The sequence below is a fragment of the Ruegeria hyattellae genome (assembly GCF_041537925.1).
In the GTDB taxonomy this organism is placed as follows: Bacteria; Pseudomonadota; Alphaproteobacteria; order Rhodobacterales; family Rhodobacteraceae; genus Ruegeria_C.
This window is the reverse complement of record NZ_JBGOSH010000007.1, coordinates 172,759-229,688: the sequence shown is the minus strand read 5'-3', so window position 1 is coordinate 229,688 and position 56,930 is coordinate 172,759. Positions and strand designations below refer to the sequence as shown.

At 57.1% G+C, this 56,930-nt stretch carries 52 protein-coding genes and 3 pseudogenes (2 of these 55 only partly in view); 38 read left to right on the top strand and 17 right to left on the bottom strand.

Annotation, left to right across the window (positions count from 1 at the left end):
• Window positions 1–193, bottom strand: partial view of a hypothetical protein gene (locus AB1E33_RS17870; protein WP_372578625.1) — the 5' portion only. The gene continues 158 nt to the left of window position 1, outside the view; only the first 193 of its 351 coding nucleotides appear in the window; its start codon is at window positions 191–193; the stop codon falls past the left edge of the window.
• Between the two features lie 77 nt (window positions 194–270).
• Between AB1E33_RS17870 and AB1E33_RS17865 the strand changes: the two genes are divergently transcribed.
• The 4 genes from AB1E33_RS17865 to AB1E33_RS17850 all read left to right on the top strand — a co-directional run bounded on the left by AB1E33_RS17865 (window position 271) and on the right by AB1E33_RS17850 (window position 5,221).
• Window positions 271–825 carry a TetR/AcrR family transcriptional regulator gene (locus AB1E33_RS17865; RefSeq protein ID WP_372578624.1) on the top strand — a complete coding sequence of 185 codons (555 nt, stop codon included), beginning with the start codon at window positions 271–273 and terminating at the stop codon, window positions 823–825.
• A gap of 919 nt (window positions 826–1,744) precedes the next feature.
• Window positions 1,745–2,116, top strand: a complete 372-nt coding sequence (locus AB1E33_RS17860; RefSeq protein ID WP_372578623.1) for a DUF3768 domain-containing protein — start codon at window positions 1,745–1,747, stop codon at window positions 2,114–2,116.
• 304 nt (window positions 2,117–2,420) lie between these two features.
• Entirely contained in the window at window positions 2,421–4,283 is a 1,863-nt protein-coding gene (locus tag AB1E33_RS17855) for a ParB/RepB/Spo0J family partition protein (RefSeq protein WP_372578622.1), read from the top strand.
• Between the two features lie 395 nt (window positions 4,284–4,678).
• Window positions 4,679–5,221 (top strand): hypothetical protein, encoded by a 543-nt coding sequence (locus AB1E33_RS17850; RefSeq protein WP_372578621.1) that lies wholly within the window; start codon window positions 4,679–4,681, stop codon window positions 5,219–5,221.
• Window positions 5,222–5,361: 140 nt separating this feature from the next.
• Here the strand turns inward: AB1E33_RS17850 and AB1E33_RS17845 are convergent, their stop codons facing one another.
• Window positions 5,362–6,426 carry a GNAT family N-acetyltransferase gene (locus AB1E33_RS17845; RefSeq protein ID WP_372578620.1) on the bottom strand — a complete coding sequence of 355 codons (1,065 nt, stop codon included), beginning with the start codon at window positions 6,424–6,426 and terminating at the stop codon, window positions 5,362–5,364.
• A gap of 101 nt (window positions 6,427–6,527) precedes the next feature.
• Between AB1E33_RS17845 and AB1E33_RS17840 the strand changes: the two genes are divergently transcribed.
• Both AB1E33_RS17840 and AB1E33_RS17835 read left to right on the top strand, forming a co-directional pair.
• On the top strand, window positions 6,528–6,959 hold the full coding sequence (locus AB1E33_RS17840) for a MarR family winged helix-turn-helix transcriptional regulator (protein ID WP_372578619.1): 432 nt from the start codon (window positions 6,528–6,530) through the stop codon (window positions 6,957–6,959).
• A 58-nt stretch (window positions 6,960–7,017) separates the two neighbouring features.
• Window positions 7,018–7,416: a hypothetical protein gene (locus AB1E33_RS17835; protein WP_372578618.1), complete on the top strand. Its 399-nt coding sequence runs from the start codon at window positions 7,018–7,020 to the stop codon at window positions 7,414–7,416.
• A gap of 676 nt (window positions 7,417–8,092) precedes the next feature.
• Here the strand turns inward: AB1E33_RS17835 and AB1E33_RS17830 are convergent.
• Window positions 8,093–8,593 carry a GNAT family N-acetyltransferase gene (locus AB1E33_RS17830; RefSeq protein WP_372578617.1) on the bottom strand — a complete coding sequence of 167 codons (501 nt, stop codon included), beginning with the start codon at window positions 8,591–8,593 and terminating at the stop codon, window positions 8,093–8,095.
• A 708-nt stretch (window positions 8,594–9,301) separates the two neighbouring features.
• Here AB1E33_RS17830 and AB1E33_RS17825 point away from each other — a divergent pair.
• Window positions 9,302–9,517, top strand: a complete 216-nt coding sequence (locus AB1E33_RS17825) for a hypothetical protein (RefSeq protein ID WP_372578616.1) — start codon at window positions 9,302–9,304, stop codon at window positions 9,515–9,517.
• 263 nt (window positions 9,518–9,780) lie between these two features.
• Here the strand turns inward: AB1E33_RS17825 and AB1E33_RS17820 are convergent, their stop codons facing one another.
• Window positions 9,781–10,104, bottom strand: coding sequence for an H-NS histone family protein (locus AB1E33_RS17820; protein ID WP_372578615.1), 324 nt, complete (start codon window positions 10,102–10,104; stop codon window positions 9,781–9,783).
• Between the two features lie 673 nt (window positions 10,105–10,777).
• On the opposite strand from AB1E33_RS17820, the gene AB1E33_RS17815 reads away from it, so the two are divergent.
• Window positions 10,778–11,044, top strand: a complete 267-nt coding sequence (locus AB1E33_RS17815; protein ID WP_372578614.1) for a hypothetical protein — start codon at window positions 10,778–10,780, stop codon at window positions 11,042–11,044.
• Window positions 11,045–11,553: 509 nt separating this feature from the next.
• On the opposite strand, the gene AB1E33_RS17810 is transcribed toward AB1E33_RS17815, so the two are convergent.
• Entirely contained in the window at window positions 11,554–11,922 is a 369-nt protein-coding gene (locus tag AB1E33_RS17810) for a hypothetical protein (RefSeq protein ID WP_372578613.1), read from the bottom strand.
• Window positions 11,909–12,736 carry a ParA family protein gene (locus AB1E33_RS17805; RefSeq protein WP_372578612.1) on the bottom strand — a complete coding sequence of 276 codons (828 nt, stop codon included), beginning with the start codon at window positions 12,734–12,736 and terminating at the stop codon, window positions 11,909–11,911. Before AB1E33_RS17805 ends, AB1E33_RS17810 begins: the two co-directional genes overlap by 14 nt.
• 419 nt (window positions 12,737–13,155) lie before the next feature.
• Between AB1E33_RS17805 and mobC the strand changes: the two genes are divergently transcribed.
• The 4 genes from mobC to AB1E33_RS17785 are packed head-to-tail and all read left to right on the top strand — an operon-like array spanning window position 13,156 to window position 18,123.
• Complete coding sequence (gene mobC / locus AB1E33_RS17800; RefSeq protein WP_372578611.1) at window positions 13,156–13,614, top strand: plasmid mobilization relaxosome protein MobC; 459 nt, start codon at window positions 13,156–13,158, stop codon at window positions 13,612–13,614.
• On the top strand, window positions 13,611–14,309 hold the full coding sequence (locus tag AB1E33_RS17795) for a hypothetical protein (RefSeq protein ID WP_372578610.1): 699 nt from the start codon (window positions 13,611–13,613) through the stop codon (window positions 14,307–14,309). Before mobC ends, AB1E33_RS17795 begins: the two co-directional genes overlap by 4 nt.
• Window positions 14,306–17,149 (top strand): relaxase/mobilization nuclease domain-containing protein, encoded by a 2,844-nt coding sequence (locus AB1E33_RS17790; protein ID WP_372578609.1) that lies wholly within the window; start codon window positions 14,306–14,308, stop codon window positions 17,147–17,149. Before AB1E33_RS17795 ends, AB1E33_RS17790 begins: the two co-directional genes overlap by 4 nt.
• On the top strand, window positions 17,146–18,123 hold the full coding sequence (locus tag AB1E33_RS17785; protein ID WP_372578608.1) for an ATPase, T2SS/T4P/T4SS family: 978 nt from the start codon (window positions 17,146–17,148) through the stop codon (window positions 18,121–18,123). Before AB1E33_RS17790 ends, AB1E33_RS17785 begins: the two co-directional genes overlap by 4 nt.
• Before the next feature lie 117 nt (window positions 18,124–18,240).
• Here AB1E33_RS17785 and AB1E33_RS17780 read toward each other — a convergent pair whose 3' ends face one another.
• From AB1E33_RS17780 to AB1E33_RS17770, 3 genes are all read right to left on the bottom strand, one after another.
• On the bottom strand, window positions 18,241–18,591 hold the full coding sequence (locus AB1E33_RS17780; protein ID WP_372578607.1) for a nucleotidyltransferase family protein: 351 nt from the start codon (window positions 18,589–18,591) through the stop codon (window positions 18,241–18,243).
• Between the two features lie 374 nt (window positions 18,592–18,965).
• Window positions 18,966–19,721 carry an isochorismatase family protein gene (locus tag AB1E33_RS17775; protein ID WP_372578606.1) on the bottom strand — a complete coding sequence of 252 codons (756 nt, stop codon included), beginning with the start codon at window positions 19,719–19,721 and terminating at the stop codon, window positions 18,966–18,968.
• A gap of 28 nt (window positions 19,722–19,749) precedes the next feature.
• On the bottom strand, window positions 19,750–20,181 hold the full coding sequence (locus AB1E33_RS17770; protein WP_372578605.1) for a VOC family protein: 432 nt from the start codon (window positions 20,179–20,181) through the stop codon (window positions 19,750–19,752).
• Window positions 20,182–20,266: 85 nt separating this feature from the next.
• Between AB1E33_RS17770 and AB1E33_RS17765 the strand changes: the two genes are divergently transcribed.
• On the top strand, window positions 20,267–21,163 hold the full coding sequence (locus AB1E33_RS17765) for a LysR family transcriptional regulator (RefSeq protein WP_372578604.1): 897 nt from the start codon (window positions 20,267–20,269) through the stop codon (window positions 21,161–21,163).
• A 301-nt stretch (window positions 21,164–21,464) separates the two neighbouring features.
• Here the strand turns inward: AB1E33_RS17765 and AB1E33_RS17760 are convergent.
• Both AB1E33_RS17760 and uxaC read right to left on the bottom strand, forming a co-directional pair.
• Window positions 21,465–21,959, bottom strand: a pseudogene (locus AB1E33_RS17760) (mannitol dehydrogenase family protein); the annotation flags it as partial.
• A 135-nt stretch (window positions 21,960–22,094) separates the two neighbouring features.
• Window positions 22,095–23,498 carry a glucuronate isomerase gene (gene uxaC / locus AB1E33_RS17755; RefSeq protein WP_372578603.1) on the bottom strand — a complete coding sequence of 468 codons (1,404 nt, stop codon included), beginning with the start codon at window positions 23,496–23,498 and terminating at the stop codon, window positions 22,095–22,097.
• Between the two features lie 142 nt (window positions 23,499–23,640).
• On the opposite strand from uxaC, the gene uxuA reads away from it, so the two are divergent.
• From uxuA to AB1E33_RS17700, 11 genes are all read left to right on the top strand, one after another.
• Window positions 23,641–24,840 (top strand): mannonate dehydratase, encoded by a 1,200-nt coding sequence (gene uxuA, locus AB1E33_RS17750; RefSeq protein WP_372578646.1) that lies wholly within the window; start codon window positions 23,641–23,643, stop codon window positions 24,838–24,840.
• Entirely contained in the window at window positions 24,837–25,574 is a 738-nt protein-coding gene (locus AB1E33_RS17745) for a GntR family transcriptional regulator (protein ID WP_372578602.1), read from the top strand. The genes uxuA and AB1E33_RS17745 overlap by 4 nt, the downstream gene beginning before the upstream one ends.
• Window positions 25,571–26,848: an ABC transporter substrate-binding protein gene (locus AB1E33_RS17740; RefSeq protein ID WP_372578601.1), complete on the top strand. Its 1,278-nt coding sequence runs from the start codon at window positions 25,571–25,573 to the stop codon at window positions 26,846–26,848. Before AB1E33_RS17745 ends, AB1E33_RS17740 begins: the two co-directional genes overlap by 4 nt.
• Before the next feature lie 62 nt (window positions 26,849–26,910).
• Window positions 26,911–27,933: a carbohydrate ABC transporter permease gene (locus AB1E33_RS17735; RefSeq protein WP_372578600.1), complete on the top strand. Its 1,023-nt coding sequence runs from the start codon at window positions 26,911–26,913 to the stop codon at window positions 27,931–27,933.
• Window positions 27,926–28,996, top strand: coding sequence for a carbohydrate ABC transporter permease (locus AB1E33_RS17730; protein ID WP_372578599.1), 1,071 nt, complete (start codon window positions 27,926–27,928; stop codon window positions 28,994–28,996). The genes AB1E33_RS17735 and AB1E33_RS17730 overlap by 8 nt, the downstream gene beginning before the upstream one ends.
• The gene (locus AB1E33_RS17725) at window positions 28,993–30,003 is read left to right on the top strand and encodes an NAD(P)-dependent oxidoreductase (RefSeq protein ID WP_372578598.1); all 1,011 of its coding nucleotides are present in this window, start codon (window positions 28,993–28,995) and stop codon (window positions 30,001–30,003) included. The genes AB1E33_RS17730 and AB1E33_RS17725 overlap by 4 nt, the downstream gene beginning before the upstream one ends.
• A gap of 16 nt (window positions 30,004–30,019) precedes the next feature.
• The gene (locus tag AB1E33_RS17720) at window positions 30,020–31,108 is read left to right on the top strand and encodes an ABC transporter ATP-binding protein (RefSeq protein WP_372578597.1); all 1,089 of its coding nucleotides are present in this window, start codon (window positions 30,020–30,022) and stop codon (window positions 31,106–31,108) included.
• Window positions 31,105–32,136 (top strand): Gfo/Idh/MocA family protein, encoded by a 1,032-nt coding sequence (locus AB1E33_RS17715; protein ID WP_372578596.1) that lies wholly within the window; start codon window positions 31,105–31,107, stop codon window positions 32,134–32,136. The genes AB1E33_RS17720 and AB1E33_RS17715 overlap by 4 nt, the downstream gene beginning before the upstream one ends.
• A 4-nt stretch (window positions 32,137–32,140) precedes the next feature.
• Entirely contained in the window at window positions 32,141–33,160 is a 1,020-nt protein-coding gene (locus AB1E33_RS17710) for a Gfo/Idh/MocA family protein (protein ID WP_372578595.1), read from the top strand.
• On the top strand, window positions 33,157–34,212 hold the full coding sequence (locus tag AB1E33_RS17705) for a Gfo/Idh/MocA family protein (RefSeq protein WP_372578594.1): 1,056 nt from the start codon (window positions 33,157–33,159) through the stop codon (window positions 34,210–34,212). Before AB1E33_RS17710 ends, AB1E33_RS17705 begins: the two co-directional genes overlap by 4 nt.
• Window positions 34,209–35,093, top strand: coding sequence for an alpha/beta hydrolase family protein (locus AB1E33_RS17700; protein ID WP_372578593.1), 885 nt, complete (start codon window positions 34,209–34,211; stop codon window positions 35,091–35,093). The genes AB1E33_RS17705 and AB1E33_RS17700 overlap by 4 nt, the downstream gene beginning before the upstream one ends.
• Here the strand turns inward: AB1E33_RS17700 and AB1E33_RS17695 are convergent.
• Complete coding sequence (locus AB1E33_RS17695; RefSeq protein WP_372578592.1) at window positions 35,090–36,880, bottom strand: glycoside hydrolase family 2 protein; 1,791 nt, start codon at window positions 36,878–36,880, stop codon at window positions 35,090–35,092. The two genes, AB1E33_RS17700 and AB1E33_RS17695, sit on opposite strands and share 4 nt — an antisense overlap.
• Before the next feature lie 830 nt (window positions 36,881–37,710).
• Between AB1E33_RS17695 and AB1E33_RS17690 the strand changes: the two genes are divergently transcribed.
• Window positions 37,711–38,289, top strand: a complete 579-nt coding sequence (locus AB1E33_RS17690; RefSeq protein ID WP_372578591.1) for a hypothetical protein — start codon at window positions 37,711–37,713, stop codon at window positions 38,287–38,289.
• Window positions 38,290–38,299: 10 nt separating this feature from the next.
• On the opposite strand, the gene AB1E33_RS17685 is transcribed toward AB1E33_RS17690, so the two are convergent.
• The gene (locus AB1E33_RS17685; RefSeq protein WP_372578590.1) at window positions 38,300–38,980 is read right to left on the bottom strand and encodes an IS6 family transposase; all 681 of its coding nucleotides are present in this window, start codon (window positions 38,978–38,980) and stop codon (window positions 38,300–38,302) included.
• A gap of 108 nt (window positions 38,981–39,088) precedes the next feature.
• Here AB1E33_RS17685 and AB1E33_RS17680 point away from each other — a divergent pair, with 108 nt between their 5' ends.
• Window positions 39,089–39,292, top strand: coding sequence for a hypothetical protein (locus AB1E33_RS17680; RefSeq protein WP_372578589.1), 204 nt, complete (start codon window positions 39,089–39,091; stop codon window positions 39,290–39,292).
• Between the two features lie 80 nt (window positions 39,293–39,372).
• On the opposite strand, the gene AB1E33_RS17675 is transcribed toward AB1E33_RS17680, so the two are convergent.
• Window positions 39,373–39,975, bottom strand: a complete 603-nt coding sequence (locus tag AB1E33_RS17675; protein ID WP_372578588.1) for a TetR/AcrR family transcriptional regulator — start codon at window positions 39,973–39,975, stop codon at window positions 39,373–39,375.
• A 163-nt stretch (window positions 39,976–40,138) separates the two neighbouring features.
• On the opposite strand from AB1E33_RS17675, the gene AB1E33_RS17670 reads away from it, so the two are divergent.
• Both AB1E33_RS17670 and AB1E33_RS17665 read left to right on the top strand, forming a co-directional pair.
• Window positions 40,139–40,408: a muconolactone Delta-isomerase family protein gene (locus AB1E33_RS17670; protein WP_372578587.1), complete on the top strand. Its 270-nt coding sequence runs from the start codon at window positions 40,139–40,141 to the stop codon at window positions 40,406–40,408.
• Window positions 40,409–40,551: 143 nt separating this feature from the next.
• Complete coding sequence (locus AB1E33_RS17665) at window positions 40,552–41,127, top strand: OsmC-related (seleno)protein (protein ID WP_372578586.1); 576 nt, start codon at window positions 40,552–40,554, stop codon at window positions 41,125–41,127.
• 275 nt (window positions 41,128–41,402) lie between these two features.
• On the opposite strand, the gene AB1E33_RS17660 is transcribed toward AB1E33_RS17665, so the two are convergent.
• The gene (locus AB1E33_RS17660) at window positions 41,403–41,849 is read right to left on the bottom strand and encodes a phasin family protein (RefSeq protein ID WP_372578585.1); all 447 of its coding nucleotides are present in this window, start codon (window positions 41,847–41,849) and stop codon (window positions 41,403–41,405) included.
• A gap of 109 nt (window positions 41,850–41,958) precedes the next feature.
• A complete protein-coding gene (locus tag AB1E33_RS17655; protein ID WP_372578584.1) occupies window positions 41,959–42,993 on the bottom strand; it encodes a GlxA family transcriptional regulator in 1,035 nt (344 codons plus the stop codon).
• Between the two features lie 168 nt (window positions 42,994–43,161).
• On the opposite strand from AB1E33_RS17655, the gene AB1E33_RS17650 reads away from it, so the two are divergent.
• The 6 genes and pseudogenes from AB1E33_RS17650 to AB1E33_RS17625 form a co-directional block, all read left to right on the top strand.
• Window positions 43,162–44,094 (top strand): homocysteine S-methyltransferase family protein, encoded by a 933-nt coding sequence (locus tag AB1E33_RS17650; protein WP_372578583.1) that lies wholly within the window; start codon window positions 43,162–43,164, stop codon window positions 44,092–44,094.
• A gap of 54 nt (window positions 44,095–44,148) precedes the next feature.
• Window positions 44,149–45,369: a flavin-containing monooxygenase gene (locus tag AB1E33_RS17645; protein WP_372578582.1), complete on the top strand. Its 1,221-nt coding sequence runs from the start codon at window positions 44,149–44,151 to the stop codon at window positions 45,367–45,369.
• The gene (locus AB1E33_RS17640; protein ID WP_372578581.1) at window positions 45,366–45,578 is read left to right on the top strand and encodes a hypothetical protein; all 213 of its coding nucleotides are present in this window, start codon (window positions 45,366–45,368) and stop codon (window positions 45,576–45,578) included. The genes AB1E33_RS17645 and AB1E33_RS17640 overlap by 4 nt, the downstream gene beginning before the upstream one ends.
• Before the next feature lie 43 nt (window positions 45,579–45,621).
• Window positions 45,622–47,166 (top strand): cytochrome-c peroxidase, encoded by a 1,545-nt coding sequence (locus AB1E33_RS17635; protein ID WP_372578580.1) that lies wholly within the window; start codon window positions 45,622–45,624, stop codon window positions 47,164–47,166.
• Window positions 47,167–47,272: 106 nt separating this feature from the next.
• Complete coding sequence (locus AB1E33_RS17630; protein WP_372578579.1) at window positions 47,273–47,995, top strand: hypothetical protein; 723 nt, start codon at window positions 47,273–47,275, stop codon at window positions 47,993–47,995.
• A 1,717-nt stretch (window positions 47,996–49,712) separates the two neighbouring features.
• Window positions 49,713–49,853: pseudogene (locus tag AB1E33_RS17625) on the top strand (IS3 family transposase); the annotation flags it as partial.
• A gap of 96 nt (window positions 49,854–49,949) precedes the next feature.
• On the opposite strand, the gene AB1E33_RS17620 reads toward AB1E33_RS17625, so the two are convergent.
• The gene (locus tag AB1E33_RS17620) at window positions 49,950–53,387 is read right to left on the bottom strand and encodes an ATP-binding protein (protein WP_372578578.1); all 3,438 of its coding nucleotides are present in this window, start codon (window positions 53,385–53,387) and stop codon (window positions 49,950–49,952) included.
• A gap of 124 nt (window positions 53,388–53,511) precedes the next feature.
• Here AB1E33_RS17620 and AB1E33_RS17615 point away from each other — a divergent pair, with 124 nt between their 5' ends.
• The 4 genes and pseudogenes from AB1E33_RS17615 to AB1E33_RS17600 form a co-directional block, all read left to right on the top strand.
• Complete coding sequence (locus tag AB1E33_RS17615) at window positions 53,512–54,450, top strand: homocysteine S-methyltransferase family protein (protein ID WP_372578577.1); 939 nt, start codon at window positions 53,512–53,514, stop codon at window positions 54,448–54,450.
• A 58-nt stretch (window positions 54,451–54,508) separates the two neighbouring features.
• Complete coding sequence (locus tag AB1E33_RS17610; RefSeq protein ID WP_372578576.1) at window positions 54,509–55,009, top strand: GNAT family N-acetyltransferase; 501 nt, start codon at window positions 54,509–54,511, stop codon at window positions 55,007–55,009.
• A 176-nt stretch (window positions 55,010–55,185) separates the two neighbouring features.
• Entirely contained in the window at window positions 55,186–56,214 is a 1,029-nt protein-coding gene (locus AB1E33_RS17605) for a peptidoglycan-binding domain-containing protein (RefSeq protein WP_372578575.1), read from the top strand.
• 106 nt (window positions 56,215–56,320) lie between these two features.
• Window positions 56,321–56,930, top strand: a pseudogene (locus AB1E33_RS17600) (IS6 family transposase) (it continues 71 nt past the right edge of the window).

Genomic DNA, 56,930 nt, shown 5'->3' with positions numbered 1-56,930 from the left:
CCGCGTAGATCAAAGCGATCCCACCAGCGAACCAATATAAGGTGCTAAGCTGAAACACAGCGTGATTGACGCGGCGCATCGAGGGCGATCCGCCACTGAATGACGGAATTACAATCGTCTGCCCGAGGTATCCGTGTACGAGGGCAATGATTGCCCCACCCAATCCGGCAACGATGAGAATTGTGTCACTCATAGCGTTCTCCATACATAACTGTATGGTTTGTACATGTGCTGTTGTATCCCGTCAATACACTACTGTATGGTTGGGCTATGACAAAAAAGCTCCGCAAATCCGACTGGCTCGATTTCGGGTTGAAGAGACTAGTGAAATCCGGGCCGGGAGCCTTGAAAGCAGAGCCATTGGCCAAGGCCATGAAAGTATCACGTGGCAGTTTCTACTGGCACTTTGAAGACATTGAGTCGTTTCGCAGGGGCATCCTCGCCCTCTGGCGGGAGAAAGCGACACAGCACGTCGTTTACGCCGTCAATGATGAGCCGAGTTCAGAGGACAGTCTCTGTAGGTTGCTCAGCATTGCGTTTACATCGGAACTCGACATGGAAAGGGCCATACGGGCTTGGGCGATGCAAGATCCGGACGTTTCTGCCATTGTAGAAGACGTTGATGCGGAACGCGTCGAGTATATCAAGTCGCTTCTGGCCGAGATCGGTTACGAGCCAGACGACGCAAGAATGCGCGCTGTGTTTCTCTACTGGGCCTTTCTCGGACAGGTCTCCATGCCCAGTGTTCGAGGCAAAGGCATCGATGCGGACGGTTCTGCAAAGATGGCTCGGCTCTTGCTTCAACGGGTCGATCAGGCTGGATGATCAAACCTGAAGTCCTGATGGCTTTGTCGCTCTGCAGCAAAAGCTCACTTCGTCCTCAAAACGACACGGGTGTTAATACGAACTCGGATCGTTGCGGGCATAGGAATGGATCGTGCGGATGCTCCATTCCACCGAATCCTTCATCGCGTCCCCGAGTGCGTTGTCAAAGGTGGTGACCAGGGCAAATCCCGCCGCCCAGGGGCGCCGGGACCGCCCGCTAGGTTCCAGCCGGCCGTGCCGGCTTCCTCCCCGAACCGGACATGCCCATTCTCCCTGCGGCCCGGGAGCGGTTAAACCTGTCTCCCCGAGCCAAGTTTAACCGAGGCCGGCATGGTCGCCTGGTCACACCCGTTTCGTCCCTTTGGGTGACGCCCGCTTTTGCAGATAGCCGGTGGAGATCCGCGCGGGTCGCGCGGCTCGCATGATCCGCTAGACAGGGCAGGGGATCGACGCACTGAAGCGCGCTCACCCCGGCCCAGGCATTCTTTCATATGGTGATTGCAGTCCGCCGTTGGCGGGCGGCGAGCGCTTGTTTTTCCCGAGCGTCAGGGGGCCGAAAGTCTCTCGTATCTGATCCTTTCCAGGGGGAAGGCGCAAAGAGAGACCCGCGCCGGGCGCGGCTCACATGTCTCTTTCCCAAGCGCCTCAAGCAGAAATCATGAACATCCCGGTTCCTCCCACGCGCGGGCGCGCGGGTCCCTCCCAAATGCCCCCGATTTCGGCCTGACCCCCAGTCCTCGGATCAGAGACGGATCTTTCCCATCGGCCCCCTCCTTTCGGGCAAAAAACGCGGATGGGTGTGGGTGGCTGATGTCACAGCCAATGGGCCGTTTCCGTGGCCCATTGGATCAAACCGAACCACAGGCGGCTAGGCCGGGCGCAGATCGGCCACCGCTTTGCCACGAAAGAGAGGTCCACCATGGCTGCAATCGCACAACAGACCGAGGAAGCCGGTCACGTCGATTATGCCCTCATCGCTCAGCAGAACGACGCGTTCCGCAAGCGTCAGCCCGAAGGCGGTGAGGGGATGTTCGTCCAGACAACCGCAATCGACAATATGGGTCCCAGCTTTGTTGCTGCGTGTCTGGCTCAGATCGTCACCTATGACGGGTTCACCGAAGACAATGACCCTTACGGAACCCGGGAAATGGGTTTCATGGACGTCATGGGCCAAAAGGTCTGGTTCAAGATCGACCTGTATGACGAGAACTATCAGTACGGAACATCGGCCCCAACCGATCTGACCAAAACCCGCCGCGTTCTGACCATCCTTTTCCCAAGCGATTACTGAGTTCGGCAGCGGGAGTTCTCCCTGCCCCGCGCCGAGGCTGGCCTGTCGAGCAGGCCCAAGGGTGAGGGCGACGAACGCCCTCCCCACACCATCACCACAACGGAAAGGAAGGTGAGACACATAGACCATGAGACGAAGAAGCGCCGCATTGCCGAGGCTTGGGCGCTTGTCAGGAAGGGCGATCACTTTGGCATTGGCCGCCGCTTCCTGATCCAGCACGGGGCCATTTAGCCCTCTCGCCTCAGCCCGTCAGGGCTGGGGCACCTTTAGCACAAAATTTCACCATGAGAAAAGGGTTACCCCTATGACCAAGCAAACGAAGATCACCGCAACCGAGGCCCGCTTTCCGCTGGCATCGCTCACACTTTCCCCGATGAACCCGCGCCAAGACGTGCCGGAGGGTGAGGTTGTCGAATTGGCCGGGTCCATCTGGACCGCTGGCCTGATCCAGAGCATCGCCGGTTTGGCCGACGACAAGGGCGGCGCTGAAATCGTGGCCGGTGGCCGCCGCCTGCGCGCGCTGCAATACCTGGCGGATAAACACCCGAACCTCGCCACCATCCGCCCCGAACTGGCGACCCCGCCGGTGATGATCGCCAGGGACGTGGAAACCGCCCAGACTTGGGCGACAGCCGAGAACATCAGCCGCAAAGACCTGTCACCGGCAGATGAAATCCGCGCCTATGGTGCGATGGACAAGGGTGGTGCGCCCGCATCCGGCATCGCGCGCGCCTTTGCCGTGACCGAGGCGCATGTACACAAGCGTTTGAAACTGGCGGGCCTGCCCGAACAGGTGATCGATGCGCTTGCCGCCAGGGACATCAATCTTGGCGAGGCGGCAGCCTTCACCATCTGCGACGATACCGACCTGATTGTGCAAGTGCTGGAACAGACCCGGAAAGGCTATCTCTCCGAATTCCAGATCAAGAACATGCTGAAACCCGATAGTGTCAGCGCAACAGACCGGCGGGCCAAATATGTTGGTCTGGATACCTACAAGGAGGCCGGTGGCCGTGTCTCTGGCGACCTGTTTGCCGAAAAGACCTTGCTGGATGATTTGGCAATTCTTGAGCAGTGCTTTGCGGATAAGCTGGCGGTCGCCGCGCGCACGATCCGGCAGGAACAGGGCTGGAAATGGGCCGAGACTGTCGATGCGACCTATTTTGGCGGCTACGATATCGACCAGATGAAATGCGCCCGCATCTATGCCGAGCAAGGAGACCTGACCGAGGAACAGCCCGAGCGCTATGACGAACTGGCCGGGCTTGCCGAGGCTCAAGTGTTGGATGAAGCAGGCGAAGCTGAATTGCAGATGCTGCAGACTATTCTGGACGGAGCCTATTCGGACGTTCAAAAGGACTACGCTGGGATCATCCTGCATGTCAGCAATTCGGGCGAGTTGAATGTGACCGAAGGGCTGGTGAAGCCCGAGGACAAAGAGGCTGCGGTTGCCGCAGGTGTGCTGGCTGCATCGAAGCACAAAAAGAGCGATGTCGCCGACACGACCAGTAAGCCGCGCATGTCGCAGACTTTGGTCGATGATCTGAACCGGGTTGTCACTGGCGCACGGCAACATGCGGCGGTTAACAACCCCGATCTGATCCTGGCCTTGCTGGCCTTTCAGGTCTCGGGCGGTACGCAATACGCCAACCCCATCGGTCTGAGCGCGAGTGATGTGCCGAACTGGCCGACCACCGAGGCCAGCGGCTACGCGCTGGATGAGCGCCTGACGACGCCAACCGAATGGGGCGGTGATGCGTTTGAGCGTGATCTGGCGAAGGCGTTCCGTGTGTTCCGCAAGAATGGCGACGACCACGTTCAGGCCGAGTTGATCCGGCACCTGGCGGCACTGTTGAGCGGCGGTGACAAGACCCTGAAAGCCCTGATCGACAAAGAGGTTAAGACCGACATCCGTGCAGTCTGGACGCCGACATTCGAGAACTTCTTCAGCCGCATCGCGGGGCCATACCTGAACGACATCTGGCGCACTGTTCTGGGCCTGAAAACGGGCAACTCTCAGGTGACCAGTTTCGAAAGCCTCAAGGTGGGAGAGAAGCGGAAGAAGCTGGATGCGCTGTTCAACGATCCCGACACCCGCGCAGCAATGCAACTGAGCAAACCGGCTAAGAAGCGGATCGCCACGTGGTTGCCCGAGGGCATGGGCTGATCAAAGCGGGCAGGGGCGCAAAAGCGCCCCGCCCAGACCACTGGAGACAGATCAATGGCTTTCGCAAACGACACCAACACAGGGCGCTTTCAGAACGTGATTGAAACCCTGCGCCTCATTGCGAAACCAGCGGCATCACACTGCGCGGGAACCGAAGACCTGGCCGCGATGCAGCGCCCGCTGAGGGGCGAATTGGCCGCTCGTGGCGCGCTGGTACAAGCAGGCAGGTCCACGCAGCCGCCAGAGGGCTTGGACTTTTGCATCAAGTGCGGCGGGGTGTGCGGGACAGGTCCGTATCCTCGCAGGAGACAACTGGACCGGGGGGCGCCACGATGCAATGCTAAGTTGACGTGAGCAGAACAACGCACTCATAGGAAGAACCAGGAGGTAAGGCCATGACGACTACAAATGACTCCGCAAACGTCGGTGGTGCCGTGCGCCGCGTTTGGAAATCGGCGCAACTCTATATCGGTTTTCACCGAGACCCGTCAGGGCGCAAGCGCGATCAGGCGAAGGTCTGGCCGCCGAAGAATGCCAGCGCCTCGATCCACGCCGATCCGAGCGAGCAGGAAGCCTTCCTTGTCGTCAAGAGCGCCAATACATCAGCCAGCGAAGACGTTCAGATCAAGATCCGTCCCGACAAGATCGTGCTGCGCCGTGATTGTGATGTCTGTTGGCAGGGCGTTCAGGTTGACGCTTACTCTGTCATGGTCCGGACGGCTGACAATGTCTATATCAAGATCGGATATGACGGATCGGTCACGCGCCAGAGTGAGGCTGACGAAACCACCGTGGACGCCGATGGGTCGGTGTTCAAACGGACCGATTACGCGGAAGCCCGCATGTCTGGCGATGGTGTGAGCGTATCCCGCCGCACAGCCTCCCATGTCGCCGCCATTACCGAGGATGGCGTGGTCAGCAAATCTCGTGACGGGTAGCAATTACCTGTTACATCTTATTCTCGTTCGTGGTGAGAACAATTGGACCGCTTAGGCAGGCCGTTTTTGGGGACGAATGTCAGCCGTGAGCCCTTTTTTGCAAAGTTTGCCGCAGCGTGGCGAAGGTCCGCTTCACCAAGTCAGGCTTCAGTATCTGATCCATGTTCGCGACCAGACTGCCGAACGAACAGTGCTTCTGGTTTGTCCAGCGCCATCTCCCAAGCGTCGGCACTCGAAGTGATGACCTCCTTGAACGCTTGCATGTTCTCAGGCTCGTCCGAGATCAAAACCCAACCACCGTCTGACACGCGACCAATCAATCGCTCCAGCACGATCAATCGATCTTTCTCAGAAAGCATGTGCAACGTACGGTCCAGAAGAAGCACATCGAATTCCCCATCGGGAACGAAAGTCCTGATGTCAGAAACGACGCCCTCAATGCTGAGGTTTTCGCGGTGTGCTGCTTCGTTCAAATCACGAATGCCATTAGACGAGAGATCGACTCCGACAATTCGGTGCCCAAGTCGCCCGATAAATATTGCGTCGCGACCCTGGCCGCAGCCGATGTCCAATACACGCAGAGGATTCCCTGCATGTTGCTTGAAGAAATCGACAAAGAGTTGTGTTGGCTCCCCAAGTGCCTGAGGTGTCGATCCATAGAGTTTGTCGAAGTTGTAGGGGATATACAGACCAAACATCTCTGTCGTCGCGTCTGACAAGTCTTCCACCAACTCAAATCCGTTTTTTTGCAAAACTCTGGAGGACGCAGTATTGCCGTTTTCCACACCGCCAAATAATTGCACCGATTGGCCTTCGCCCTTGCACCAAGTGACCAGGCCCGCGATCAGCTCGGTCGCGTACCCCTTTCCCCAAGCCTCTTCAGAAAACAGATACCCTAAATGAACCGTTGTAAGGAATTCGGAGTCGACAAACTCGGCCAGGATCAAGAGGCCAAGCAATCTATCGCTGGCGCGATCACGAACCAGCATCACGTTGCTTTCAGCGGCGCGTGATGTGATCCTTTCGTCAATCGCTGGATGTGTCTCTGACATCTGCAATGGTTCAGGCAGGTGTCGTAAAACAAGGGGGGTTAAGACGTCCTTGAGTTCCTCAACTAGGGCGCTTCGTTGGTCGTTGCTGTTTATGGTCTCAGACCAACTCTCGGCCTGCATCCTTACGGTTTCAAATCTATTGGCTTGTGTCATAGCATCTGCCCCTGGTGTCTTGGATCGCAAAGTCTCGGAAAGTGTCTTGACATTGCGTGCGCATAGGTTAGTTAGTATAACTGACTATATAGGATGCTTCTATGAAACTGGCAAGACTGGTCGAACTGGCGCACAGACAAGGCCACAGACAATGGGCAAAAGCGGGCGGGCATCTGGGGATGACCCACAGCGAGTATGAGTATCTTCGCACCATAAAAGATCAGGAAGCCAGGAAGACCGACAAGGACGATCACGGGCAACATCTTCAGGATGTTGTTGATGAGATGGGTGTCAGAAAAGCATCCGCCAGCGCAATGGTCTTGAAGCTTGAAGAACGCGGGTTGGTCGTGCGGTTCCCGTGTCAGTACGACGCCCGCGCCCAACACATTGTGTTGACCGAACAGGGGCAGACGCTGTTGTCTTCTGGGGAAGAAATCTACGAGGCCGCAGCGCAGGCACTGCTTGCAGAGCTATCGGAATATGACTTCGAAGCTCTCAAAATCGCAATTGAACAGCAACGAAAATCGGCCTGACAGCCATTTGGCCAATAACGTAAGTCAGACTTACTAATTAAAATGATGGAAACACAATATGACATTCGAACTCGTACTCATGGCAACCGCTATCCACATTCTGATCTGGGAAAAGCTTCCGGAATGGGGAACATGGTTTAAAACTTTCATAGCCGCATTACCGCGCCCTTTGAGTTCTCTCTATGAGCAATGGCACTGCCCATATTGTGCCGGATTCTGGATCGCGCTGGTGCTGCACGGTTTGACTGGGTTTTGGACAATCCCCGACCTCGCCTCACTGCCAGGTTATCTGGGTGTAACTGCAACGCCGGTCGGCTGGATCCTCGATGCACTTGCAACTGCAACCTTGGTATATGCTGCGATCATCGGCTTGAAGGCGATTGGCTTGCCCGCGATGAAAGCACACATGATGAAAGAGGATTTCATGAAATCCGCCTTCAAGGGAGAGGGTGTTTAAGCGGACATTGGCGCAACTGCAGCGAATTAGTTCTTTGTCCCGTACAGTAGATCTTGACCTCCTTTAGTGGAAACTGCGTTTGACTGAAAAAAGGCGATCCAGTTCAGGATCATCCGCGCCCAGCTGCCACGCTCTAATGCGCTCGCATTCAGCCTGGATACAGATCTTGCAACGGTCTCCGTAGTGGTGCGTCTCTTCAGTGCTCAGATCAGCTTGGCAAGTCCTACAGCGCTTCATTGCGAACCCCCTAGCTTGTTTTTCTGGGTCGACACTTGTGCGGCAAGTTGAACTTGTAGCGGCCGCGCAAGTGAGTTGGGTACGGGGTCAGCCAACCAGATTGAATGACCCGCGTAAGTGCGCGGTAAAATGTCGGGCGGGGGACGGATTTCAACAGATCATGGGCTGCGATATCAGATGTTCTGATCGGGCCGCGCAGTTGATCAAGTTCCGAAGCAGCACAGATGACATATTTCTCAACAAGCGATAGATCCTCTATCCCGATCTCTGTCTCCTGGGCATGTATTCGGCTACGTAGGAGTGCTGCGGCTTCGAAATCACGGGCGTCTGTATCAGTGCATTCGGATTGCATTTTCTTTTCCCTGTCTCCTTTGTTGGACACATTCACCGGGCAGAGTAGCTTGGCCCAGGGTTCGGTTCGAGCCCTAAGCCGATGTCATCAACCATAGTGTCGGTAAACCAGATCTGTGGGATCTGGCCGCAGTGCGCTCCTATCCAGCGTCGCGCCAAGCCGTACAGCCAAGCGGGCTGATCTGGCGTTATCGGGGTCAATGTAGCTTACAAGCGTTTCAAGTTGCCTTACGTCACGGCTCCATGCTCGGAGAGCGGCTGCGGCCTCATAAGCAAAACCTTGCCCTTCTGCTTCAGCATAAAGCAGCCAGCCAAGCTCCCACTCTGGGAAAAGCGGCCCTGAATTGATGGCGACTTGTCCGAGGCAGTTACCATTGGCCTTGTTCTCGATCATGAGTGCGCCGCAACCGAAGAAACTCCATTGAGCGTGGTCTGCACAGAACATTCCCCATGCGACGGACAAGGAGAATGGGCCTCCCATATAGACGGCGCGTTCCGAAACCATGAGACGGCTGTAGCCGTCCCAATCTTCTGCTTGAATAGGGCGTAAAGACAAGCGTGGTGTCGTTAGTGTAGGGATCGTCGTCATGGAGCAGCTCTTTTTGTTTCAGCCTACGATTTCCCCTTGGCCGGTCAACGGTAGCTTTGTCAGGAGGGCGTGTGAAAACTCTGACCGTCCGGCGAAACACTCCGAAAACACCCTCTCTGTGCGTGCTCTCGCGTTACTGGGAGACCTTTTTTGCACAGGTGCTGAAAACGAGCGCAACGAGAGAGGTCATGGGCCGGAGTTTCCACACACCCTCTCCGCATTGTGGTCAGTCGCTCTCCACGTGCAATCGATCACGCGATGGTTCGAAAAATCATCGCGTTTGCGGACAGCGTTTCCGCCCTCATCCGGTTTCGGCTGGCGTATGAGCTTTGCCCAAATCCCCGATACTGTCTTTGGGTCCGGTGCAGGCGGCTTCTGCCCAAGCGGCGGGCCGCCACCTGGCGGATCAGAGCCAGCACTGTGGTTTCCGCCCGCTGTTTTTAACGCGGCATCACTCTGCGCGGTATGTGCCAGGCCGGTCTTTCTCTAGCCGGGAGCAGGGACCTATCCCGCAAGTTATGTCGTGAACCCCCTTTTGTTTCTTATTGATGGACTTGTCGCAGATCGCGGCCAGTGCGTTCCCTTCGCTCTCGCTCCGGCAAGCAGAAAAACGGTTTCCACCTTTGGCGGACCCTCCGTGTTTCAGCTTGCGCACAGGCCTGGTGCGATCGGCTCTTTTCAAGTCATCGAAACAAAGGAGATCACAACATGACTACTTACGTCCTCACAGTTCCCGTCACCTACAAGAAAGACAACCAGGAGCACACCAGCTACCGCCGCGTCGGTGCCGTGTTCGAAAACACCAAGACCGACACCGGCGAAACCTTCCTCTCCATCAAGCTCGACTTCCCCGTCGCTGTCACCGAGCTGGTGGCCTTCCAGCCCAAAGCCAAGGAGCCGGAGGATGGCGGTGATCACATCTAAGCCCCACCGGGCCTTGGGGGCGGCGCAAGCGCCGCCCTTAATCGCGCCGGGCGCGACAGCCTTCCCAACCGGAAGGCCGCCTTCAGCTCATTTGGTTTGGTCTTGTGAGATCCGCGCGGGGCGCACGGCTCGCACTGACTATTGGACAGGGCAGGGGACACGGGCACGCCCGCTCACCCCTGCCCAGGCATTCATTCCCCGTGCTCCAAATCCGGCCACTGCAAGCGTGGAGAGCCGTGCAAGTCCCATTCTCGCCAGCTGCGTCAGATTTCCAGATCGTCGATGGATTTGCCCGCCTTGATCGCGTCGTTGACCCAATTTGGCTTGCGGCCCCGACCGGTCCAGGTCTGTGTCGGGTCATTCGGGTTGCGGTACTTGGCGGCGGCTTTGGTTTTGGCCTTTTTCTTTGAGGCAGAGAAATGCGCGATTATCTCCTCAAGCGTCACACCATGGGATTTGGCGACTTTGTGAACCTCACTGAGGGCTTTCGAAAGCGCCTCTTTTTCAACACGCACAAGATTCTCCTCGACGTCTTTTGCCAGAGCTTTGAGGTCTGCTGCATTCAATTTCTTCAAATCTATTTTCATGTCCCTGCCTCTTGATTGAAACTGCGCGACAAACAACATCAATTGCAGGCGTGGCGCAAGAGACAACCCTGATCCCACTTAATGTGAGCGATGCTTTGCAACTACACGCATTCATTCAATGCGTCGAATTCTCCATCTATTTCGAACCAGATTTCGACAGGCACTGCAGATCAACCGCGATGCGAACAGGCTCTGCCCCGGTGACGTAGGCGTCAAGTTCCTTGCGGGGCGCTGGTGCGCTGTAACATCCCGTCAAGACCTCTGCGGCTTCCAATGCGCGCGACACCGTTGCTTGCTGCCCTTCAAAATCTGAAGGGGTGGGTGCGTCGAGTGCCACGATTGCAAAGCGTCGTTTTGCTCGACTGTTGCGGCGATGCCATCAATACCCATGGTCGGCTGATTGTCTGAAAGATCCGTCGCGAAACTGGCTGCATGAAGACAAGTGAAGATGTCCAGCGACGGACGTATCAGTTTTCTCGCGACATCTGGCATATGGCGCATCTCGTTTCCCTTTGCAGGTCGATCGAATGGCAGAATGGTGAAGTTCGTGACGTGATGTCAGGGCCCGGTTTTGTGGGCGACGAGGGTCGCGCGCATCAGGTTGAACTTGTCCTGAACTTCTTATCGCTGCTAAAATCAAACCCGTCCTGAGCCCAAGATCATAGACCCAGAGATGACAGACGAACCAACCCTGATTTCCTCACCCAAGAGCCAATCCTTCATTGTCGATGGCTATCGTTTCGATATCGAGATTTACCGGCTGGACTTTGAGACAGGCTGGACCCTTGAGGTCATCGACCAGGACGGGACATCGCATGTCTGGGACGAACAGTTTGCCACAGACAAGGATGCCCGCGACGCGGCCGTGACCGCCTTGCAGGAAGCCGGCGCCGTCACATTCATGACCAACGACACGCTCGCCCCGTTCAAACGTCACTAGGCGCAGACTACCCCGTCGTGTTTGGCTTTCGACGGGCAGGAGGGCAAACACACGCCCTTCCGGCCCTGACCAAGATCAACACTCCCCCAAACTCACACACAAAGGTTCAATCACTGGCTGGTCGCAGGCATACATTCTGAGACAAGGACACGTCAAATGAACTCTTATTACTCATTGTAGCGTCAGAACTCGAAGCTCGGTTGAGACCGTCAGCCTTCTCTGAAATCACCATAGGCGATCGGCAAAGCGCGCTAACACTTGCCAACATGATCCCTGATCATCGCGGCGATTTCTGCATCGTTGGCCTGCAGTACCTCTTTGAAATAGGCCCCGAGATCAAAGTTCTTTTGGAACGCTGCAGGTATGTTGCCACAGATTTCTTCCAGCGCAGCCGCAATCTCACAACTGTCTGAGGTCGAGATTTGTATACGAACAGGTTGCCCTTCCTCGCCTCTTGTCGGTGACCGTCTTCAATCTCGCTTTGTCGGTTTTCTTCTTGCTCATTGGCCCTATTCCCCAACGCTTTTGCGGATCATCGTGGCAATCTCTTCGTCATTGTCGATCATGACCTGTCGGAACAGCGTACCGATACTGATGCCTGATCGAAGGGCTTGCGGAACCTCGGCCAGAATTTCCTCCAGGGCTCTTTCAACCTCGCCGCCTTCCGGCGCCGAAACCTGAAACCTGATCGGGGCACGACGCTGCCCGACAGCCTGCTGAGCCTTTGGCTTTGGGTGTTTGCGCTCAGGTGTCTTTGCCGGCTTGGCAGGTTCGGGCTTTGGGTCTTCCTTGGCCTGTTTAGCTAGATCCGTCACAGTCGGCGCGATTTCGGACGCAGACCCGGAAAGCAGGCCTTCAATGCTATCAGGCCGGGACATGCTGAACCTCGCTTTCCTTGAGGGCTTTCAGCACAAAATCGGCATTGCTCAACGCCTTCCTGCAGCGATCCGCCATCCGGCGCGCATTCGACCTCGCCGTTTGCGCCTCAGCCTGTTCCATGGCTTCCTCAGCGAAGCCCATCAACTGCCCGATTGTTGTCCCTGTCCTAAGCGCGTCATCCATAGCGGCGGTGTCGGCAATTCCGCCGACACAGCGAAACCGCTTTGCCAATGCCTGCTTGCCTTTCTGAATACCGGCTGACTGCGCGATGGACTGTCGAGTGAAGACGATCCGAAACTTGTCCTGCGGATCAGCCGCGCTGCCGATTTGCTTCAACGCAGCTTCGCACGACCTGTATGTCACAATGATCGGGTTGAACTCCGCCGACGAGCCATCTGTCGGGCACAGCACCATATCGGCCACGGCCATCGTCACGGCGGCGGTCATGCTGGGTTCGCCCTTGGTGTCAATCAGCAGGTAGTCGTAGCCACCGGCCTTTTCGGCCTCAAGGATGTGGGCATAAGCCAGTCGGGCATTCTCTGCATCTTCGTCAGCAAATTGCCCCGCCTCGATCAGAAGTTCATCAGCTGGGATTGGTTCCAGCCCGTTGTTCGGAGTCAACCATTCCGAGAGTGTGCCTTGAGAATCCAGATCAAGGATACGCACCCTTTTTCCCTGATGATGCAAAGCGGAGGCAAAGGCGACGAGCATGGAAGATTTCCCAGCCCCGCCCTTGGAGTTAACAGCGGCATAGATTTTCAATTGGGTCTCCGGGTCTACGCCCGAAAGCCACGCCGCAGAGCGGCGTGCCACATCCGGGCTCTCGATGTCTCGTTATCGCGCAGACCCGCACCTGCGCTGACACGGATGCTATTGCTTTTCAAAGCAATCTGCAACGCTTGCATGTTGCGGGTCGGTATGAAATTTCTGCCAGGCAATCAGCAATGTGCAGCTTGCAACCTGCAATCGGCAACCTGCAAGCGCAGGGCGCTGTTGCCTGTGCATTGCTGATTGCGAGCCGACCCCCGACCGACAGTTGCGGCAGGCTGCAAACCGACGTGCCTCCCGCTACAGACCGATTACATCCTACGCCTATTTTGCGGGATTATATAGTATGTGCTACCGACATACTAAAGACTTGCAGTCGGCTCAACATTCAACTTACAATTGAAGCTATACATGCGCGGCCTGCGGGGGCCTCGCCCGATTTCTGATCGAGGAGAGCCGCCCCGATGCCGTCTGGCGTACCCAAATCTGTCACCACAACTGTCCGTTTTTATGAGGATGAATTGGCGCTCCTGAAAGAGCGTCGAAAGGCCATGCAGCTTCGCAGCTTGGCGAGTTTGATCCGTGTTGGGCTGCGCGTCGCGCTCAGACTTCCCAATCTCGAAGAGAAAAGACTGCTGCGCATCCAGGAGCAGGTGGTGCAATTGCGGGGGATGGCGGGCAATCTCAATCAGATGGCCAAAGCGGCCAACGCCGGGAAGTTCCGCCTGAATAGGCGGACAGAAGAGCTGTTGGTTGAGATGGATGAAGAAATCCATGAGCTGCGCAAGGTGTTGGAAAACTACATTGAGGACACCAGGACCCGCTCTTTCACCTGGGCATTGGACATCGAAAGGCGTGCTGAAAAACAGCGGGCCCATCGGGAGTCTCCAAAGGTACGGATGCTGTTGGAGACCAGGAAATGAGCGATCCGTTTGGCGATGGCGATCGGGTCTGGGACCGGTTCCTGTCGATGCCGGCACGTGAAAAAAGCCCACAGCTCTTGCTTGAGGAGAAGCTTTCACAGATCGAGCCAGTGTCTTCAAAGTTGCTGAACGAATATGGGTTTGCGCTTTCCATCGTAGCCAGGGGAGGCGTCCAATCCGCCCGTGGACTACAAGGCCTGCTTTTCAGGGTTATCGAGAGTGAGTCTGTTGAGTTTCTTTGCGGCGAAACGTTTCAGACCAACTGTGGCTATGAGGCGGTAGGTTTTCTCAAGAACCGTTGGGTCACGCATTGGCGATTTGCGTCTTCGCGCGTGAAAAAATTCACCTACCATATCCGCCTCAGATACCCTCTCGACGCAGATCCCTTTTACGTGTCTGTTGCGGCCCAAAATTTTGCAGCTGACTTGACAGGCGGAGAGTTCGGAGGAGACTACCGGTTTGTTCTTGTAGATCATCAGGGGTCCGGGCAAATGTACTCGGACCTGATCATCAACCGGGTTCCGATCTCAGGTTGCACACTTCATTTAAGCCCGTACTCGATCACACCTGACCACCTGAGACGGCTGTTTTTGACCAACCTATACGAGGCTGGCGCAGTAGATTCTCGAATTGGCCCGAGCAGTTTTGGTAGTGACAAAGATCATGCAGAGACAGACGCGGGACCGGCCCGATGAGCAGTCACAGTCTCGTCGATGCCTACGACCCGGCCTGGGAGCAGCTCTTCGGGGAGTTCCAACTGATCCCAAGCCTGAAGCCACGCCCGGGCGCACCAGGTCAGGGGCAGGGCCTGCGTCCTCGATCACCGAGGCCGAAGGGCCTTTCAGGTGGCCCGGCAGGGATCATCGCAAATTCGCTTTTGGCGCAACAGGCCGTCGTCAAGATCGTGCCGGGTGGGGGTGTAACCTCTGCCGGCCGGCTTGGCGGTCAGCTGGCGTACATTTCCCGTCAGGGCACCATAACCACTGAGCGCGGTGAGACCGGCGAACTGCTGGACGGCATGGATGCGTTGAAAGCCGTGCAGAAGGATTGGGCGCAGGACTGGAAGCGGATGGATGCGCGGACCACCAATTACACCTACCATGTTATCGTCTCTTACCCGAAGGACACGGAGTCCCATGCGGCAGAAGTTGCGGCCGAAAACTTCGCACATCATCTGACGGGCGGGGACTATGGTGGTCAGTATAAGTTCGTCATGGCGCACCACAGGGATACCGCCTATCCGCACACTCACCTGATAGTCAATCGCGCGGCTCAAACCGGAAAAACCCTGCACCTCGGGCGGTATGGTATCACCATGCAGGAGCTACGCGATCTGCAGGCGGAAACTGCAAGAGACGTTGGCATTGTCCTGAACGCGACCAGCCGGTTCAGCCGCAATCTGCGCCCGGAACGCGAGAGCAGCGCCCGTATTCACGCGCGCCGCGATGGCCGGGACCTGCGTGAGCGGCCGAGGCCCGACCGGCGCGGCGGATTTCCGTTCTATGGTGCGGGCCGTCAACAGCCGGTCACACCGGACCAGCTGCAGATGATGAAGGATCAGCGCAACGCAGACTATGCCGCCCTGGGCGAAACACTCCGGTCCCATCATGCCGGTGTGGATCAGGGCATTTTCACAACGCATTACCCGGGGCGGGCCGAGACCCTGGGCAGTTTTTCAACGGCTGTTCTCGGCGCAGCCAAAATCCTGCTGCGGGGCGGGGTTCTCACGAATGAGGACATCGACATGAACGAACAAGTCGCCAACCGGATGGACCCGGCACAGGCACCGGGCATAGAAGGCGAGATGAAAGCGATTGGCAGCGACATCCGCAGCTTTATCCAGGGCATGACGGACAAGGCCAATGCGATGGAGGATGAGGACAAGCGGAGCCAGACAGAGGCGGCGATATCGCGTGTCCTGCGCGACTATGAACCGTTGATGGATGAGGAAACAAAGGCGTTCTTTGGCAAGCGTCTGGAGCGCGACGATGACGTCGAAGTTGGCCGCAATGACACTGATCCGACCCGGCAACGCCGTGCAGCGGAACGGGATGCAGCAGATCCAACGCGGACGCAGGCAATTGGTCAGGAGCGGGCAGATCCGCAAGCAGTCTCGAATGATCCGCGTAGTGATGCGACCAAAGCGGCATTGAAGGAAGCAGATCTCAAGGTCGCCGAGCGGTTCGAAACTATGGGTATGAATGGCGACCTGGTTCTTTCGCGTATCAGGAACGGCGCTGATGTGGATCGCCAGACACGTGAAAAATGGTTCGAGCGCGACGTGCAGACCCTGGCCAACGCACATTCCCTCAGCGAGAACCAGGCGCGGATCGACATGAAGGCCGCATACAAAGATGCCGCCAGAATCTACCGCGACGCTCGTGGCGAGATCCGCGATATCAACCGCGCCTTTGGTGAGGGCAGGGGGGATGCGTTCCTGAAGGACAAGGTTGGCCGGGGCGTTGACGACGAAATCAGGAGAATGAAGGGTCTGGGCTATGACAAGGCGGCGATCGGCGGACGTATGCTTGAGATCGAGGACCGCATACATGAACGCGTGACTGGTCGCGCGCCCGATCAATCTCAGGGTAGCGAGCGGTCAGATCCCACCCGACAGACCAGCAACACCGACGCACGAACACCGGCTCCAGCTGATCAGCGCCCGGCGCGTCCCGACCTCAAGAGCGGCGTGCGGGGTCAGATTGTCACCACAGGTTCGGCGCTCTTTGACAAAGAGGACAAGGACAGTCTCTCGCCTTATGTGGACCTGAAGATAGAGGGCCGCGACAAGCCCTACCGCGTCTGGGGCGTTGATCTGCCGGACATGATGGACCGCCAGAACCTCGCCGTTGGCGACACCGCCACGCTTGCCCATGACGGTCACAAGATGGTGACGGTCAAGAAGGTCGATAAGGAAGCTGGCGAAGAGAAATCCATCCAAACCAAGCGACGGGCCTGGACCGCCACGGACATTGACCGCGCGCCGCGTGAGAACATCCGGTCCCCTGACCATGCTATGTCGCCAAGCGTGTTTTTACCGGAGGCGGGCGAACAGCTGCCACGTGAAAATGATGCGCAGCGCGACCCCTCCCGCCCAAGGCAGCCCCCTCGGATCGAGCGGGGAACAGAACGCGTTGAGCAGATCGCGCAAACCGGCGTCACCGGTGTCATCGTTGATGCCAAGGAAAGCCTGGTGCGCTCCGACGATCCCAGCAGCAGGTCTTTCCATGTCGATATGAAGGTTGAAGGGAAGGACGAACCGCAGCGGATCTGGGGCACGGCCCTTCAGGACCAGATGACGCGCAACAACATCAGGATCGGTGACAAGGCCACCTTTGTTGAAGCGGGCAAAGAGGAAGTCACCCGGTCGCGCAGAAATCCGGAGACGGACGAGCCTGAGAAGGTCAACGTCACAAGGAAAGCCTGGGACGTGAAGAATGTTGAACGGCAGATCGACCGTGACCCCGAAGTTCAGGATCGCAGGCGTCGTGAACGTGAGGATCGCGCCAAAGGCGATCGGGGTATCAGTCGGTGAGCCGCCATCTCGAAAGTACATTGCACCGCGTGTTCGGAGAGCAGCTGCTCTCCGATCCGCGCCTGTCTGAGATCGTTCTGAACCCAGACGGCCGGGTCTGGGTCGAACGCAGCGGCGATCCCGCCATGTGCCAGCTTGACGACCCGCTGAGCGAAGATGATGCGCAGGCGCTTGCGCAGGATTTGGCGGGCGGCAATCCAATCTCGGCCAAAACACCACTGGCCGGTTCCCAGTTTGAGATCGCAGGCTCGCTGTGGCGGGCCCAGGTTGCCGTCAAGCCCGCCGTGGAGGATGGCGTTGCCTTTGCCCTGCGCAGGGCCGTTGCCAAGGAAATGTCGCTTGATGACCTGATGGCGGGCCTGCCGGATCTGGACGCGAACATGACTGATCTGAAATCCGGTGTGGATCCGTCTGACGCTGCTGTGTTCGAAGCATACGAGAATGGTGGGTTTGGGGATTTCCTGCGCGCAGCCGTGAAAGCCAAGTGGAACATCCTTTTGTCGGGGGGGACGTCTTCCGGCAAAACGACATGGCTGCGCGCCTGTCTTGCGGAGGTTGACCCCTCCGAGCGCATCATGACCATTGAGGACGTCCTGGAGATCCGCCCCGGTCAGCCCAACGCCGTGTCTCTGGTGGTGAACCAGCACGCATCAAGCAGCGATCTTTTGAAAGCCTGCCTGCGGTTCCGGCCCGAGCGGATCATCATGGGGGAGCTGCGCGGTGCCGAAGCTTATGACTTTCTGTCCGCGATCAACTCAGGCCATCCAGGCGGGATATCAACTTTGCACGCCGCATCACCGGAGTCCGCTTTGTCGCGCCTCGCCCTCATGGTCCTGCAGGCCGACACAGGTCTGACCTATTCCGAAATCCTGGAATACTGCCGCTCAATGATCGACGTGATTATCCAGTTCCGCAAGACCGGGGATCAAAGGCGACCGGTTGCCGTCAGGGTATTACGGGAGAACGCTCCATAGCAGTCCCGCATCAAAACCGAGGGCTTCGCAGCCCTCGGTCGCATTCGCAAAATGCTGTCCAATAGTGTTTGCTGCGCGTGAGCTAAGAAGGGGTCGCGTGAGGATACTCCAACCACATCAACTGAATTCACCCGCGAAGTTCTGGCGAAAGAAGATCGTGACACCTTCGTCCTTTATTGATCTTTCAATGGCCAGCCCCGCTCCGGATGCAAACCACTCAAGCTGGACCTTGTGATTGAGCGCGGCTTCAAGATCTTCCACGCGCCGGTCCTTCCAGTCCATGTAGGCCATTTGCGCATGGCGATGCGGACTTGCTGGAAAGACCTGGATTGCCAGGTCAAAATCGCTGTTTGCGGTTTGCGTGCCGCGCGCGCGATTCCCAAACAAAACCACTTTGCGGATAATCGGATGCTGTGCGGCCCACTGCGCGATGGCGTTTTTGTGTTGTTCGCTTAACCTATTGTTCACCGGTAACCCTGCTTCTTGTTTTGTCTAATGTCGCGTATCTAATAGCCCAATGTGACATCTACCAGACTTCCAGTTCAGTATTGACGCTGGTCCTATGACCTTCGCTCAGATCGGAAACCCGGCTCGTAGCCGACCAGAAGCAATCGGATTTTCAGTTCCAAATCAACCGAACGTCGACCTGTTGACCTATAGAGCGGGGCAAAGTGGTGCACGATGTCAAACAGTTCGATGATGATTACGTTGTGCATCGCGGTGGCGCAGGTGCCGGGGGCGGAATAGAGCTTCATCGTAGAAGGTTCTTATGTTGGGTGGACGCGGACGATCTTGAACGCAGCATAGAAGGTCAGGGACCGAAGCCCCTGACCTGCTCTGGATTACCAGGTTGTGTCTGGGTCGACTTTGAACAGATGCTCCATGAACACCCGGGTGACGGCTTGCAGTTTGTCGGTGCGGGCGTGGTCCCGTTGCAGTTCTGCCGGAACGACGTTCCAGGTGATCGGCTCGACCCCGGCCTCAATCATACGGCGCATACCGTTTTCGTGGCTTAGCTGGGAGATTGAACCGACGGCGTCCTCGGGCACGTAGACGTCATAACCAGATATCTCGGCTTCGATCGCGGGGTAGGCCAGACAGACGTCCGTCCAGAGACCACCCATAATTAGCTTTGTTCGGCCGGTTGCTTCGACCGCAGTGACAAATTCTGGTTCCTCCCAGGCGTTGACATTGGTCCGGTCGATAAAGACCGCGTTCGGTGCCAATTCGCGCAGTTCCTCGATCATCGGATCATAGTCATTCAGGCCCACAGCAACATGGCTGAAGATTATCGGGATGTCATAGATAACAGCCGTCTTAATCAGACCTGTGGTGTTGTTGATCAGGTCTTCATGATCGATATTCCTGACGCCCGCCAGAATTGGCGGCTGGTAGTCGATAAGGATCAGTGCCGAGTTGGTGGGCGACAGAAACGGGTCCTCGTCAGCGGCCCGAGCAGGTGTGCCCTGATAGCCTTCTGGATATGTAGCGACACCATCCACCGTTTTGATCGTCGGGGTTTCTGCGTGTGCTGGCAGTGCTGTGGCAGCGATAGTCAGACTCAGGGCCGTAGCAAGGGGTTTGAAGAAACTGGTCATGGTAGTAGCTCCTTTTGGGGGAAGGGTTTTAGCCGTGCACATGTTCAGCGATCAGCTGCGCGACTGAGGGACCGGGGCCAACAAGCTCCAGCACATTGCGATCCGGGTCGCGGATGAAGATGGTTTTGGTGCCGCGGAATTCGCGCCGCCCGGTGATCTCAATGTGGTTTTCTATGACAAAGGCCTCGGTCGCTTCAGCGTCTTTCACCTTTACGGCCAGATGGGTGATGCCGGGGTATTTCTCGGTCTCGTCCATCAAGACGTTTGCACCCGCTTTTGCCGTTGCCGGCCCCAACAGGTTTATGTTGATCCCGGAGGGGTGCAGCATCACCAGCGGATGACCGTTGTCATAACCGCCGTCAGCGATCAGTTCGAACCCTAACAACTCATAGAAGGTGACGGATGCGTCCCGATTGCTGATGCGGATGCCGATGTGATCGAAGTTTCTGATGTCCAACATGGCTGTGCCTTTCCTTTGCTTGCAACAAAGGTAACTTTGCCTGTATCAAACTTTAATATCTCAGTTGGAACGGCATCTATTCCAAATGGATCATAATAAAGATCTCTTTGACGGCATGGTTCTGTTCTGCGCAGTGGTGGCGCAAGAAAGCATGAGCGCGGCTGCCAAGCTGTTAGGGCATACACCTAGCCACGTCAGCAAAGAGATCGCGCGGCTTGAAACGCGGCTAGGGACGCGGCTTTTGAACCGGACAACGCGGCGGCTTAGCCTAACGGAATCCGGCCGCATCTATTATGAGAACGCTCGCCGGATGGTAGAAGATGCCCATGCCATGCAGGACCGGTTGCATTCGATAGGTGACCGGCCCTTTGGAGAAATGCGGATGAGCGTGCCGGTGGTCTTTGCCCACGGTTGGCTGAATCAATGGTTGCCTGAATTTCTTGACCGCTACCCTGACGTTGACCTGCACCTGGACATATCTGAACGCCATTCCGATATGATCGGCGAAGGGATCGATTTGCTGGTGCGGATCGGGACTTTGCCATCGTCTGATCTGGTCGCGCGGGAGATACTGCGTACGCGGGGTCTTACCGTGGCATCCCCATCCTATTTGAAACGCAATAGCACACCGCATCACCCCGGCGATCTGAAAGACCACGACCTGATTGATTTCTCCTTTCACGGAATAACTCAAAGCTGGACATACTTGGACCCGGATGGCGAGGTGATTGCGGTGCCAATTTCACCAAGGGTACGATGCGACGATGCACACACCGAAAAAGTGCTTGCGCTAGCAGGTCGCGGGATTACTCGTCTCCCGCAAATAGCGTGTCAGACAGAACTGGAAGCCGGAACCCTGGTTCCCATCCTGACGGAGTTCGAAAACCCGCCGCTTGGTGTTCACGTGATCTACGCCAGCCGCGACAACTTGCCAGCGAAAACGCGTGCCATGATCGATTTCCTGGTCGAAAAGAGTCGTTAAGATCGCGCCCTTTGCAGACTTTACGAAGCGTCTTGACGGTATTGTAACTGACGCCCTTGAACCCAGTAACAGACATGGTGCGGCCGCCGCGAAAGTTCACTTTGTCCCGCCGTCTTACCAGTTCACGCCGTTTGCAGCGAAAGTCGACAAGTACCGAAACGGCCACTCGTGCGGCGCGCGGCGAAGGGTTCAAAAGAGCCCATATCGGAAGTGCCAGTTTTCCGCTGCGTATGCTCACAATCTGAATTTCGCCTCAGATGTGCAGTTCTTAGAGCTGCTGTGCGGCGGACAAACTGGCCATTCAAGCGAAGCACCACGAACGCTTGAACCCTGACAGTCGGGTCACGGACAAATCGCTTCGGCCAAGCCCAAAACAACCTTCCGTCGATATGCCCGTTGCCGGGCAGGTGTCACAACTGAGAATTGTGAAAGGCCGGTGACCCGAGCTTCGGCGCGCGTCCAGAGCCCGGACCGGATAGCCAACTGCACAGCGCGGCTCCGGGTGTCGAATGTCGTGCGGTATGTCCGGATGGGCTGTGTCCAACGCGCCGGTGCTGGGGATGTGGCAATAGCTATTTTCGGTCACGGTCAGGGACAAGATTTTCACACCTAGATCGGCCAATCGATTTAGCAGAGCGTCGGGGTTCGTCGGGGCGAAGACTACGTCACACACCGAAGTGACAATCCGGGTCTCTTGCCTGTCATTGCTTAGATCGATAGCCTTATAGACGTTGCCTTGTGGTGCCAAACGATTACGAATTTCACGTGACCGCAGGCTGACAGCGCTGATCCTCCAATCCCCGCCCGAGGCCGTCGTGGCCTATTCTACCATTTCAGCCCCGAAAGACCGGGAGAACGCGCCCAACCCCATGATGCACAATCCCGACACCGGGGGCGGCAACTCGGCGCGACCAGAGAGTCGGTTCGGTTGTCATAGTCGATAGGCTTTCTTGGCCAAGCCATAAGTCAAGTCATGGGCGACCTCAAAGGCGTCATCTTCCTGCAATTTCCCCATTCGGACCAGTTTGGCCAAATAGGCGCAATCGATCCGCCGCGCCATGTCGTGCCGGGACGGGATCGAACAGAAGGCGCGGGTGTCGTCATTGAAGCCGACGGTGTTGTAGAACCCAGCGGTCTCGGTCGTCAATTCGCGGAACCTCATCATGCCGCCGGGGCTGTCGAAGAACCACCAAGGAGGCCCAAGTTTCAGCGCCGGATAGACCCCAGCCAGGGGCGCAAGTTCACGCGACAGCGTGGTTTCGTCCAACATGAAGACGATGACGGTCAGGCGGGGGTCAGTTCCAACCTCGTCCAGCAGAGGGCGAAGGGCGCGGACGAAATCGGTGCGCGTCGGAATGTCGAACCCGATGTCACGACCGAAACGCCCCATCATGGAAGCCGAATGATCGCGAAGCGATCCGGGATGAATCTGCAAAACCAGCCCGTCATCCAGGGTCATCCGCGCCATCTCGGTCAGCATGTGTCCGCGAAATGCGTCCGCCTCGTCGGCGGAACAAGCCCCTAGCAAAGCCTTGGCGAACAAGGCGGCGGCGTCATCCCGCGGCAGACACTCCGTTCGTGCACTCGGGTGACCGTGATCAGATGAGGTGGCTCCGAATGTCTTGAAGAATGCGCGACGTTCGCGGTGCGCGGCCAGATACCCCGGCCAAGTTGTAGTGTCTTCCCCCGTCAACTCGCCCAGTATGGCGACGTTTCGGGCAAAGCCCTCAACTTCCGGATCAACCACATTGTCCGGTCGATAGGCGGTGATCACGCGACTGTCCCAGTCGGAATCTTGTATCATCTTGTGCCAGTTCAGCGGATCAATGGCGCTTTCCGTCGTGCAAAGCACTTCGATTCCCATCCGGTCGAACAACTGACGTGGACGGAACTCATCCCGCGCAAGGCAGTCTGCGATGTGGTCGTAAAAAGCATCTGCCGTTTCTATCGACAAAACGCCATCCAAGCCGAACACGTTCTCGAAGCTGTGGTCAATCCACATCCGGGACGGCGTTGCCCGAAACAGATGATAGTTTTCCGCGAATAACCGCCAGATCTTGCGCCCGTCAGTTTCCGTTTGCCCGCCATCGACGCGCGCGACACCAAGGCTTTCAAGCGGAATCCCCTGCGAGTGAAGCATCCGGAAAACATAGTGATCCGGTGTAACGAACAGTTGTGCAGGGTCGGGAAACTCCTGGTTTTCAGCGAACCAGCGCGGGTCGGTATGTCCATGGGGGCTGATGATCGGCAGGCCTGAGACCGTTTCATAAAGCTCCCGAGCAAACTGCCTTGCTCCTGGGTCAATTGGGAATAACCGATCCGGATCAAGCGCCACGGCGCACCTCCAATTTAGATTCTCAGCCGTACAGGCTTGATCAAGATAGCAGCGAGTTCCGGCGTTGGTGATGCAATTGACAGCCGTGGTGTTCCGGTATACCGGTATGCAGGAGGATGTCAATATAGGGGGAGGGCGCGATTTGAGGCAGACTTGGCGATGGTTTGGACTGCGCGACCGCGTGAGCCTGTCGAGTGCACATCAGGCAGGTGCCTCAGGTGTCGTGACGGCGCTTCACCATATCCCGCCGGGGATTGCCTGGACGGCTAAAGATATCCGGATCCGTCAGGAAGAAGTCAGGACGATGTCCCAGGGAGCGTTGGAATGGGAAGTTGCAGAAAGCCTTCCCGTTTCCGAAGCGATCAAGACCAAGAGCAAAGAGTATCACGCCCACATCGAGGCCTATAAGGCGTCCTTGATGGCCCTGGCCGAGGCTGGCATCTCGACAATCTGCTACAATTTCATGCCGGTTCTGGATTGGACACGGACAGATTTGCGCTGGCCGCTGCCCAATGGTGGTACGGCCATGCGATTTGACCTGATCGAATTCGCCGCGTTCGACTGTTTCATCCTGAACCGCGATGGCGCCGCGGACAGCTATGACGACGCAACGCTGGAAGCCGCCAAGCGTCGCTTTTCCGCGATGAGCGACGCGGGGAAAACGGCGTTAACGGAGGCAATCGTCGCAGGTCTTCCGGGCGCGACCGAATCCTGGACTTTGACGGAACTCGGCGACGCGATTGCTTGCTATGCAGACATCGACCGCGATCAACTAAGGCGGAACCATATCGAGTTTCTGTCGGAAGTCGTGACCACAGCGGAAAGCCTACGGCTGCGAATGTGCTGCCACCCCGATGACCCGCCGTTCCCATTGCTGGGGCTTCCTCGGGTCATGTCGTCTGCGGAAGACTATGGCTTTGTACTGGATGCGGTCGATAGCCCTTCTGTCGGGATGACGCTGTGCACCGGATCGCTGGGCGCAAGTCCCGGCAACGATTGCGTTGCAATCGCGCGCAAGTTTGCACCGAAAATCCACTTCCTGCACCTGCGCAACGTGACGCGCGATAGCGAACAGAAACCGTGTTCGTTCTTCGAAGACGAACATCTTGCAGGGCAAGTGGATATGGTCGGCGTCATTGATGTGATTTTGGCCGAAGAGGCGAGACGCCGTCGCAAAAACCGAAAGGATGCCCAGATCCCGATGCGCCCGGACCATGGACAGGAGATCCTCTCGGATCTCAACGCTGATCTGCACCCGGGCTATCCTGCCGTGGGCCGTCTCAAGGGGCTTGCAGAAATTCGCGGCGTGATTGCTGGCCTCAGCCGTGAGGCCGTCCAATGACCAACGAGGCGCTACTTTACTCTCAAGAGATCGATCATACATTGCCGATCACGCCGCAGGTCTACAACTATTTGCGGGTCCGTATCGTTGACAACCGACTACCTCCGGGCGCCAAGATCAGCGAAGCATCACTTGCCCACACGTTGAACATCAGCCGCACGCCGCTTCGCGCTGCCTTGCAGAAACTAGCATCTGAAGGGCTGGTCAACACACGTCCGCATGTGGGCTCGACGGTGGCTGAATTGGATGTAACGCAACTTCAGGAGGCCGTGTTCTTACGGGCGGCCCTGGAAACTGCGGTAGTCCGCAGGTTGGCTGACATGAACGCGGACCTAAGCTCGCTTGATCCGATCATGGAGATTCAGCAGAGCGCCGCAAAACGCGACGACTACGCTGCATTCTTCGTTCAGGACGAAGCCTTTCACGCCGAGCTCGCCCGGCTTGCTGGCGTGCCACGTGCCTGGAAACTGGCTCTGTCGATCAAAGGGCATGTCGATCGCCAGCGCTATCTACTTATGGCGGGTATCGCGATGCGATCGCAGCGCGCTTATGAAGAACACACTGAGATAATTGATGAAATACGATCTGGCGATGCCGATGGCGCCGCAAGGGCGATGCATGGCCATGTAAACTCGGTTCTGGAACTCGACGAATACGGAGAGATGAAGAAACTGCCCGATAGTTCAGGGCCGGATGAAGAAAGACAAAACCAACCCAAGGGAGGATCACTATGACTTTTGCTATTGGAAAACTGCTGGCAACGTCTGCCGTCGCGGCGACGCTGATGGCCAGTGCGGCCATGGCGGAAACCGAACTGCGCATGATGTGGTACAACGACGGCAACGAGGGCGAAGTGATGCAAACGCTTCTGGACCGTTTCGAGGCTGCAAACCCCGATATCTCGGTCACGCTTGATGTTGTGCCCTATAAGTCGATCATCGAATCGCTGCCGATCCAATTGGCTGCGGGAGAGGGCCCAGACCTTGCGCGCGTCACCGACCTTGGCGGTTTGAACAAGTTCTACCTCGACCTGACGCCGCATGTTTCGGACCCCGACTATTGGGAGGCCAGCTTTGGCCCCTTCCTTGATTGGCTAGCTCCGGACTCGGATCAAATCTCGGGCTTCATGACCCAACTGACCGTAACCGGGCCTTACGTCAACAAGACCCTGTTCGAACAGGCCGAGGTCGCCATGCCGGGTAGCGGTGCCACTTGGGATGACTGGGCTGCTGCGGTCAACCAGGTCGCCGAAAAACTGGATATTCCGATCCCGATGGCTTGGGATCGCTCCGGTCACCGTGTGTCTGGCCCGGCGATTGCAATGGGCGCACAGATGTTCAACGCTGAAGGCGGGCCTGCACTGGTGGATGACGGCCTGAAGGAAATGACCCAACGGCTATATGACTGGCATCAAGACGGCACAATGTCGAAAGAGCTTTGGGGCTCGGTTTCCGGCTCGACCTATCTGGGCGCGAACGAAGACTTCGCCAACGCGCAGGTGGTGTTCTACATGTCGGGTTCGTGGCAGATCCCACAATTTGCCGACAAGATCGGTGACGCGTTTGACTGGTGGGCCGTGCCAGCCCCTTGTGGTCCAGCTGCCTGCACGGGCATGCCGGGTGGTGCAGCGCTGGTCGCCCTGAAGGATACCAAACATCCCGCAGAAGTTGGCAAACTGATGGATTTCCTAGCACAAGAGGAAAACCTAGCTGAATTCTATGGCAAGACGCTGTTCATTCCGGGCCACCTGAAACTCGCCACCGGCGGTGTTGAGTTCGCAACCGATGACCCGCGCGCCAAGCACGCGCTGGAGACTTTTTCAGGTGCGGTTCCAACTATCTCGCCTGTCGCCTTTGATCTGCAGGGCTACAAGAACAACCGCGTATTGTTCAACGCTCTGATCTCGCGCCTGAACGAAGCCATCGTTGGCGAAATGACGTTGGATCAGGCCTATGAGCGGATGGAAGACGATGTGGCCAAGCAACTGGCTGAAAAAGAGCGCGAGTAAGCGCGATTGGGGCCGGTCCAAAGAGGATCGGCCCTGACCTTGCAAGGGATGGAGGCAGCATCATGGACGACCTCAAGACAGACCGGGTTGGTATCATTGACCGGCTGTCAGCGATGGCGGCCTGGCCTTTGCGGGTGCTTTTCAAGGGACTCGACTATCCGCTTTCTGCGATACAGCGGTTGGTCGGCATTCAACGCATGCCTTGGATATTTCTTCTGCCAAATCTTGCGTTTTTTGGAATTTTTGTCGTCATCCCACTATTCATCAACTTCGCGTTTTCTCTCACCGGCGGCACCGAGCTTTATCTGAGCGACCGGGTTTACACCGGCACCGAACAATACGGCTTTCTTCTGGAATGCGAGACCTTCGGTGATCCGATCACATGCCGCGAAGACCGGTTCTGGAAAGGCCTTTACAACACTGCGATATTCATCGTTTTTCAGGTCACTTTCCTTGTTCTGTTCTCGCTGATCACGGCGCTGATCCTGAACCAAAAGATCAGGGCGCGCGGTTTTTTCAGGGCGGTCTTCTTCTTTCCGGTGCTGCTGTCACCAGTTGTCGTGGCGCTGATCTGGAAGTGGGTCTTGCTGCGCGATGGCATTTTGAACGCGTTTCTTGTGTCGATAGGGATGGATAAGATCCTGTTTTTCGTCAGTCCCGAATGGTCGATGTTTTGGGCTGTTTTTGTGTCGATCTGGGCGCACATGGGCTTTTACACGCTGATCTTGCTGGCGGGCCTGCAAGCGATCCAGCCCGACCTTTACGAGGCCGCCGAAATGGACGGCACGTCCAAGGAACGGGTTTTCTGGCGCATCACCCTGCCACTGTTGTGGCCCAACCTTCTGGTCGTGATCGTATTGGCCCTGATCAAAGGTGTGCAGATATTCGACGAGGTCTTCGTGCTGACGGGCGGCGGGCCAGGCACGGCCACGCAATTCATCGTGCAATACATCTACAATACCGGCTTCACTGAACAGGTGCAGAACTTTGGGCTGGCCTCGGCAGCCTCGGTCGTACTGGGTGTGATCTTGTTCATTTTGACGATGACCCAACTGGCAGCAACACGGGCACGCGACAATGGCTGACACCTCCACAATGCGCACCATCGGCACGTTGATCACCGCTCGGCGCGGACAAGACAAATTGCATTGGAGCGACGTTTTCACTTACATCTATCTGGTCTTTGGCGTGCTGCTTATGTTCGGCCCGGTCATCTGGTTGGTGATGTCTTCCTTCAAAACCCCGGCTGGACTGGTCGAATTTCCGCCGACATTCCTTCCCCTCGGTCAGATCGAGGTCGAGGTCGAAGGATATGACGAGCCTCTGCTATTGTTTGATGTCGCGATGGAAGACGGCACAACCAAGCAAATGGCTCAGGTGCGACGTATCGGCATTGTCAGTCAGATGGTCGATCCAGGAAACCCAGACGAAAAATTCAAGGTGCCAATCGACCAGCGCACCAAGGTCCGCGAATTCCGTCTAGCAGTTGAAAACTATGTAGATCCCCTAGAACGGTTCAACTTCGTGCGGTTCCTGCAGAACTCCGTGATCGTCACTGTTGTGGCCACTCTGGTGACACTACTGATCAATTCGATGGCCGCCTATGGCCTCAGCATCTACGAATTTCGTGGGCGTAACGCCATCATGCTGTTCGTCATCGGCACCCTGATGATACCGATCACCGTGATCCTTGTGCCGGTCTATCTGGTTGTCACCCAACTGGGGATGATCAATTCGCTTTGGGCTGTAATCCTGCCCGGCGCTGCAACGCCAACTGGCGTGTTCCTGTTGCGCCAATACATGCTGACCATCCCCAAAGATCTGATCGAAGCTGCGCGGATGGACAACGCCTCGGAATGGGCGATCTATTCGAAGGTCGTGTTGCCTCTTGCAATGCCCGCCATCGCCGTATTGGCAATCTTCTCGATCATGTGGCGCTGGAATGAATTTCTCTGGCCGCTGATCGTACTGAACCGCTCAGAAGTTTACACGTTGCAGGTCGGGCTGAACGCTTTCCAGGGCGAGCTGGACGTGCAGTGGCATTACATTCTGGCGATGACGGTGGTCACGCTGATCCCCGTGGTGGTCGTGTTCGCCTTCCTGCAAAAATTCATCACCACCGGCATCGCCAGTTCAGGAATGAAATGACAGACAATCTGATCTTTATGGACCCGTTTCCGCGGAACGAGGCGATGGTCTACACCCCCTACTGTGCTGCCGCACTGGCGGATATGGGTCGTGTGGTTGCCCATTGGGGATCACGCGCGCCCGACGATCTAGTTGAGGCGCATCTGGCCGTCATGACCATTCTGATTGGCCAAACCGCGATGCCGAAAGAACGGCTGGACCGAGCGCCGAACCTGCGGGCGATCTTGAACGTGAAAGCCAATTGGGAAGACAACATCGACTACTCCGAATGCCATGCGCGCGGAATCCAGGTACTGTCTGCCGCACCGGCCATGGCGCCCGCCGTAGCCGAGTTCTGTCTCGCACAGGCGATCACGCTGTTGCGCGAATTGCACTTGGCCGATCCCTTATTCCGCGCCGGACGTGAAGCCTATGGGGTCGCGGGCAACGGCAGTGCGAAATGCCTTTATGGCGCCGAAGTTGCGATGATCGGATATGGCAATCTGGGCCGCGCGCTGGCCCCGCTTCTGCGCCCCTTCGGCGTGCGACTGATGGTGCATGACCCTTGGCTGTCAGACGGCTTTCTGCGGTCCGAGGGGTTGGAGCCGGTCTCGCTCGAAACCGCACTCAGCGGCTCCGACGTGCTGTTCCTGCTGGCTGGCGTCACGTCGGACAACGAGGGATTTCTGGGCCGCCCCCTACTGGAAACCATCCGCGACGATGCAACCGTGGTGCTGGCTTCGCGGGCGGGGATTGTTGAATTCAATGACTTTTTGGCACTCGCTGGCGCTGGCGCTTTCCGCGCCGCCGTGGACGTTTACCCGGAAGAACCCGTGCCCGATGACAGCCAAATCAGAACCACCCCGAACGTGTTGTTTTCGGCCCATCTTGCCGGTGGCCTTCATGCTTCCTACGCCCGCATCCGCGAAATGATGCTGGATGACATCGGCCAGATCCTGAAGGGACTGCCGCCTCTGCGGATGCAAAAAGCGGACCCGAAACTTGCCGCCAAAATGCGCAGCCGATGACCAGGAAACCCGGCCCATGACTGAAATCAAGCTGAAAGAAATTCGCAAATCCTATGGCGATGTCGAGGTTATTCACGGCATTGACCTGACCGTCCGATCAGGAGAATTCTGCGTCTTCGTTGGCCCGTCCGGCTGCGGCAAGTCCACGCTGCTGCGCCTTATCGCCGGTCTGGACACCGTCACCTCCGGCACAATCGAAATCGACGGCGAGCCGGTCAACAACGTCAGCGCCTCTTCGCGCGGACTGGCGATGGTGTTCCAGTCCTACGCGCTCTATCCGCATATGAGTGTCTACAAGAATATGGCCTTCGGGCTTGAAAACTCGAAGATGCCAAAACCCGAGATCGAACGCCGGGTGCGCGAGGCGGCAGAGATGCTTCAGATCACGGACTACCTGCATCGCAAGCCGAAGGCTTTGTCGGGGGGGCAGCGCCAGCGCGTTGCCATCGGCCGCGCAATTGTGCGCGAGCCCAAGGCGTTCCTGCTGGACGAACCTCTGTCCAACCTTGACGCTGAGCTGCGGGTCACGATGCGCAAGGAACTAGCAGCGCTGCACGCAAATATCGGCGACACGATGATCTATGTGACCCATGACCAGACCGAGGCGATGACGCTTGCCGACAAGATCGTCGTTCTGCAAAGCGGTCGCATCGAACAGACCGGGGCGCCGCTGGATCTGTACAACAACCCGCAAAACGTATTTGTCGCCGGATTCATCGGCTCGCCCCGCATGAACCTTATCGAGACAACCGCCGTGGACGGCCCCGAAGGTTGGACCCTGACCGCGCCGAACCTTTCGGTGACCATTCCCAAGGTCGATGGCCTGACGGACGGAGCCCGTTGCACGCTTGGCATCCGGCCCGAACATGTGCGCGTTGGAAACGATGAAATCGGTCACACCACCAGTCAAGTCGCATTTGCCGAGCAGCTTGGCGGCGAAACCTATCTTTATTGCAACGTCGAGGGGTTGCCACAGATCACGGTTCATCAACCCGGGCAGCTGCCGGTCGTCAACGGCCAGACACTGGCCCTGAGTTTCGAACTTGAAGACATGCATCTGTTCGATGCCGATGGTCAGGTAATTGTCAATCGGGTGGCGGGATGAGCGACCGGATTGGACTGGCCGTCGTCGGGTTAGGTATGGCGGCCAAACCCCATGCGCTTGCCCTGAAAAACCTCCAGGATCAGATTGACGTCCGCGGCTGCTATGCGCGCTCCGCCGAGGCACGCGTGGAGTTTTGCAAAACCTATGGCTTCCCCGAGGCCACCGACGTTGAAGCGTTGGCCCATGACCCCACGGTCGATGCGCTGCTGCTGATCACGCCGCCGAATGCGCGGCTGGACTTGATCTCGCTCTTTGCAGGTCAGAACAAACACATCCTGACCGAAAAACCGCTGGAACGCACGACAGAGGCCGCCGCCGAGATCGTCGATCTTTGCGCCGCATCCAATGTCTCGCTGGGCGTCGTCTTTCAGCACCGGTTTCGAGCCGCCTCCGAAGCGCTGGCCAAACTGATGGACGAGGGTGCCCTTGGAACAAACCGTGTAGTGCGCGCCGAAGTGCCCTGGTGGCGGGGCCAGAGTTACTACGACGAACCGGGCCGTGGCAGCTACGCCCGTGACGGCGGCGGCGTGTTGATCAGTCAAGCCATTCACACACTGGATCTTATGCTGTCCATGACCGGCCCCGTGGCCGCTGTGCAAGCCCTCTGCGCAACAACCCCGTTTCACCGGATGGAGGCGGAGGATTTCGCGGCTGGCGTGGTCGAGTTCGAAAGCGGTGCGGTCGGGTCGATCTTTGCCAGCACTGCCAGTTTCCCCGGTGATGCGGAAAGCCTGAAGTTCGACTGCGACAACGGATCGGCATCGCTCAAATCCGGTGTCCTGACCGTCCACTGGCGCGATGGCCGGGTCGAGACTTTCGGCAGCGAAGCCACCACCGGTGGCGGCGCCGACCCGATGGCCTTTCCCTATGATTGGCACAAATCGCTGATTGCGGATTTCGCAACAGCGATCAGGGCGGGCCATCCGCCACGGGTCACCGGGTCAGAAGCGCTGCACGTGCACAGGCTGATCACCGCTATTGAGGCATCGTCACGCAGTGGTCAAAAAACCCAAGTCGTCAAAGGATAGAGATATGAAACCCCTCAAACTCGGCGTGATCGGCATTGATCACCGGCATATCTTTGGCCAGCTTGATAAGATGCAGGCGCTTGGCTGTACCTGCAAGGGTTGGTGGACGGAAGGCGAGCCGGAGCCGCTGGAGGGGTTCACGAAGCGGTTCCCAGACATCCCAAGGCTCGCCAACCGACGGGAATTGCTGGATGATCCCGAGATCGATATGATCCTGATCGCTGATGTGCCTGTCCGCCGAGCCGACCGCGCTATCGAGGCGATGCGCGCTGGCAAGGACGTGATGACCGACAAACCGGGCTGCACGACCCTTGATCAACTTGCTGCCATCAAGGCCTGCGTTGCACAGACGGGTCGCATCTGGTCGATAGACTTCTCGGAACGTTTCGAAGTGCCAGCGGTGACACGGGCGGCGGAATTGATTGCCGAGGGTCGCATCGGGCAGGTTGTGCAAACCGTGGGGTTGGGGCCGCACCGGCTGAACCGACCCACCCGGCCTGATTGGTTCTTCGACGAAGCCTCATATGGCGGGATTCTGGGTGATATCGCCTCGCATCAGGTGGATCAGTTCCTGTTCTTCACCGGGTCATCAGACGCCGAAATCGTCACCTCAAGCGTCGGGAATTTCGCCAATCCGAATGACCCCGGCCTGCAGGATTTTGGTGAGATCATGCTTCGCTCCGACACCGCACAGGGCTATATCCGCGTGGATTGGTACACGCCCGACGGTTTGCCGACATGGGGCGACGGACGGCTGACCATCCTTGGAACCGAAGGCTATATCGAGCTACGCAAATATGTCGACGTGGCTGGGCGCGATGGCACCGACCACGTCTTTCTCGTCAACGGCGACGCTTGCGAACACATCGACGCGTCGGATGCGCCCTTGCCCTATTTCGAACGGCTGATCAGCGACGTGAACAACCGCTCTGAAACCGCGATGGGCCAGGCACATTGCTTCAAAGTGACGGAGCTTGCCTTGACGGCGCAGGCAACGGCCACTCGGTTGGGCGCGCTGCGGTGACCCGAACCGTCGCGATATTGGGCGCAGGGATCGGGGAAAAGCACCTAGCCGCCTACTTGGATTTGCGCGACCGCTTCACCGTGACCCATATCTGCGACCTGAATACCGAACTGGCACAGAGGCTTGCGTCGCAGGCCGGTGCCGAAACCAGTGCGTCACTGGACGACGTGATCGCCGACCCGGCGGTCGATGTTGTCGACATCTGCCTGCCGCCGCCCTTACACGTGCCTGTCACTCTCAAAGCGCTCGCCCAGGACAAGCACGTCATCGTCGAAAAACCGATTGCCGGATCGCTGCGTGACGCAGATCGGCTGGCCGAGGCTGAGGCCGGATCGAAGGGGCGGATTTTCCCGGTGTTCCAATATCGCTTTGGCCGTGCGTTCGAGGCTTTAGCGCAGCTGCGGCGCGCGGGGCTTCTCTCGCGCCCCTTGACCGCATCGCTGGAAACCCACTGGAACCGCGGCGGCGAATACTACGCCAATCCGTGGCGCGGCACATGGGAGCACGAGTTTGGCGGCGTGGTGCTCAGCCACGCGATCCACGCCCACGACTTGCTGGTTCTGGCCTTCGGGCCAGTGGCAGAGGTTTCCGCAAGCCTTGCAACCCGGGTGAATCCCATCGAAACAGAGGATTGCGCGGCCATCGCCTTTCGCATGAAGAATGGCGCAACGGCGACCTCGTCGATCACTCTCGGTGCGGCAGATGACACCAGCCGGTTGCGACTGATCTATGACGACATGACAGTTGAAAGCACTCGGCTTCCCTACACGCCCGGCGAAGCGACCTGGACATTTCAGGCGCGGGATCCCAACCGGCAGGATGAGATTGACCGCATCGTGGCCGCGATCGATTGCCCGCATGAAGGGTTTGCCGGATCTTGCGCTGCGGTCGCCGATGCATTGGATGGCCGGACCGGAGCAGAAGTCTCTCTGAACGACGCAATCGCGTCGATCGAACTGGCGGCGGCGATCTATCACTCGGATCGCAGCGGTCAGCGTGTGACCGTGCCGATTGATCGCAGCCTGCCCATCTGCGACGGTTTCAAGCCGTGACACATCCCGATCTGCGTGACCGGCTGAGAGAGCTTTTCAAAATTGGCCACCACCCTTTGATACTCCTTCCGGAGCGGACCCGCCCGGTCCCCGACAGCAGCTTTCAGGAATTGACGTTCTCCTCAGGCATCGGCGAAGAAGTTCGGGCCTTCTTTGCGACCCCCAATGCGACGTCAGGGGCCCCCGCCATTCTTTACATTCACGCCCATGGCAACCGCTACGACATAGGCGCGCGCGAAGTTCTGGACGGCAGACCCGCTTTGCAAGGTCCGATGGGGCAAATGCTCGTTAACAAAGGATTTGCGGTATTCTGCATTGATCTGCCCGGATTCGGCGGACGAACGGACAGAACGGAAAGCGATTTGACCAAGGCCGCGCTTTGGCAGGGTAAGTCACTGGCGGGCCAGATGGTCGGGGAGCTTCACGCTGCATTTGACTGGCTGATCGCACAAGACGGCATCGACCAGACCCGTGTGGGCGCGTTCGGGATCTCGATGGGAGCGACCCTTGGCTACTGGCTGGCCGCTGCCGAACCACGGGTCGCTGCTTTAGCGCAGCTTTGCTGCTTTGCCGATTTCGCAGAGCTTATTCGCAGCGGTGCCCATGACCTGCATGGATTATACCTGACGATCCCGGGGCTGTTGAACGTCGCCTCCAACGGTGAAATCGCCGGTCAAATCGCACCCCGTCCGCAGTTTGTGGGCATCGGTGATCAGGACCCGCTAACACCGGCCGAAGCGGTCGATCCGGCACTTGCCGAACTGCGAGCCGCCTATGCGAGTTGTCCGGATCAACTGACGATTTTCCGGAGCAAATCAACCGGGCACCAGGAAACCCCCGAAATGCGTCGGGCGGTTTTTGAGTTCCTCAAAGCACTCTAATCAAGGTCACGGAAATGCCGCTGATACGCCTGCGCCAGCGCGGCAAACCCCAGCTTCCGCGTGATCTTGTCCGCGGCAATCACACCCTTCAGGTTCCATCCTCGTTGATGCCGGGTCTGCCGCCTGTCCGTGCGGAAATCGTAAAGCAGCCAGATGAACGTACCGACGACATACTCGGTCTGCGCTGCGATCTCGACTTGCCGGGTCAGAACCTTTGCCTGATACTCTTCGGTGAACAACTGGCTGTCTGGCCCGTGCATTCCCGCCACCGCGTCGGCACCAGTTTCCGAGATCACAACGGGGCGGTCCGGATCGGAGTTCTCAAATAACCGCTCCAGCCCCTCGAAACCTGGCTCGTACCAACCGAAGTACTGGTTCAGACCGATCACGTCCAAATGGTCGGCCAGCCGGTCTTCGATGAGGAACGTCTCGCGGTTGATCAGGCAGGCCGCCGTGACCAGGCGCGACGGGTCTTCGGCGCGCGCTGTCTCAACCAACCCGCGCATGAACTTCAGCCGCGCGTCGGTGTCGGCGTTCTCGTTGCCAACGCCCCAAAGGATCACGCTGGCACGATTTGCGTCGCGGCGAATGAGTTCGACAAGCTGATTGCGGGCGTTCTCAAAGGTCGGCGGATTGTCGAAAGCGATCGCCCAATAGACCGGAATTTCCTCCCACAAGAGAATGCCCATTTCATCTGCAATGCGTGCGACAAGCTCGTGGTGAGGATAATGCGCGGCCCGGGCGATATTGGCGCTCAGGTCTTTTAGATGTGCAAAGCGGCGGCGGATATCGGCTTCGTTACTGTACTTGCCAACATCGCGGTCTTCCTCGTGTACGCCGATGCCACGCAAGCGCAGAGGGCGCCCGTTCAGATACAATTCCTGGCCCCGCCGCTCAATGCTGCGAAACCCCACCCGGTCGGCGACCAGGTCCGCGCCGAAACTGACGGTGACATCATAAAGCCGAGGGGTGTCCGGCGACCAAAGCTCGGGTGCGCAATCCAGAGTCGCCGCGCCCGCGCCCGCGCGAACATCGATCCGCCCCTGAATCAGGCCGGCGATATCCACAGCCGCCGTCCCGTCTTCGCCCGAAGATAGTGCCACATCCACCGCCACACCGTTCTCCACCAATCGCACAAACAGATGTGAGATGTGTACGGTAGGCACCGTGACCAGTTCGACATCTCGGTAAAGGCCGCCATGGTTGAACCAGTCTGTATGGTGCATCGGCACTGCGTCGGCACGGCGGGTGCTGTCGACCTCGATCATCACAAGGTTCTTGCCCTGTTGAAGGTGCTGCGTGACATCGACAAAAAAAGGTGTCGAGCCACCCAAATGAAGCCCGCAAAACACTCCGTTCAAAAACACCCGCGCACGCTCGTTCGCGGCGCCGATCCTCAGAACGACGCGATGGTCGCCTGTCGGCGTCTCGGCTTCGAACTCGCGCGAATACCAGGCCGCACCTTCGTATCGCAGCCACTCCTCGCGCTCTGTGCTCCAACACCCCGGCACAGACGTCGTTTGCCATCCCCCTTCGTCATAGTCGCGCGGAACAATCCAGTCATCGATCGGCTGATCATCATGTTCGAACCAACGCTGACGCAAGCCTTCGCGCATCGGGTCGATGGCAAAGCGCCAATCCCCATTCAACGAAACGACGTTGCGCCCGCCCATGAAGACCGATCCTTCCGCAGTCAGACGCGGCGTCATGAATGGAGCCTCGAAATCCTCATCATGAAGATGCCAATAGGGGTCTTCACCAGCTTCCGCGTTCGTGCCTTCGCTCATCAAATTTTCGCCTTCGACAACCGTTCCGGATCTTGCCACGAGCCTACTGCACGTGACGACCGAAACAGAATGAAATCCGATGCACGGCGGGGTTTGCATCTGTCTCGCGCCCTCGGAACTTCAGAACGACTTACCTGGAAGCCACATGTGACAAGTTAGCTGGCTGGGCCTCTGTACCATCATGCGCGGGAATGGCCGCAAAAGCGAATTGTGCGAAGGAATTCGACCCTTATCACGTACCCCGGTATTATCCGTCGACCAACGGTACACTGAAGAATTTTTCTTGCGCTCGTCGCACAACAAGGGGGTGTACTGTCGTGCCACGAAAGCAAGGTTTTGCCGGTCCTTTCTCGTTGGACAGCCTTGGGGCGAAACAGTCATTTAGAAATGGTGCCCAATGCTGGCGTTCAACGACCGCTCCGACGATTTGGATGCACGGCAGCGACAAAACATGCCGCAATCGCGAGAATTTTCTGCGTCAGCAATAGCAGCGCCAGCAAAAGGCCGGATTGTCCCGCATCTGTTGAGTTCACGCACGTCGCAGCGAAGGGCCACGCTTCTGGGACCGGATGGTCGTGGTTTGCGCGGCGAAGGGTCCAGAAGAGCCCTCATTGACGAATGCTGCGCTTCGCTTGAACTGCCGCTGCATGCACTTCGTGAACATTGCCAACCGCAATGCAGGTCCTATTGGAGCACCAGTGAAGTAAATGCCTAAGTGAGATTTCCTAGACCAACCCATAGCCGCTATTATTCGCGCCTTTACTGGCCTAGTATTTACCCAAGACTTCCCGACTGCCGCCATCGTTGCTGTAACGTCACGGGGGATTCTCATGGCAACCTCATGGTTCAACATCGTCCCGCACACTATGCGCAAGGGCGAAACACTCGCGTCGGTTCTGAAGGCCCGCGGCTTTCCAACGTCCGCAGTCTCGAAAATCTTCAAGGCCCCCTACAATTCCAAGCTGCGCAAGGAGCGCGGCGACCCCAAATCAATCGAGCCGGGCGACGTGGTCCACATCCCCAGTCACTCTAAGGCCACCATCAAGACCATGTGGGAAAACTTCAATGACATCTTTTGGGGGGCTGACGAAGCGCTCGGCGTCACCGATCTCAGGAAGAAGATCGCCGAGATCGAGGCGAACATCACCGATCTGGAAACCTCAATCAGCGACATGAAGGCGATCTATTATCACGGCACTGACAAGCTGCGAAAATCCGCGGAAACCTGCCGCAAACGGCTGGCCCAGGAAAAGATGCAGATCGGGGCCATGGCACTGTGTGTGACCGAGGTCGTCAAATGGGCGAAGGTTCAGGAGGACGCGAACAAGGCGTTTTCCGGCCGCCTCGCGGCGGAAGAAAAAAAGTGGCTGTGTCGCAAACTTTGGCGTGGTTCAAAGCTATCGCTTTGACTGGCAGTTTTTATCCAGCGAGCCCTGCGAATTGACGGAATCCGCTTGTCGAAGATCCCAGCTGGCCCTTGCGGATCATGTTGGCCGTCTCGATTCCTGCTAGTGTCGCGGCCGCAGAGGCGAAGCTCTTGAAGCCGAGCATCGGTCTCGTGAGCCTCTTTATGAAGCGGTGATCCTGCTCGATAATGTTGTTTAGGTACTTTGATCTGACAGTGCCGATCTTAACCGGTATCTGCAATCGCTTGAAGATTTTGTTCACTTCCTTGATCCCGGCCGCGTTGCTCCTGCTTTTGTCAATGGTGATCCGCTTCGGGAGGCCATTGTTGGACAGAGCATTGGCGAAGAATCTCTTTGCAGCCTTGGTGTCTCGCTTCTCAGAAAGCATGAAATCAAGGGTTTGCCCGTTGCGATCTACGGCTCGATACAGATACACCCATTCACCGCGGACTTTGATATAGGTCTCATCCATGCGCCAGGATTCAGCGGTATTGGCCTTCCGTTTCTGAGCTGCGCGAGCGGCCAAAGGCGAGTACTTCACGACCCAGCGGTTCAGCGTCGCATGATCAACCGATACCCCACGTTCTGCCATGATCTCTTCCAGGTCGCGGTAGGAGACGCCGTAGCGCACATAGAAGTAGACCGCGTATAGGATCACCGACTTTGGGTAATGCGCACCTTTGAAGTCGATCATCGGACAATCCTAAACTCTGTCAAAGACCAACCAGCCATTGGATCAAACCGCGCGAAGGTGCAACAGGCCGACCAAAGTTTGCGACACAGCCCTGATAGCGCGTTCTATATGAGCGACGCCGCATATTACCCAGCGGACGGGGACAAGGCTGTGGTATTTGTGCCAAGTTTTATCTTCAACAAAGAAAGCTGGAAAAAACTTGCAACCAGATTGCAGGACGAAGGCATCGCCTCAGTTGCGATCAGCGCCAAGTCCGAAAACCCGATACGTCGCGCGATTCAAGAACTCACGCGGCTGTCCGTCATCAAATGAATTGGTCCGATTGAGCTGACAGCATTCAGGTTAGTCTGGCTCATGGATTGTGACCCAAGAGGCCGGATGAACAGCCATTACTAACTATGAGACGCGCCCTCCAGAAAAATATCGACTGTGCTCGTGACATGGCTTGATATTTCTTCCTTTGTTACAGTCGCCCCCCCGGTCATTAGCAACTTAAGAATGTAGTCCCCTGCAACCATGCCCATGAACATCCGTGCAGCGTCTTCCGAAGAGTCGAGACTTAGATCGCCTTGCTCAATTTTTTTATCGAAAAACCTCGCTATACGTTCGCGAAGTACCGCAGGTCCGTTAGCGTAGGCGCCGATCCCTATTTGTGGGTTTTCACTTGCCAGAAAGATAATTTGCCGAAGCATTCCGATGACGTCGTGCTTCGTGAAAGTCCCAAGATATGTTTCACCCATTGCGATCAGCCAAACGCGTGCATCCTCCTCGTCTGAAGGTAGCTCTCCAAAGCTTTGCATGACTTCTTCGGCGATTGACATAAGGACTGCTTGAACGAGGCCATCCTTATCACCGAAGAGAGCGTAGATGTTGCGACGCGACCCGCCTGTCTTGGCGATCACATCTTCCAGAGTGGTCGCCTGAAACCCTTGAGTGGCAAAAAGCGCGCGCGCCGCCTTTAGTATCGCGTCGCGACGGTTTGCATTTTGACTCATCAGCTTCTCCGTATTGATCCGCGCAAAGTAGGTCTTGACATGGTACTGTAGCGTACCATAGATGAAAAGGATGTGGTACCGCTCAGTACCGTGAAGGCACAGGCAATCAGCGACAGCTCCCGTAAGGAGCAACTAATCACCCACACACCTGCGAGGATTTACCATGCGGTTTTTAGTAAGAGCAACAATCAAACCCGGCACGGCCAAGGCAGATGTCGTGTCCCGACTTCCCGCGGCAAACGCGGTTGATCAGAAGCGGCTTGACGACGGCGTTCAGGAACACCGTGCCTTGGTTGCCGCGGATCGTTCAGCCGGGTGGATCGTTCTGAACGTCGAGAACGAACAAGAACTGGAGAAGCTCTACCAGGAAATGCCTTTGAACGATTTCCAGGACTATGAGGCCATCCACATCCTAGACGAAAAAGACAATTAAATTCCGAGCCACTTTAACAATCAGAATTGCCCCTCCTGAGTAAGAGAGGGTTACAAGCCATGTGCAACAATTCCGCGACCCGCAGTTGAGTTAAGGTGCTCAATTCAGGGCCAATAGCACTCCAGTCGACGGAGGAAATCAAAATGCAGCAGAACCAACAAGAAGCGATCGTTCAGCGGGCCAAAGGCTTGCCGGAGTTGACCAGAATTGAGATAGGGACGCCTCAAAAGGAACGGGGGTTCTTTCGTTTTGAAGTGAATCTGGGCGCAGAAGCATCATTGGATGGCGGGCACATCAAACGCGGGGTGGCTCAACCCAACGCTCCGGGATATGGAGCATTTCAACTCATTTGTGACGAAGGAAAAATGATTGGCGGAGAAGACACGGCCCCCGCTCCGCTCAGCTATTTGGCCGCTGGCATCGCATTTTGCTTTCTCAGTCACATCTCTATCTACATTCACGCGAAGCAGCTCAATGTTCGCTCAGCGCGAGTGGAGCAGAAAATGCGTTTCAAAGCAGCGGCTCTTGTGATGGCTGAAACATCTGACACTCGACCAAAAGGAGAGTGTGACGGGATCGAGATTTTTGTCTTCATTGATTCCGATGAAACGCGTGAAACAATCATGGAGATGATCAAGTCTTGCGAAGCGGCCTGCATGGGGCTGCAAACCGCAGTCAATTCTGTGACTGCCCGAATTAACCTGGTGCAGGCAGCGTAGCACCCGCAAAATTGCTCGGAGTCTGTGCAAATCCAAGTGAAAGCAAGCTGAGGTTGGTCAAATCGGGCCTTGCCGCAATGGACGGCATAGATCACGAACAGGTCGCTCGCAGCCAAATTATTGATGGGAATAGAACATCGACGAGACTTGACCTCAACTGCTCATTTCGAACAGGAAATTAGTCCATGCAACACGGTCCCCGAAGCATAGAAAACGGCGAGCTGCAAAAGGCAGCCCGCCGTAATACTGTTTCTATAGTTTCATAAAAGGGAAGACTACTTTGCAGCAACAGCTTTCTTGGCAACTTTGGTTGCTTCGGCAGCAGCATTATGAACAGCGGCAGCAGCTTCGTTTGAAGCTTCTTTGCCAGCAGAAACCAACAGTTCAACAGCTTCTGACTGCGCTTTGAGAGTGATCTCAGCGTAATTCGAGAAGTTCTTGACAGCCTGGTTAGTCGCAAAATTGGCGAATTCGGTCAGAGCCTTTGCGTAGTCGGCTGGATCTGCCTTTGCTTTGCCGACGGTCGCAAGGGCGGAGATTGCGTCTTTAGTCGAGTGCGAAACAATGTCGTTCCACTGTCCGGCAACACTGAGGGCAACGTTGGACAGCTTTTCGTTTACAACTGCCGTTGCACGGAAGTTTTTCTCCATTGCTTTGACGTCAAAAGGAAGAGCTGCGAGGGCGTCATTCACAACGACGGTGAAGTCTTGAGCTTTAGCCATGGTATCGGTCCTTAATTCCTGCAGGGCGTCCCGCTTTCTATGTGATGACATGTAGATATCTGCTGCACTGCGGCATGTCCACATAACCAATCAATAGGTGAGGGTAAAACTATCGCGCTTCGGAGCCGATAGGCATCAACAACAAACGCTTCTTGCGGTAAGTAGATGCGGGCATCCCAACATATCGCCGGAAGGCATTTCGGAAACTCGACGGTTCTGTGTATCCGACCTCTTCGGCAATATCGTCGATTGGCAGATCAGTTGTTTCGAGCATCTGCTTGGCTTCCTCAATTCTAAGCGTCTGGATGTAGTCAACTGGTGTTTGACCCGTAGCCTTTCGGAAACGTCGCAATAGGCTGCGTTCGGTCAAGCCGCTTCGTGCGGCCATCGCGGCAACTGGTGTTGCAAGCGCGTAGTTATCAGCGGCCCAAACCTGAGCATCCGCAACCAATGCATCTTCGGTTTGAGCGCCTGCGGTGAGGGAGGCGTAGTGAAGCTGTCCCTCACTATGAGGCTGCAGCAAGTAAATCTTGGCAATGCGGCGGGCTTCATCCGGGCCTGCAATCCGCCCAATCAGATAAAGCACCAGATCGCCCCAGGCCGAAGCGCCACCGGCAGTCACAATCCGATGCCCTTCGCCCGCAGGGATAAGGATACGTTCGCGCCGCATTTTGATTTCGGGGTATTGCCGAGCGAGTATGTCGCAAAAGCTCCAATGGCTGGTGGCATCGAGCCCATTCAGCATTCCGGCCTCGGCAAGCAAGTAGGCTCCGGAACAAACCGACGTGATCAACGCGCCATCGTCCTTTGCTTTCCTGAGCCATGGGATGAACTGCGCAAACTCTTCCGGCGTTCCCGTACCCGGCGCAAAATGAAAGTCAGGAATGATGACAAGATCGGGTGTTCCAAAGCTTGCCAACGATCCATCCGGTGTAATGCGCCGTCCGTTGATATCGTCATAAGGCGCACCATCAATCGACAGTAGGGCGCCGTCAAAAACAGGTGGTCTGGGCGTATTACCATGTAGCATTTCCCAGTCCCGTCCCACAGACGCCAAAGCATCAAGAATACAATAGGCTGTCGAAGTTCCGACGCAGGGCATGGTCAGAACCGCTGTGCGGCAGGTGGTTTTCTTATCCAGCATGGGTATGTCCGATATTCACCGATTTGGTCATATATCGGCATATCACGACACGATCTCGTCAGGCAATACGGTTGCATTGAATGTGACAGTTCGAGCAAGTGGAACGCCATCCAGCGTTTTCTCAGATCTGTCCCTTATTGAAACTGAACGACCTGAATGGAGCGTAACATGACGTCGACAATACTGCCGCATCAATCTGATCAGCTATTTCTGACAGATGCCGGACTTGAAACCTGGCTTGTATTTGAGAAGGGTTTCGACATGCCCTGCTTTGCGGCCTACCCACTGGCACAGCTGGAAGAAGGTCGCGCCGCATTCAAGGAGTACTTTGCCCCGATCTTTGAACTGGCCCGCCAAAATGGAACAGGGTTCTTACTGGACACTTATACATGGCGCGCCAACCCTGATTGGGGTCAGGAGCTTGGGCATGATCTGAATACTCTGCGGAGTATTAACACCCAGGCGGTAGAGGATGCCAAGGAACTGCGCCGCACGTTGGGCCACGGGCTGAATGTCCTTGTAAATGGCGTCATTGGCCCACGTGGCGATGGTTATGATCCAAAATCCATCATGACCATCGAGGAAGCGCAGGCTTACCATGAATTTCAAACTGGCGTCCTTGCTCACGCTGGCGTCGACATGATCAGCGCGCTGACACTCACTAACGTGCCAGAGGCAGTTGGTGTCGCCAATGCCGTCGCAGAGTTGGGTGTGCCATGCGTTATAAGCTTTACGGTTGAAACCGATGGACGGCTTCCCACAGGCGAGGTTCTGCAAGACGCCATCACACAGGTTGATACGGCGGCCACAACTAAGCCCGCCTATTACATGGTCAACTGCGCCCACCCTGATCACTTTCGCGCCATGATCCCTGAGGGTTCCGATTGGGCGCAGCGGATAGGAGGCGTGCGTGCGAATGCTTCGCGCATGTCACATGCAGAACTTGATTGCTGTGAAACGCTCGATGATGGCGATCCGGTCGAATTGGGCGCGCAGTACGCGCAGTTGAGGCAGTTGCTTCCAGGTATGCGTGTTGTCGGTGGATGCTGTGGGACAGATCACAGGCATCTGGCCCAGATCTGTGCCGCATTGACCCGCTGATATCAGCCTCGAGGTGTCTGCCAAACGCGCCCCCCTTTTTTTTGGAGATTTAAGATGACCCATTCTCATTCAACAACCGCCATTGTCATCGGCGCCGGCTTGTCTGGATTGGCAGCCGCCACTGAATTGCGTGACCGCAAAATACCAGTCACGATTCTGGAGGCCTCAGACCGGGTCGCCGACCCGTGGCGTGCGCGCCATCCGAAACTGCGGCTGAACATTCACCGCCATTTTGCCCGTCTCCCCGGCCATCATGAACCGCGCCACCCCGACACCTATTTGCCCCGAGATGCGGTCGTTGACTATCTCAGCGAATATGCAGCCGGATTAGCGTCCAATATCCAATTTGAAACCCGCGTCCAGTCGGTGCACCGTCTTGAAACCGGTTGGCTGGTTGAGACCAACAATGGCACCTATTCCTGTACCCATCTGATTGTCGCAACCGGACGCGAAAAAGAGCCCGACATGCCCGTTTGGCCCGGCCTCGACGACTTTGGCGGCAAGGTTATTCACGCCACCGACTTCGCAGAACCTTCCAACTATGACGGCAAAAAGGTGCTTGTCGTAGGTGCCGGAAACTCCGGCTCGGATGTGTTGAACCACTTATCGCGGGCCAATCCCGCACAGGTTTGGATCTCTGTCCGGAACGGACCTTCGATCCTGCCAACGCGGATACTTGGATTTCCGATGCACAGAATGGCCAGGTTGTTTTCCCGCACCCCCAGATGGGCTCTCGATCCGCTGATGGCAGGGATGCAATGGATGAGTTTTGGCAACCTGCGCCGCCAAGGATTGCCCCGACATCGCAAAGGCGGCGGATCACGCCTGATCAAGGATGGGGTGACGCCAGCTCTGGATGACGGGTTTGTCAAGGCGTTGAAAATAGGCCGTTTCGAGGCCGTTGGTCAGACTGTCGGTTTCTCAGCTTACACTGTTGAGCTGGCTGACGGCCGCAAGGTCGACCCGGACGTGGTGATCTGTGCAACGGGCTACAAGACGGGTCTGGAGGACCTGTTTGGACATCTTGGCGCATTGGACAAGCGTGGGTATCCGCTGTGCCCGGCGGGTCAAAAGGACAACCGAAATCCGGGTCTTTGGTTCACAGGGTTTGGTGTGTCATTCGAGGGCTTCTTCTATGCCGCCGGTGTCAGTGCAACTCGCCTTGCGACCAGCATTTCGGCGCAAAGCCCGCAGCTGTCGAATAAGAGACGGACAACGCGCGCAGCACAACTTGATCCCCCACAAACGCTTACCCTGAAAGGAACTCTTCAATGACCATGATGGATCAAACCAAGGGGATGAGTCGCAGACGTCGCGCAAGGATGAACGTCACCAAATTTTTTGCCTGGTGGCGGGCACGCCAAAGGAACAAACGTGACCTGCGAAAACTGGCGCAATTGCCCACCGAACTCTTGCGGGACGTTGACCTCGAACATCTGCGTGACTTGAAGTCGGACACAGCAGACCATCACCGCCTGTTTTGAGAGGCGTGCAATTTTCGAACTCTTTTGATCAAAGGAAATTAAAATGTCCGTTTTCAAGACAGGGATACGAGCCGAGGCGGGAGGAAGGAGGGGTTCACTGGCTTCCTTGCCCGCGCGAGTTCTGCCTGCTGCAACCGGAACAGTTCTATTGATTGTTGGCACATTGGACTCGGCGCATGCCCAGCCGGAAAGCGCACTGTCGTCCCTTTTGCCGTTAGCCTTGGTGGACAGTGACTTTCTATATGACGGCAAGCCGAAAGCTGAGCTTTTCGAGTTGGGTCGGAATCTATTTTTTGACCCGATCCTGTCAGGCAATCGCAATATTTCTTGCGGCACCTGTCATGATCCGGCACGCGGCACCAGCGATGGTGTGGCCCTGTCGATTGGCGAAGGTGGAACAGGTTTCGGCGATAAACGCGGGACTGCAGACGGGGTCACCGAACGCATTCCACGCAACGCCCAGGCACTGTGGAACATTGGGGCAAAAGAATATCGTTCGATGTTTCATGATGGGCGGGTGGAACCTGATCCACTTGCAACATTTGATAGTGGGTTCTGGAGCCCAGCCCGCGAACATCTGCCTGCTGGTCTGGATAATTTACTGGCTGCGCAGGCGATGTTTCCGGTGCTCTCTGCCACAGAGATGGCCGGGCAAAAGGGTGAGAACCCAATTGCCACCGCCATCGCAGAAGATCGGGTAACAGACGCCTGGAACTTGTTAGCCGCACGGTTGGCCGGCCAGTCGCAGTACCGCGACCTGTTTAATGCGGCTTTTCCCGACGAAAACAAAATCACGATGGTGCAGGCCGCAAATGCGCTGGCTGCGTTCCAGTCACTGGCGTTTCGATCTGACCAAAGCGCCTTCGATCATTTCATCGCAGGCGATCACACAGCCCTTTCTCACGCTGCGCGCAATGGTGCGGATCTGTTTTATGGCAAAGCTGGCTGCGCAAGCTGCCATTCCGGTGCATTGCTGACGGATCACGATTTCCATGCCATTGCCGTTCCTCAAATTGGCCCGGGCAAAGGGCATGGTGGGGATACGAGCTATTGGCGCGCATCGGGTTTTGGTTTGCACACAGAGGACGAGGGGCGCTACCACGTCACCTTTGAAATGGACGATCTGTTTGCATTCCGCACGCCCAGTCTGCGCAATGTCTCGCTGACAGGACCTTGGGGACATGACGGTGTGTTTAATGATCTGGAGGCCATGGTGCGTCACCATCTGGACAGTGTCGCTTCGCTTGAAGTATTCGATGCCAACGATGTTTTGCTACCACCTCTTGGCCGGATCATCGAGCAGGCCGGAGATGGATCAGAGTTGAACTTTCTCCCGGTAAACCCAGAACGGCGTCCGGCATTTGACTTGCGCGACCGCTGGGTGCATGGCGCAGATGAGTTGCGAAACCGGATTGCCAACGCAAACACGCTAGCGCCCGTGCAGCTAGAAAAGCCCGAGCTCGCTGAGCTTATGGCCTTCCTGGATTCCTTGACGGACCCGACAGCCAATGATCGTTCCGCGCTCATTCCGCAAATTGTTCCGTCGGGTTTGGAACCACAGCCGACACCGCTCGAGCCCGACGGTTAGCGCCGTAGAACCTGCGCCGCATGAAACCAATCGTCAGAATTCCGGTTCTTCATCAGAGCCGGTTCCCTGGGCACCTATGCCCAAATCCAACCAAAGGACCTATGATATGAGACCATTTCTTTTGACCAGTGCTGCCGTTCTGGCCCTGTCCATGGCAACCCAATCGATTGCACAGAACGATACCAAAGTCAGCTATGACGCCGCAGAAAACATGTCGCTGACTTTCATTTTCCACATCGACGACGGAATGGCCGAGCAGGATGTTTTTTATGAAAAAGTCCCCGGCTCGGGTGAAGTGTTCCGCCCTACTGCTGCGACCCGCGACATGGATGCACCGCTCTACGCGCCTGGTGTTGAGGTGAAGCACAATTTTCTGGATACAACCGATACCGGCCCCTATCCCAAGGGCCGCCCGCTTGGCCTGACGCTTGGCGAGTGGTTTGCTGCCAAGGGTAGCGGCACCTACACCTGTAAAAATGGGGTCGGAACGGTTGATCTGGCCTTTGAAAACCTCGTGCCCGACGGTGTCTACACAATCTGGCATGATTTCATGGTGTGGCCACCGACCGATCCGTTCATCGGAACATATGACCTGCCCTTTGGGGCGCGTGATGGGTCAGAGAATACCTTTGTCGCAAATGATGACGGGTCAGCTGATTTTGAGCGTACGATCTCACCCTGCCTGCAACTGAGCGGAGAGCACCTTGCTGCTGATCTGGGGCTGGCTTGGCATTCCGATGGTCAGACCTATGGCCCACTTCCCGGAGAGTTTTCGACCGTCACACATGTTCAGATGTACGTGGCACTGCCTGCACGCACCGGCCTCTGAGGTCAGGGATCAGTGCAGGTGCAACGCTTGCCTTGATCGAACCAAGCAGGAGGGCTTTTCATTTGATGATGAGATCCAGCGAGCTCAAGTCTTGTCCGCCAACTTCGTTTGGGACGCGACAATAGACATGGGCACCTGGCAAAGCCGGGTCCCAAACGTGCAGAATGCGCGTCGATTGGACAAGGAGCGATTTGGCGTCAGCAATGCAGATTTTTCATTGTCCCCCACCAAAGAAAGGCATCGCCATGAAGATTATTGGCTTTGTCGCAAACTTTGGCCGGCATGTTGCACTTTCACGCGGCTTGATCCAACTGGTGGTTTGTCTGTGACAACGTCTAGGAATGTCCGATGATCGACTTCAAAGGTGCGCACTACCCACAATCTGTGATCCTGTTCGCAGTCTATTTCTACGTTCGCTAAACCGGCAACGCCTTGGCGCGCACGATGCTGGTCGAAGCAGGATGGTCCTACCGACACCCGCCGAAAGAGGGGCACCCTTATCTGAAGCGTTCGGCCCATCTACCGTAGGAGATCAGGGATATTGGCTGGAAAGCACAGACCCGCCTGTGCAAACGGTTCCGCCATCTCAGCCGCACCGGTAAACCGCAACCAAGGGTGCTTTCGGCCGTTGCCCGCGAACTGGCCGGGTTCATCTGGGATATCGCGCGAAAAACACCGTTAGCTGCCTGATCAGGCCAACCATCTGCCTGTGTAGAACGCTGGAGACGGCGGCCAATGATAGGGGAACCCTCGGCGTACTATCGGATGAATCTCCGGCCTTAGACAGAGGTAAGCCCGCATCGTATTAGGTAAAGCGGTACCCAACCCGCGGATGAGAGCATGATAACCATCGGTTCGACACGCACGTCTCCAGCGCCATGCACTGGCTACAAGTTTTGACCACCCCGCACCAGCGGGGTAGTCTCATCGTGTCGGGAAATCCAAAAATCGCTCATGAGATGATACGATTCCGTCCCCTACTGGAGTCGGCCCCTTTTTAATCTCGGGATTAGTTGGACGATTCTTCGAAGGCTGGGAGCCCGAGCTTACGACGGAGTTCCATGTTGTCGCTATGGAGCATCCTTAGTGTCAATCGCGCGGAATTCGCACTTCTGCGCAACCGCCTGATTACCTCAGCATCTGTTTGCTGCCCCTCCGATTTTAGGCGCCCCTCCAACGCCTTGGCATCGGCGATCCTCTTGTCAAATTCATTACTCATATTGGCTCCGGGGTTAGTTGGATTCCAAGAAATCATACTTTGCCGAGACTGTAGGCGTTAACCTGAAATCCCGGCACCAAGTGTTGGATTTTCTTAGTCGGAGGCGTTTTCATCAAGTGCACTTCCCAGATTGGCGCGGGCTTCTTCGAGGAGCTCAAAATCTTCTGGATGCAGAATGCCTTGTGATTTCATGCTCTCCATCAACTCAACGAAGGTCGGCAGCGCGGTGTGAGTTCAACGGATCAACGCAACACAGGCTTCAAATTTCTCTGCTGGTGTTAAGTATTGCAAGGTCTTTCGAGGCCGCTCGTTGAGTTGGCGGGCTATGGCGCGAGCGACGGTAGATGCCTAACAAATTCAATGATGCTCGTCGCCACAGATTTCCTAAGGTCAAATACCGTGTGACGAACTTCTCGGAATACAACGAAAGTCTTCGGCACCGTGATCCTCCCCCAGTGAAGTGGTCCTCCGCTATGTTTAGGAAAACGGAGGAAACACATGGCAAACAAGCGACCGAAGCCGGAAGAGATTGCCACGAAGTTACGGCAGGTTGAGGCGTTGACGGGGCAAGGCATGCCTCGTCTGTATGCGATCCGACAGATCGGTGTTACGACACACTTGGTACGGATATTTCGAAAGATTCCTCTTGCCAACTTCCAAAAAAGGATCGCCTTGGGCGCTATGGGTCAAATCTGCCTCATTTCTGATCCATGCAACACGGCCGCGGATCGGATGTTAAGGTGACAACACCGTTAATGCGGTTGCCAAGCCTCGAGTTTTTGCAAGGTCAAGCGCTGCAGCCTTCTTGTCAGGCGCGCGCTGCCCTTCAGAACATTTTGCAAGCAGCATCATCGCCGCCGGTTCGAGAACCAGATCGCCAATCTCGATGGCGCGGGAAAGAGCCAGCTGTGCGTCTGCCGCTGCTTCAGTCCGCTGACCGACCGCATGTAAATGCTCGGCCCTGCGTAGCCGAAGCCAGCCCTCGAACTGAACAAGATCAAGCTTCTTTGCGGCCTGCATCTGACGATCAAGCAGGTTTCGCGCATCGTCCAAACGACCCGCCCTGAAATAAACCGGCACGGCATCGCAGGCGAACCAGGATCGAAATATCGGCGCATCGATATCCTCGGTCCGTTGTACCGCGTCTTCAAGGAGAGCCAGCGCTTCGTCTTGGTTTCCAACGGCCATGTGAACGCGACCCAACCGGTGCAGAGAGAAGATCAAATCGAGCGGTCGCTGGGTTTCCGTTGCTATGTCAAAAGCGCGTTGACCGTGCTTGGCGGCGGCGTCGAACCGCCCGTTCAGGCAGAGCGCATTGGATAGGTGCCCGTGACACCACACCGCGCGCGTTCCAGTATGACCAAAGCGCTCGTGGCGGTTGGCCTCCCAGAAGGGAAGGGTCAGGCGCAGGAGCGACAGGGTGCCATGCCAATCTCCCATCAACGAGCGCGCCTGAGCCTCGGCAAGCGTTGCTTCATAGCATTGTTGTTCATGTCCCTTGCACAGTGATTTGGCCTGCCGGGCCTTGTCGATCGCGTCCGCCAGCCTGCCATGCGTACTGAAGAGGTAGCTTTTGCTGATCTGAACCGAGATGCGGGTGGCGATGTTGTCGCGTTCGGTCGAGATGTCTTCCGCCAGATCAAGCTCTGCCAGCGCATCGTGGTAGCGGCCAAGCGGGACAAGTACAGGCCGCAATCTGAGCGCCAGGTCTACCCTTTGGTCATTTCTCGGTTTGCCCTCTGTGTCCCCGTCCAGTGCGAGGATGGCCTTGCCGTAAGCCTCGGCAGCAAGCGTGTAAGAAGACAGTTGCGCAAAATGGTCACCGGCGCGGCGCCACCAGGTAGACGCAGCGCCCCAGTTTTTCGATTGCCAGGCGTGGTGGGCAACTGCGCCTGGATCAGTATTCGACCGCGATTTGGCCATTTCGAATGCGGCGTGATGCAGCGAACGCAGATCGGGTTTCGTGATCGAGGCGTAGACGGTGTCGTGCAACAAGGCGTGGCGGAACCGATGGCCGGGCTCGGCCCTTGTTCCTGTGCGCAGAAGAAGCTCATCTTTCCGCAGGTCCAGCAGCGCATCATCCAGTCGTGCGGCATCGAATCCCGACAAGGTGGCGAGGCTTTCATCGGACATCTCGACCCCGAGAACGGCCGCGCATTGCAGAACGCGCCGTGCGTCAACCGGGCGTCGGTGGATATGGGCCAACAGCACATCGCGGATCGTTCCGGGAATACCGTCTGGCGCCAGCGATGAGGAGGCGCGGGCCAGTTCGACAAGAAAGAGCGGGTTCCCTTCGGCTCTGTCCAGCACCTGTTCAAGCACCGCGCTTTGGCTTTCCTCGAACCACTGGGACACGAGGCGCATCGCTTGTTCCCGCATAAGCGGCGCCAGCCGGAGAAGGCGACAGGAACTGCGTCCGATCCAGCCCACCTGATGCTCGGGCCGAAAGGTCGCGAGGATGAGCAGGCGATGTTCCGATACCTCGCCAACCAGCCGGTCGAGGAATTCCGCAGTATCGCTGTCGAGCCAGTGCAGATCCTCGACAACCAGGATCGTGGGTCCTTCGGTATCGGGGGGGGTCAAGACAACGGCCGATACCGCGTCGAATATCTGCCGTCGAAGATCCTCCGGCGACGCGTCCGTTCCGAGCACGTCCAGACCAAGAATCCCTGCAAAGGCGGCCGCACTTTGTGCAAGCACTTTGTCCGACGCGAGCGCCCGCTCAAGCGCTTGTTCATCTTCTGCAACAACTGTTCTAAGGAACCGGGTGATCGCGCCGAATGAACGCGAGACCTCGCGTTCGCGACCCTCAATCATCAGGACCCGAGCGTTGCGCCTGCGGCTTAGAAACTGACGCAGCAGGGTCGATTTTCCGATGCCGGCTTCGCCGACGATCCCAACAACCTGGGCATGACCATCGAGCGATGCCGCAAATGCTGCTTTGAGGATATCGAGTTCCTCGAGGCGTGCCACGAAGGGGGTATCCTCTCGCCGCGCATCCATCCGGAACTCTGCTTCTGTCGACAGCGCAACCTCTCCGGGCCGGGTCGAGGGAATCAATTCTGCCGCCTCTGACAGCAAATGCGCCACGCTGGACGCATCTATATCGCCGTCCTGCACTATGTCGCCCGAAACCACGGCGAATTGCATCTGATTGCAGCCGCGCGCGATCATCGCGCGGGCCGCTTGAACGGCTGCTTCGGCGTGCCGCTCAACAAGCCCGGTCGCGCCAAACACACAAGCCTGCATCGGCCCCGCGCGCTCCAGAACAACCGCCGAACCATCCTGCAGCACGCTCCGCATCAGGTCCCGCAGGCGCGCTGTTGCGGCTGCAAACTCTTCGGGATCTCTGCTGTCGTTGGCGTCGGCTACCGCCAGGATGGATATGCTTCTGCGTTCGTGAAGCGTCGGTCGGGGCTCTGCCTCGGGTGTGGCTGCGACCGCAGGCTTGTCGGCTGGCACCGCCGCCAGCCGATCACGCAGCGCAAGCGTGGCCTCATCCGGCATTACATTCAGGTCGGAGGTCAGTTTGTCCTGAAACGCATCGAACAGGGCGAAGGCGTGTGTTCGTCTTCCCATATGTGCCAACGCGTCCATCCGAAGGCGCAGCGCGGCTTCGTCGTAGGGGGCCAGCTTCAGCATCGCGATCGCGACCGCATCGAGGTCCTTCCAGTTGCACGCGTTCAACGACCGTTGGGCGGCTGTCGTCAGTTCTGCCGATAGTTTTTCCGCGAACGCGCGCCGCTCGACCGAGAGCCATTCTTCAAACGCGGGATCGATCCGCCCGACATCGCCAAGCAGATCGGCCCGCGCCATCGTCGCTGCCGTCATCGGGTCAGAGCGCAAGTCGTTGAATATGTCCCACACATCACAGCGGATTGCCTCGGGGTCCAGCGCAACGGTCACCCGGTCAGCAACCAGGCCCGGCGCACCCACGGCATCCAGCACCTTCTGAACGTGATAGATGGTTTGCCGCAATGACGCCCTGGCCTGCTCGTCGCCGCGTTCCCCCCACAGGCGCGAGGCCACGACATCCCGCCGCAAAGGGCTTTCCAGCGCCAGAATCGCCAGCAGGAACCCGGCATGGCGTATCGGGAATGTCAGTCGCCGCCCTCGGAAGCGGATTTCGAGCCGGCCGATCAACCGAATTTCAAGGCGCTCTTTGCGATCCATCCGGACACTTTCAACAGATTTAGTGGAAGTTTAACGCTGGTGGCTCAACGCGGCCAGTTCTTGTGACGGTGATATAACGGAGCGCCCGCTAAGCCTTGCTCATCGACGTTGCAGGAGATGAGATATGAAAGACCGCACAACGATACTGCCACAGCTTGGCGGCGACATCTTTGTCACGGACGGGGGTATCGAAACCACCTTGATCTTCGACTATGGGATCGACCTTCCTCTGTTTGCCGCCTTTCCGCTGCTGGGAACCGAGGACGGGCGCGCCGCGCTTGAACGCTACTACCGCAGCCATGCCGATGTGGCGACCGCCCACGGGCGCGGGTTCATCTTTGAAAGCGCGACATGGCGCGCGAGCCCCGATTGGGCGCATAAGCTGGGGTTCAATGAACGCGAACTGGCCGAGTTCAACCGGCAATCCATCTCTCTGATGGATGCGCTCCGCCGCGATTTTCCGGGGCCGGAGAGCGTTCTGTCGGGATGCGTCGGCCCGCGCGGCGACGGCTATGACCCGGGCGAGATCATGACCGTGGCTGAGGCCGAGGCCTATCATGGCTTTCAGATCGAGGCTTTTGCCGGAACCAACGCGGATCTGGTGACCGCGATCACGATCACCAATACGCCGGAAGCGATCGGGATCGTGCGTGCTGCGCGAAAGTGGAACATGCCGGTGGTCATCTCGTTCACGCTGGAAACCGACGGGCGGCTTCCGACCAGCCAGACGCTTGGGTCGGCCATCAAAGAGGTTGACGATCGGACCGGCGGCGGGCCGGCCTATTTCATGCTGAACTGCGCTCACCCCGATCATTTCCGCGAAACGCTGCAGAACGGCGGAGCCTGGAGGAATCGGATTTGCGGCATCCGCGCCAACGCCTCTCGGCTCAGCCACGCCGAGCTTGATGAGGCGGAAACGCTAGATGATGGCGACCCTGTGGAAACCGGCCGTGACTATGCCGAACTTCTTGAGTTCATGCCGCATCTTGTCGTCTTTGGCGGGTGCTGCGGGACCGATCACCGGCACATCGAACAGGTTTGCATGGCAACCCGGTCGGCTTAACCTAGGCACGTTGCGGGTCGCTCGTAAGCGACCCGTAGCTCAACGGACGGAGGCTCAAATGCCCTTCACTTTGCGACATGCGCACCCGGACGACGCACCGGAGCTTCATACGATACTGACCAGCCCCCACGTTGTCCGTGGCAGCATGCGATTGCCCTTCATGCCGCTGAACACGACAGAAGATCGGCTTGCCTATAACCGAAACCGCCTGCAACTGGTCGCGCTGGATGGTGGTGCGATTGTTGGATTTGCAGAGCTGCTTTTGAACTTTGACGCCCCAAGGGCGGCGCATTCGGCCGATGTGAACATGATCGCAACCCGCGAAGAGGATCAGGGAAAAGGTGTCGCACGGGCACTGATGGAGGCCATTATTGCAAGCTGCGACACCCATCTGGGTATCCGCCGCCTTTCACTGACGGTCTGGGTGGACAACACCCGGGCGATCGACCTCTACCAAGCGCTGGGTTTTCAGGAAGAAGGTCGGATGCGCGACTTTGTCAGAACCGAAACCGGCTATGGCGATGCGATCAAGATGGCGCGTATCTGCTCGCATCACTGAGCCCACGGCGCACGGTCCTTTGTTGAGGGCCGCGCTGGTTTCAAGGCGCGACTATTAAGCTTCGCAAGCGCAACACCCTCGCAGCAGCCAATTCTCGGGCCGAGCCTCGTCAGTTGCGCGTCGGCGCAACGGACTGCCGTGCCCCACACCAATTCCATTGTTTCAGGAGATAACAGATGAAGAAGCTCAAAAACGGTTCCAAAGGGCGCGACGTAAAAGCATTACAGACCGCGCTCAACAAACCGCCCCTAAAGGCGGGTTTGAAGGTCGACGGGATCTTCGGTGACAAGACTGAGGCCTCGGTCCGTGCCTACCAGAGACGCAACAGGCTGAAGAAAGACGGCATTGCCGGCCCCAAGACCCTGGCCTCGCTCGGTCTCGGGAAGCAATCTGGCGGTGGCGGATCAAAAGGGTCCGACTGGCCTCATACGGATGTGCACGAGATGGTCGACGAGGTTGCCAGCAAGTACAAGGCAACACGCACAATCATCGACAAGCATCTGTCCATCGCTCACAAGATCAAGACAGGCGACATGCGCGAGACAGAAGCGGAGATGCTTGCCGCCTGGAAAGCGCTCGACAAGACGTTCCGCGACGTTTTCGATATCCTGCAAAACCTCGAACGTATGGAAAAGGACTTCATGCGGGCGCAGCGTGACAAGCCCGCCTCGGCGGGGCGCATCCTGAAACGTGCCAAACCGCTCTATCGAAAGGCGGCGCAAGCGCTTCTGAAATTTCTTGATGCCTGCACTGCGGTCGAGGAAATGGCAAAGAAGGTTGAGGCGACCAAGTCAGCCTCTGCCAAGATCAAGCCGCTTGATTCTTTCCATCAGAAAGATATCCGGGGTCGCCAGCTCATCCGTGATCTTCGGCAAAAGAAAACGCTGAAGAAGATGAGAGAATGTGCCGATCGCGATGCGCCGGAGTACAAGGAAATCCGTCTCAGATATTTGCGACTCGAAGTCGAGGCGGAAAAAGCCCACAAGCTGTGGTGGTCAAACGCGGAGATTGTTTTGAACCTTCAGGAAATGCACAACCGCGCGATACCCACAGCATCGTCGAAGGAGTTGAAGAAGCTCAGGGACCGACATTTCAAGCAGATGATGAAATGCCTTACACTCATGAAGGCGTCGGACCGGATGCGCAGGAAGGCAGAAGCAATCGACGAGGAACTGGAGGCATTGCAGAAACTGCAACCAGCATAATTACGACCTTGATGGGGCTGTGTCGCAAACTTTGGTCGGCCTGTTGCACCTTCGCGCGGTTTGATCCAATGGCTGGTTGGTCTTTGACAGAGTTTAGGATTGTCCGATGATCGACTTCAAAGGTGCGCATTACCCAAAGTCGGTGATCCTATACGCGGTCTACTTCTATGTGCGCTACGGCGTCTCCTACCGCGACCTGGAAGAGATCATGGCAGAACGTGGGGTATCGGTTGATCATGCGACGCTGAACCGCTGGGTCGTGAAGTACTCGCCTTTGGCCGTTCGCGCAGCTCAGAAACGGAAGGCCAATACCGCTGAATCCTGGCGCATGGATGAGACCTATATCAAAGCCCGCGGTGAATGAGTGTATCTGTATCGAGCCGTAGATCGCAACGGGCAAACCCTTGATTTCATGCTTTCCGAGAAGCGAGACACCAAGGCTGCAAAGAGATTCTTCGCCAATGCTCTGTCCAACAATGGCCTCCCGAAGCGGATCACCATTGACAAAAGCAGGAGCAACGCGGCCGGGATCAAGGAAGTGAACAAAATCTTCAAGCGATTGCAGATACCGGTTAAGATCGGCACTGTCAGATCAAAGTACCTAAACAACATTATCGAGCAGGATCACCGCTTCATAAAGAGGCTCACGAGACCGATGCTCGGCTTCAAGAGCTTCGCCTCTGCGGCCGCGACACTAGCAGGAATCGAGACGGCCA

Coding starts and splice junctions, on each gene's coding strand:
- AB1E33_RS17865 (WP_372578624.1), top strand. CDS start 271: ATGACAAAAAAGCTCCGCAAATCCGACTGGCTCGATTTCGGGTTGAAG.
- AB1E33_RS17770 (WP_372578605.1), bottom strand. CDS start 20,181: ATGTTGGACATCAGAAACTTCGATCACATCGGCATCCGCATCAGCAAT.
- AB1E33_RS17795 (WP_372578610.1), top strand. CDS start 13,611: ATGAGCGATCCGTTTGGCGATGGCGATCGGGTCTGGGACCGGTTCCTG.
- AB1E33_RS17620 (WP_372578578.1), bottom strand. CDS start 53,387: ATGGATCGCAAAGAGCGCCTTGAAATTCGGTTGATCGGCCGGCTCGAA.
- AB1E33_RS17850 (WP_372578621.1), top strand. CDS start 4,679: ATGACGACTACAAATGACTCCGCAAACGTCGGTGGTGCCGTGCGCCGC.
- AB1E33_RS17840 (WP_372578619.1), top strand. CDS start 6,528: ATGAAACTGGCAAGACTGGTCGAACTGGCGCACAGACAAGGCCACAGA.
- AB1E33_RS17670 (WP_372578587.1), top strand. CDS start 40,139: ATGCGGTTTTTAGTAAGAGCAACAATCAAACCCGGCACGGCCAAGGCA.
- AB1E33_RS17665 (WP_372578586.1), top strand. CDS start 40,552: ATGCAGCAGAACCAACAAGAAGCGATCGTTCAGCGGGCCAAAGGCTTG.
- AB1E33_RS17855 (WP_372578622.1), top strand. CDS start 2,421: ATGACCAAGCAAACGAAGATCACCGCAACCGAGGCCCGCTTTCCGCTG.
- AB1E33_RS17830 (WP_372578617.1), bottom strand. CDS start 8,593: ATGACGACGATCCCTACACTAACGACACCACGCTTGTCTTTACGCCCT.
- AB1E33_RS17765 (WP_372578604.1), top strand. CDS start 20,267: ATGGATCATAATAAAGATCTCTTTGACGGCATGGTTCTGTTCTGCGCA.
- AB1E33_RS17725 (WP_372578598.1), top strand. CDS start 28,993: ATGACAGACAATCTGATCTTTATGGACCCGTTTCCGCGGAACGAGGCG.
- AB1E33_RS17630 (WP_372578579.1), top strand. CDS start 47,273: ATGAGACCATTTCTTTTGACCAGTGCTGCCGTTCTGGCCCTGTCCATG.
- AB1E33_RS17720 (WP_372578597.1), top strand. CDS start 30,020: ATGACTGAAATCAAGCTGAAAGAAATTCGCAAATCCTATGGCGATGTC.
- AB1E33_RS17650 (WP_372578583.1), top strand. CDS start 43,162: ATGACGTCGACAATACTGCCGCATCAATCTGATCAGCTATTTCTGACA.
- AB1E33_RS17790 (WP_372578609.1), top strand. CDS start 14,306: ATGAGCAGTCACAGTCTCGTCGATGCCTACGACCCGGCCTGGGAGCAG.
- AB1E33_RS17735 (WP_372578600.1), top strand. CDS start 26,911: ATGGACGACCTCAAGACAGACCGGGTTGGTATCATTGACCGGCTGTCA.
- AB1E33_RS17775 (WP_372578606.1), bottom strand. CDS start 19,721: ATGACCAGTTTCTTCAAACCCCTTGCTACGGCCCTGAGTCTGACTATC.
- mobC (WP_372578611.1), top strand. CDS start 13,156: ATGCCGTCTGGCGTACCCAAATCTGTCACCACAACTGTCCGTTTTTAT.
- AB1E33_RS17740 (WP_372578601.1), top strand. CDS start 25,571: ATGACTTTTGCTATTGGAAAACTGCTGGCAACGTCTGCCGTCGCGGCG.
- AB1E33_RS17615 (WP_372578577.1), top strand. CDS start 53,512: ATGAAAGACCGCACAACGATACTGCCACAGCTTGGCGGCGACATCTTT.
- AB1E33_RS17645 (WP_372578582.1), top strand. CDS start 44,149: ATGACCCATTCTCATTCAACAACCGCCATTGTCATCGGCGCCGGCTTG.
- AB1E33_RS17745 (WP_372578602.1), top strand. CDS start 24,837: ATGACCAACGAGGCGCTACTTTACTCTCAAGAGATCGATCATACATTG.
- AB1E33_RS17820 (WP_372578615.1), bottom strand. CDS start 10,104: ATGAAAATAGATTTGAAGAAATTGAATGCAGCAGACCTCAAAGCTCTG.
- AB1E33_RS17860 (WP_372578623.1), top strand. CDS start 1,745: ATGGCTGCAATCGCACAACAGACCGAGGAAGCCGGTCACGTCGATTAT.
- AB1E33_RS17810 (WP_372578613.1), bottom strand. CDS start 11,922: ATGTCCCGGCCTGATAGCATTGAAGGCCTGCTTTCCGGGTCTGCGTCC.
- AB1E33_RS17690 (WP_372578591.1), top strand. CDS start 37,711: ATGGCAACCTCATGGTTCAACATCGTCCCGCACACTATGCGCAAGGGC.
- AB1E33_RS17675 (WP_372578588.1), bottom strand. CDS start 39,975: ATGAGTCAAAATGCAAACCGTCGCGACGCGATACTAAAGGCGGCGCGC.
- AB1E33_RS17695 (WP_372578592.1), bottom strand. CDS start 36,880: ATGAGCGAAGGCACGAACGCGGAAGCTGGTGAAGACCCCTATTGGCAT.
- AB1E33_RS17610 (WP_372578576.1), top strand. CDS start 54,509: ATGCCCTTCACTTTGCGACATGCGCACCCGGACGACGCACCGGAGCTT.
- AB1E33_RS17715 (WP_372578596.1), top strand. CDS start 31,105: ATGAGCGACCGGATTGGACTGGCCGTCGTCGGGTTAGGTATGGCGGCC.
- AB1E33_RS17815 (WP_372578614.1), top strand. CDS start 10,778: ATGACAGACGAACCAACCCTGATTTCCTCACCCAAGAGCCAATCCTTC.
- AB1E33_RS17660 (WP_372578585.1), bottom strand. CDS start 41,849: ATGGCTAAAGCTCAAGACTTCACCGTCGTTGTGAATGACGCCCTCGCA.
- AB1E33_RS17685 (WP_372578590.1), bottom strand. CDS start 38,980: ATGATCGACTTCAAAGGTGCGCATTACCCAAAGTCGGTGATCCTATAC.
- AB1E33_RS17845 (WP_372578620.1), bottom strand. CDS start 6,426: ATGACACAAGCCAATAGATTTGAAACCGTAAGGATGCAGGCCGAGAGT.
- AB1E33_RS17635 (WP_372578580.1), top strand. CDS start 45,622: ATGTCCGTTTTCAAGACAGGGATACGAGCCGAGGCGGGAGGAAGGAGG.
- AB1E33_RS17640 (WP_372578581.1), top strand. CDS start 45,366: ATGACCATGATGGATCAAACCAAGGGGATGAGTCGCAGACGTCGCGCA.
- AB1E33_RS17835 (WP_372578618.1), top strand. CDS start 7,018: ATGACATTCGAACTCGTACTCATGGCAACCGCTATCCACATTCTGATC.
- AB1E33_RS17710 (WP_372578595.1), top strand. CDS start 32,141: ATGAAACCCCTCAAACTCGGCGTGATCGGCATTGATCACCGGCATATC.
- AB1E33_RS17730 (WP_372578599.1), top strand. CDS start 27,926: ATGGCTGACACCTCCACAATGCGCACCATCGGCACGTTGATCACCGCT.
- AB1E33_RS17655 (WP_372578584.1), bottom strand. CDS start 42,993: ATGCTGGATAAGAAAACCACCTGCCGCACAGCGGTTCTGACCATGCCC.
- AB1E33_RS17605 (WP_372578575.1), top strand. CDS start 55,186: ATGAAGAAGCTCAAAAACGGTTCCAAAGGGCGCGACGTAAAAGCATTA.
- AB1E33_RS17680 (WP_372578589.1), top strand. CDS start 39,089: ATGAGCGACGCCGCATATTACCCAGCGGACGGGGACAAGGCTGTGGTA.
- AB1E33_RS17825 (WP_372578616.1), top strand. CDS start 9,302: ATGACTACTTACGTCCTCACAGTTCCCGTCACCTACAAGAAAGACAAC.